Annotated in this window: 47 protein-coding genes, 2 pseudogenes and 1 riboswitch (1 of these 50 running past the window's edge); of the genes and pseudogenes, 41 read left to right on the plus strand and 8 right to left on the minus strand. The window is 49.5% G+C overall.

Features of this window, described 5'->3' with window-relative positions; translation table 11 throughout:
* The 19 genes and pseudogenes from DW089_RS05910 to DW089_RS05990 form a co-directional block, all read left to right on the plus strand.
* Nucleotides 1-2,006: DEAD/DEAH box helicase (locus DW089_RS05910; RefSeq protein ID WP_147351153.1), on the plus strand; the 2,006-nt coding region annotated here is incomplete at its 5' end.
* A 359-nt stretch (nucleotides 2,007-2,365) separates the two neighbouring features.
* On the plus strand, nucleotides 2,366-3,973 hold the full coding sequence (locus tag DW089_RS05915; protein WP_118286930.1) for a type I restriction-modification system subunit M: 1,608 nt from the start codon (nucleotides 2,366-2,368) through the stop codon (nucleotides 3,971-3,973).
* A gap of 12 nt (nucleotides 3,974-3,985) precedes the next feature.
* The gene (locus DW089_RS05920; protein ID WP_118286931.1) at nucleotides 3,986-5,221 is read left to right on the plus strand and encodes a restriction endonuclease subunit S; all 1,236 of its coding nucleotides are present in this window, start codon (nucleotides 3,986-3,988) and stop codon (nucleotides 5,219-5,221) included.
* A gap of 12 nt (nucleotides 5,222-5,233) precedes the next feature.
* On the plus strand, nucleotides 5,234-8,305 hold the full coding sequence (locus DW089_RS05925; protein WP_118286932.1) for a type I restriction endonuclease subunit R: 3,072 nt from the start codon (nucleotides 5,234-5,236) through the stop codon (nucleotides 8,303-8,305).
* 57 nt (nucleotides 8,306-8,362) lie between these two features.
* Nucleotides 8,363-8,737 (plus strand): hypothetical protein, encoded by a 375-nt coding sequence (locus DW089_RS05930; RefSeq protein WP_118286933.1) that lies wholly within the window; start codon nucleotides 8,363-8,365, stop codon nucleotides 8,735-8,737.
* A 265-nt stretch (nucleotides 8,738-9,002) separates the two neighbouring features.
* Nucleotides 9,003-9,194, plus strand: coding sequence for a hypothetical protein (locus DW089_RS05935; RefSeq protein ID WP_118286934.1), 192 nt, complete (start codon nucleotides 9,003-9,005; stop codon nucleotides 9,192-9,194).
* 1 nt (nucleotide 9,195) lies between these two features.
* Nucleotides 9,196-9,507 carry an rRNA biogenesis protein rrp5 gene (locus tag DW089_RS05940; protein ID WP_118286935.1) on the plus strand — a complete coding sequence of 104 codons (312 nt, stop codon included), beginning with the start codon at nucleotides 9,196-9,198 and terminating at the stop codon, nucleotides 9,505-9,507.
* Complete coding sequence (locus DW089_RS05945; protein ID WP_118286936.1) at nucleotides 9,497-10,627, plus strand: DUF2800 domain-containing protein; 1,131 nt, start codon at nucleotides 9,497-9,499, stop codon at nucleotides 10,625-10,627. Before DW089_RS05940 ends, DW089_RS05945 begins: the two co-directional genes overlap by 11 nt.
* Nucleotides 10,628-10,640: 13 nt before the next feature.
* Nucleotides 10,641-11,204, plus strand: a complete 564-nt coding sequence (locus DW089_RS05950; protein ID WP_105325846.1) for a DUF2815 family protein — start codon at nucleotides 10,641-10,643, stop codon at nucleotides 11,202-11,204.
* 12 nt (nucleotides 11,205-11,216) lie between these two features.
* On the plus strand, nucleotides 11,217-11,405 hold the full coding sequence (locus DW089_RS05955; protein WP_014128884.1) for a hypothetical protein: 189 nt from the start codon (nucleotides 11,217-11,219) through the stop codon (nucleotides 11,403-11,405).
* Between the two features lie 60 nt (nucleotides 11,406-11,465).
* Entirely contained in the window at nucleotides 11,466-13,820 is a 2,355-nt protein-coding gene (locus DW089_RS05960) for a DNA polymerase (protein WP_118286937.1), read from the plus strand.
* A gap of 56 nt (nucleotides 13,821-13,876) precedes the next feature.
* Entirely contained in the window at nucleotides 13,877-14,284 is a 408-nt protein-coding gene (locus DW089_RS05965) for a DUF2116 family Zn-ribbon domain-containing protein (protein ID WP_118286938.1), read from the plus strand.
* Complete coding sequence (locus tag DW089_RS11460; RefSeq protein ID WP_199614623.1) at nucleotides 14,274-14,450, plus strand: SHOCT domain-containing protein; 177 nt, start codon at nucleotides 14,274-14,276, stop codon at nucleotides 14,448-14,450. The genes DW089_RS05965 and DW089_RS11460 overlap by 11 nt, the downstream gene beginning before the upstream one ends.
* Nucleotides 14,451-14,493: 43 nt before the next feature.
* Nucleotides 14,494-16,257, plus strand: a complete 1,764-nt coding sequence (locus tag DW089_RS05970) for a recombinase family protein (RefSeq protein ID WP_118286939.1) — start codon at nucleotides 14,494-14,496, stop codon at nucleotides 16,255-16,257.
* Nucleotides 16,242-17,819, plus strand: coding sequence for a recombinase family protein (locus DW089_RS05975; RefSeq protein ID WP_118286940.1), 1,578 nt, complete (start codon nucleotides 16,242-16,244; stop codon nucleotides 17,817-17,819). Before DW089_RS05970 ends, DW089_RS05975 begins: the two co-directional genes overlap by 16 nt.
* 196 nt (nucleotides 17,820-18,015) lie before the next feature.
* The gene (locus DW089_RS05980) at nucleotides 18,016-18,963 is read left to right on the plus strand and encodes an acyltransferase family protein (RefSeq protein WP_118286941.1); all 948 of its coding nucleotides are present in this window, start codon (nucleotides 18,016-18,018) and stop codon (nucleotides 18,961-18,963) included.
* Nucleotides 18,964-19,114: 151 nt separating this feature from the next.
* Nucleotides 19,115-19,921 (plus strand): annotated as a pseudogene (locus tag DW089_RS11730) (recombinase family protein); the annotation flags it as partial.
* Complete coding sequence (locus DW089_RS11735; RefSeq protein ID WP_255419944.1) at nucleotides 19,922-20,692, plus strand: zinc ribbon domain-containing protein; 771 nt, start codon at nucleotides 19,922-19,924, stop codon at nucleotides 20,690-20,692. It begins immediately after the preceding pseudogene.
* A gap of 26 nt (nucleotides 20,693-20,718) precedes the next feature.
* Nucleotides 20,719-22,290, plus strand: a complete 1,572-nt coding sequence (locus DW089_RS05990) for a recombinase family protein (protein ID WP_118286943.1) — start codon at nucleotides 20,719-20,721, stop codon at nucleotides 22,288-22,290.
* Nucleotides 22,291-22,824: 534 nt separating this feature from the next.
* On the opposite strand, the gene DW089_RS11465 is transcribed toward DW089_RS05990, so the two are convergent.
* Both DW089_RS11465 and DW089_RS06005 read right to left on the minus strand, forming a co-directional pair.
* Nucleotides 22,825-23,091, minus strand: coding sequence for a hypothetical protein (locus DW089_RS11465; protein ID WP_118286945.1), 267 nt, complete (start codon nucleotides 23,089-23,091; stop codon nucleotides 22,825-22,827).
* Complete coding sequence (locus DW089_RS06005) at nucleotides 23,075-23,413, minus strand: transposase (RefSeq protein WP_074503393.1); 339 nt, start codon at nucleotides 23,411-23,413, stop codon at nucleotides 23,075-23,077. The genes DW089_RS11465 and DW089_RS06005 overlap by 17 nt, the downstream gene beginning before the upstream one ends.
* Nucleotides 23,414-23,659: 246 nt before the next feature.
* Here DW089_RS06005 and DW089_RS11470 point away from each other — a divergent pair, with 246 nt between their 5' ends.
* From DW089_RS11470 to DW089_RS06015, 3 genes are all read left to right on the plus strand, one after another.
* Entirely contained in the window at nucleotides 23,660-24,265 is a 606-nt protein-coding gene (locus DW089_RS11470; protein ID WP_199614625.1) for a hypothetical protein, read from the plus strand.
* 38 nt (nucleotides 24,266-24,303) lie between these two features.
* The gene (locus DW089_RS11475; protein ID WP_199614627.1) at nucleotides 24,304-24,924 is read left to right on the plus strand and encodes a hypothetical protein; all 621 of its coding nucleotides are present in this window, start codon (nucleotides 24,304-24,306) and stop codon (nucleotides 24,922-24,924) included.
* 144 nt (nucleotides 24,925-25,068) lie between these two features.
* Nucleotides 25,069-27,492: a hypothetical protein gene (locus DW089_RS06015; protein WP_199614629.1), complete on the plus strand. Its 2,424-nt coding sequence runs from the start codon at nucleotides 25,069-25,071 to the stop codon at nucleotides 27,490-27,492.
* Between the two features lie 125 nt (nucleotides 27,493-27,617).
* Here the strand turns inward: DW089_RS06015 and DW089_RS06020 are convergent.
* Nucleotides 27,618-28,199: pseudogene (locus DW089_RS06020) on the minus strand (transposase); the annotation flags it as partial.
* A 1,278-nt stretch (nucleotides 28,200-29,477) separates the two neighbouring features.
* Between DW089_RS06020 and DW089_RS06030 the strand changes: the two are divergent.
* The gene (locus tag DW089_RS06030; RefSeq protein WP_158572328.1) at nucleotides 29,478-32,459 is read left to right on the plus strand and encodes an autotransporter domain-containing protein; all 2,982 of its coding nucleotides are present in this window, start codon (nucleotides 29,478-29,480) and stop codon (nucleotides 32,457-32,459) included.
* A gap of 1,537 nt (nucleotides 32,460-33,996) precedes the next feature.
* On the opposite strand, the gene DW089_RS06035 is transcribed toward DW089_RS06030, so the two are convergent.
* The 3 genes from DW089_RS06035 to DW089_RS06045 all read right to left on the minus strand — a co-directional run bounded on the left by DW089_RS06035 (nucleotide 33,997) and on the right by DW089_RS06045 (nucleotide 36,442).
* Nucleotides 33,997-35,004, minus strand: a complete 1,008-nt coding sequence (locus DW089_RS06035; RefSeq protein ID WP_105325517.1) for an alpha/beta hydrolase fold domain-containing protein — start codon at nucleotides 35,002-35,004, stop codon at nucleotides 33,997-33,999.
* A 132-nt stretch (nucleotides 35,005-35,136) separates the two neighbouring features.
* Nucleotides 35,137-35,343 (minus strand): hypothetical protein, encoded by a 207-nt coding sequence (locus DW089_RS06040; protein ID WP_105325516.1) that lies wholly within the window; start codon nucleotides 35,341-35,343, stop codon nucleotides 35,137-35,139.
* A 100-nt stretch (nucleotides 35,344-35,443) separates the two neighbouring features.
* Nucleotides 35,444-36,442 carry an alpha/beta hydrolase gene (locus tag DW089_RS06045; protein ID WP_105325515.1) on the minus strand — a complete coding sequence of 333 codons (999 nt, stop codon included), beginning with the start codon at nucleotides 36,440-36,442 and terminating at the stop codon, nucleotides 35,444-35,446.
* Nucleotides 36,443-36,661: 219 nt separating this feature from the next.
* On the opposite strand from DW089_RS06045, the gene DW089_RS06050 reads away from it, so the two are divergent.
* Together DW089_RS06050 and DW089_RS06055 are read left to right on the plus strand one after the other, a co-directional pair.
* A complete protein-coding gene (locus DW089_RS06050) occupies nucleotides 36,662-38,008 on the plus strand; it encodes an MATE family efflux transporter (RefSeq protein WP_105325514.1) in 1,347 nt (448 codons plus the stop codon).
* A 243-nt stretch (nucleotides 38,009-38,251) separates the two neighbouring features.
* Nucleotides 38,252-39,814, plus strand: a complete 1,563-nt coding sequence (locus DW089_RS06055; RefSeq protein WP_105325513.1) for a PAS domain-containing protein — start codon at nucleotides 38,252-38,254, stop codon at nucleotides 39,812-39,814.
* Between the two features lie 128 nt (nucleotides 39,815-39,942).
* On the opposite strand, the gene fba is transcribed toward DW089_RS06055, so the two are convergent.
* The gene (gene fba, locus DW089_RS06060; protein WP_105325512.1) at nucleotides 39,943-40,872 is read right to left on the minus strand and encodes a class II fructose-1,6-bisphosphate aldolase; all 930 of its coding nucleotides are present in this window, start codon (nucleotides 40,870-40,872) and stop codon (nucleotides 39,943-39,945) included.
* A 34-nt stretch (nucleotides 40,873-40,906) separates the two neighbouring features.
* Nucleotides 40,907-41,785 (minus strand): RluA family pseudouridine synthase, encoded by an 879-nt coding sequence (locus tag DW089_RS06065; RefSeq protein ID WP_231086280.1) that lies wholly within the window; start codon nucleotides 41,783-41,785, stop codon nucleotides 40,907-40,909.
* 139 nt (nucleotides 41,786-41,924) lie between these two features.
* Here DW089_RS06065 and DW089_RS06070 point away from each other — a divergent pair, with 139 nt between their 5' ends.
* The 16 genes from DW089_RS06070 to DW089_RS06145 all read left to right on the plus strand — a co-directional run.
* Complete coding sequence (locus tag DW089_RS06070; protein WP_105325511.1) at nucleotides 41,925-42,539, plus strand: hypothetical protein; 615 nt, start codon at nucleotides 41,925-41,927, stop codon at nucleotides 42,537-42,539.
* A 2-nt stretch (nucleotides 42,540-42,541) separates the two neighbouring features.
* Nucleotides 42,542-42,991, plus strand: a complete 450-nt coding sequence (locus DW089_RS06075; protein WP_105325510.1) for a deoxyuridine 5'-triphosphate nucleotidohydrolase — start codon at nucleotides 42,542-42,544, stop codon at nucleotides 42,989-42,991.
* A gap of 13 nt (nucleotides 42,992-43,004) precedes the next feature.
* The gene (locus DW089_RS06080) at nucleotides 43,005-43,445 is read left to right on the plus strand and encodes a hypothetical protein (RefSeq protein WP_231086282.1); all 441 of its coding nucleotides are present in this window, start codon (nucleotides 43,005-43,007) and stop codon (nucleotides 43,443-43,445) included.
* 75 nt (nucleotides 43,446-43,520) lie between these two features.
* Nucleotides 43,521-43,682: riboswitch (Lysine riboswitch) on the plus strand.
* A 105-nt stretch (nucleotides 43,683-43,787) separates the two neighbouring features.
* The gene (dapB, locus tag DW089_RS06090; RefSeq protein WP_105325508.1) at nucleotides 43,788-44,558 is read left to right on the plus strand and encodes a 4-hydroxy-tetrahydrodipicolinate reductase; all 771 of its coding nucleotides are present in this window, start codon (nucleotides 43,788-43,790) and stop codon (nucleotides 44,556-44,558) included.
* Nucleotides 44,559-44,603: 45 nt separating this feature from the next.
* Entirely contained in the window at nucleotides 44,604-45,635 is a 1,032-nt protein-coding gene (locus tag DW089_RS06095) for an aspartate-semialdehyde dehydrogenase (protein ID WP_105325507.1), read from the plus strand.
* Between the two features lie 21 nt (nucleotides 45,636-45,656).
* On the plus strand, nucleotides 45,657-46,898 hold the full coding sequence (gene dapG, locus DW089_RS06100) for an aspartate kinase (RefSeq protein ID WP_105325506.1): 1,242 nt from the start codon (nucleotides 45,657-45,659) through the stop codon (nucleotides 46,896-46,898).
* Entirely contained in the window at nucleotides 46,895-47,794 is a 900-nt protein-coding gene (gene dapA / locus DW089_RS06105) for a 4-hydroxy-tetrahydrodipicolinate synthase (protein WP_105325505.1), read from the plus strand. The genes dapG and dapA overlap by 4 nt, the downstream gene beginning before the upstream one ends.
* 195 nt (nucleotides 47,795-47,989) lie before the next feature.
* Nucleotides 47,990-48,148, plus strand: coding sequence for a hypothetical protein (locus DW089_RS11340; protein ID WP_158572329.1), 159 nt, complete (start codon nucleotides 47,990-47,992; stop codon nucleotides 48,146-48,148).
* Nucleotides 48,149-48,339: 191 nt separating this feature from the next.
* The gene (locus DW089_RS06110) at nucleotides 48,340-49,173 is read left to right on the plus strand and encodes a PHP domain-containing protein (protein ID WP_118286948.1); all 834 of its coding nucleotides are present in this window, start codon (nucleotides 48,340-48,342) and stop codon (nucleotides 49,171-49,173) included.
* 19 nt (nucleotides 49,174-49,192) lie between these two features.
* Entirely contained in the window at nucleotides 49,193-50,104 is a 912-nt protein-coding gene (locus tag DW089_RS06115; protein WP_105325503.1) for an Asp23/Gls24 family envelope stress response protein, read from the plus strand.
* A gap of 31 nt (nucleotides 50,105-50,135) precedes the next feature.
* Complete coding sequence (rnhC, locus tag DW089_RS06120) at nucleotides 50,136-51,119, plus strand: ribonuclease HIII (RefSeq protein WP_158572330.1); 984 nt, start codon at nucleotides 50,136-50,138, stop codon at nucleotides 51,117-51,119.
* Between the two features lie 239 nt (nucleotides 51,120-51,358).
* On the plus strand, nucleotides 51,359-52,363 hold the full coding sequence (locus tag DW089_RS06125; protein WP_105325501.1) for a lysylphosphatidylglycerol synthase transmembrane domain-containing protein: 1,005 nt from the start codon (nucleotides 51,359-51,361) through the stop codon (nucleotides 52,361-52,363).
* Nucleotides 52,360-53,289, plus strand: a complete 930-nt coding sequence (locus tag DW089_RS06130) for an NAD-dependent epimerase/dehydratase family protein (protein WP_105325500.1) — start codon at nucleotides 52,360-52,362, stop codon at nucleotides 53,287-53,289. The genes DW089_RS06125 and DW089_RS06130 overlap by 4 nt, the downstream gene beginning before the upstream one ends.
* Nucleotides 53,290-53,330: 41 nt before the next feature.
* Nucleotides 53,331-54,302, plus strand: a complete 972-nt coding sequence (locus DW089_RS06135; protein WP_105325499.1) for a TAXI family TRAP transporter solute-binding subunit — start codon at nucleotides 53,331-53,333, stop codon at nucleotides 54,300-54,302.
* Nucleotides 54,303-54,510: 208 nt separating this feature from the next.
* Nucleotides 54,511-56,178, plus strand: coding sequence for a ribonuclease J (locus DW089_RS06140; RefSeq protein ID WP_105325498.1), 1,668 nt, complete (start codon nucleotides 54,511-54,513; stop codon nucleotides 56,176-56,178).
* A gap of 41 nt (nucleotides 56,179-56,219) precedes the next feature.
* A protein-coding gene (locus DW089_RS06145) for a DNA translocase FtsK (protein WP_105325497.1) crosses the window boundary here: on the plus strand, nucleotides 56,220-57,671 show its 5' portion. Its footprint extends 879 nt past the window's final position; 1,452 of the gene's 2,331 nt are visible here — the first part of the coding sequence; the start codon lies at nucleotides 56,220-56,222; its stop codon lies beyond the right edge, outside the window.

The raw sequence follows: 57,671 nt of genomic DNA on the forward strand, positions 1-57,671 counted from the left end.
CAGATTTGCCTTTTTCCCTGAGTTCCGGGCGGAACTGGCTGCCTCCGGAAGGAGCCGGCATGGAAGCTTCTGCTGCCCGGGACAAGGTCGGGGGCAATTATACCAGCCTTGCACTGGATGAAAAAGATTATCCCGAACTGTTCCTGAAGGTCAGCGATGCTCTGGACCGGGGAGAAAAGCGGATTGTTGTTGGAGACCAGGAAGTTGAACTGACACCGGGTTTTCTGGCCTATGTGGACCAGCTTAAGGCAAAGGCTGGGGAAAAGCAAGAGAAACAGAACCAGGAACCGGAAGCCGCTGGTGAAAAGAAAAAAGAAGCGTCTCTCCAGATCCAGGAGAATTTCCTTTCCCAGGAATATCGTTCCCGGAAAGCGGCACGGGAGAAACGGCTGGGGTCCAACCGGCTGGGGGATTGCCTGGGTCAGGGCCTGAAACCAGGCATCCGTCCCATGCCTCACCAACAGGTGGGAATGGAGCAGTTAGCGGTCTGTTGGGAACATGGTTGTCATGGAGTCCTGCTGGCGGATGATATGGGGCTGGGGAAAACGCTCCAGGCTTTTGGATTCCTGGCAGCCCTGAAAAAAGCCTATGGAAACAGTGACATGGCATCGGTACTGATTGTGGCCCCGGTTTCTCTGCTTCAGAACTGGATGGAAGAGTACAGGAAATTTGTGGCAGAAGGGTTGTTTGATGGAATTGTGCCCATGTATGGGAGCGAACTGAAGAAACACTGGGCCAGGAATCCGGACGGGAGCCGCTGTTATTTTCGGCCCCCGGACCCCAATCTGAAAGAAGTTTCCATGTTGGATTTTCAGGACCGGGAAAATCGGATTGATTACAGTCGGAACCATCTGATTCTGACCACCTATGAAACCCTTCGGGAACTGCAGCTTTCTTTTGGACGGGTGGCCTGGAGTGTCATGATCCTGGATGAAGCCCAGAAAATCAAGAATCCGGCCACCCGGACTTCTGTTGCGGCACGGGCCATGAACTGCGATTTTGGACTGGCACTGACAGGGACTCCTGTGGAAAATTCCTGGACGGATCTGTGGACCATCATGGATTTTGTGGAACCAGGCAAATTGGAATCTCTGAAAGATTTCAACAGTCATTATCAGCATCAGCTGCAGAATGTGGAAAACAAGGGGAAACTGTTGAAAGAACTGGGTGACCAGCTGCGGAAGAATCTGGATCCCTGTTTTATCCGGCGGCTGAAAGAAGATGTAAATCTGGGGCTGCCTGCCAAAGAAATCCTCCGGTTCAAGGATTCCATGCCGGAAGAACAGCGGAAACTGTATGGGGAAGTAGTCCGGGAAGCACGGGAAGGGCAGGGAGATAAATCCATCACCATGCTCCAGGCCATTGCCCGGCTCCGGGATATTTCTCTCTGTCCCAGTCTTGGAGCCGGCGGGAATGTAAAGAAATATACTTTGGGTGATCCGGAGCATTTCTTTGGCTCCTCTGCCAGACTGATGCGGACAAGGAAAATCCTGGATGAAGTGAGAGAGAAAGGGGAAAAAGCCCTGATCTTTGTGGAAAGCCGGAAAATTCAGCTGCTGCTCCGGACTTTTCTGGAACAAATCTACAAAATCCAGATGCAGCCTCCCATTAACGGGACCACACAGGCTGTGGCCCGGCAGAAAATGGTGGATCAGTTCAATCGGGCACCAGGGTTCCAGGTGCTGCTGCTGTCTCCGGAGGCTGCCGGTGTGGGGCTGAACATCATCGGAGCCAATCATGTGATCCATCTCAGCCGCTGCTGGAACCCGGCCAAAGAAGACCAGGCCACGGACCGGGCTTACCGGATCGGACAGAAAAAAGCGGTGACCGTCTATCTCCCCATGGCTGTGGATACGGATTTCCCGGAAGATGCATCCTTTGATCTGAACCTGGATGCCCTGCTCCAGTACAAACGGGATTTGAGCCGAAGCGCACTGTATCCTACAGAGGCCAGTGAAGAAAATGCTGTAGCCATGCTGAAACGGATTGAAGAGGCGGCAGGGTGAAAAGCGGCGGCCGGGAAGGGCGGGACATCGGCTCGCTTTTACGCCGTTGTAATCGAACGCTCGATCTAACGGTCACAGGAACGGATTTTTTGACAACCCCGTTTCTCTGATTTTCTGTTGCATCTCTGACCCCAACGTGGTAGGGGCTGCCCGCAGGGAAGCCCTTCCCTGGCCGCCCGGCAGGGCTCTTGTAAGACGTCAGATGCGGCCCCAAGGGCCAGTCTGACGTCTTTTTTGTCCGCCTTTTTGGACAGGGGGTGGGGTATAATAAAATTAACGAAAAAGAGGCCCTGATTCTGTGATACAATAAAAATATCACAAACAAGCACGCCAAATTATCCTAAAGGAGATTCACAACGATGAGCACTGACGAAAAAAGCCTGGAACAGGTTCTGTGGGATTCTGCCAACGTGATGCGCCAGACCATGGGGGCAGCGGACTATATGAACTATGCTCTGGGCCTTATTTTTTACAAGCATTTGTCCGACAAGACCCTGGAAGCGGCTGCCAATGCCCTGGTGGATGCCGGGGAAGTGGAAGCACAGGATGTGGCCACGGAAGAGGCCCGTCAGGGGGTGTATAAAAAATATTACGATGCGGAAGAATTCCACGAAGACCTGATGGAAACCATGAACATGGATTATGAAATCAAACCGGATTTTACCTTTGCCGCTTTGATGGATTCCATCCGGAAGCAGACCTTCCAGCTGGAAAATCTGAACCAGGCCTTCCGGGACATTGAACAGTCCAATCCGGACCTTCTGGGCCATCTGTTCGACGATGTGGACCTGTATTCCACCAAGCTGGGGTCCACCCCCCAGAAGCGGAATGACATGATCGCCCAGGTGATGACGGCCCTGGCTCCCTTGAACCTGGACAGCCACAGCGGGGATGTGCTGGGGGATGCTTATGAATATCTGATCGGCACTTTTGCTTCAGATATGGGCCAGAAGGCAGGAGAATTCTATACGCCCCAATCGGTTTCCCAGCTGCTGACCCACATTGTGACCTGGGGCCAGGAAGCCAAAAAGGGCTTCAGCGCCTACGATCCGGCCATGGGGTCCGGGTCCCTGCTGCTGAATGTGCGTCATTATATCCAGGATGTGGATTCCATTACCTATTACGGACAGGAAATCAAAACCTCCACCTACAACCTGGCCCGGATGAACATGATCATCCACGGGATCGCTGCCACCAACCAGCATCTGCGGAATGCGGACACCTTGGACCGGGATTGGCCCAGTGATGAAGTGACGAATTTCGACGGGGTCATGATGAACCCGCCCTATTCCCAGCACTGGAGTGCAGACAAGGGGTTCGAAAGTGACCCCCGGTTTTCCGATTATGGGGTGCTGGCTCCCAAATCCAAGGCCGACTATGCCTTTTTGCTCCACGGCCTGTACCATCTGAAAGATACCGGCACCATGGGTATCGTCCTGCCCCACGGGGTACTGTTCCGGGGGGCTGCGGAAGGGAAGATCCGCCAGAAGCTGCTGGAAAAAGGGTACATCTATGCAGTGATCGGCCTTCCGGCAGGGATCTTCTATTCCACCGGCATCCCCACCATCATCATGGTGCTGAAAAAAGACCGTCCCGGCCGGGATGTGCTGTTCATCGACGGAAGCCAGGAATTTGAAAAAGGCAAGGCCAAGAACACCCTGACCCAGGCCAACATCCAGAAGCTGTTTCAGGCCTACACCGACCGGAAGGACGTGGACAAATTCGCCCATGTGGCCTCCTTTGAAGAAATCCAGGAAAACGACTTTAACCTGAACATCCCTCGGTATGTGGATACCTCCGAACCAGAACCGGAAATCGATCTGGGAGAAGTGAACCGGGAAATGGCTGCCACCAACCACCAGATTCAGGCTGCGGAAAAAGAACTGGCGGATATGATGGAAGAGCTGACCACCGACGACCCTAAAAAGGCCAAAGACCTCCAGGACCTGCTTCACCTGTTTCAGTAAGGAGATGGGATGATGAAAAAAGAAATGAAGAAGGTTCCGGTGGTACGGTTCAAGGGGTTTACGAGCGATTGGGAACAGCGGAAGTTGTCGGAACTTGCCATATTTTCCAAAGGAATAGGTTATTCAAAGTCAGATTTAAGAGAATCTGGCACGCCAATAATCTTATATGGTCGTCTTTATACAAAATACGAAACTGTTATAAAAGATGTGGATACATTTGTTGAAGATAAAACTGATTCTATCTATAGCAAGGGTGGAGAGGTCATCGTCCCTGCTTCAGGAGAAACTGCTGAAGACATTTCAATAGCTTCCGTTGTTGAAAAGCCAGGGATATTGCTGGGAAGCGACTTAAATATTATTCATCCGAATAAAAAGATTGATTCTACCTTTTTGGCAATCAGTATATCGAATGGCGAGCCACACTTAGATATGGCACGAAGGGCTCAAGGAAAATCTATTGTTCATCTTCATAATGATGATCTTGCTCAAATTGGGCTTAGCTATCCGATACTTGAAGAGCAACGCAAAATAAGCAGATGCTTTTCACAGCTCGACCACCTTCTCACCCTCCACCGGCAGAAACTGGACCAGCTGAAAAAGCTGAAAGCTTATTTTCTCCAGAACCTGTTCCCGGCCAAAGGGGAAAAGGTCCCGAAAATCCGGTTCAAGGGATTTACGGGGGAATGGGAACAGAGTAAGTTGGGTAATGTTTTAATAGAACGGAGTATTTTACGTAAGCAAAGTGATGAGTTTCCTCTTGTGTCATTTACTGTTAAAAATGGCGTAACGCCAAAGACAGAACGTTACGAACGGGAGCAACTGGTTGTCGGTGATAAAAAGGAGAAAAGCTATAAAGAGACTAGGCTAAATGATATTGTCTATAATCCGGCAAATTTAAAATTTGGCGCTATTGCTCGCAATAAATATGGAAACGCTGTTTTCAGTCCTATTTATGTAACATATGATGTTCGAGAAGAAATGGCTTTACCATCGTTTGTTGAGAGATTTGTGACAAGAGAGAGTTTTATCAAGAACGCACTTCGATATCAACAAGGTACGGTATACGAACGAATGGCGGTAAGCCCCAATGATTTTGAAACGTTAGATATATTAGTTCCAACAAAAGACGAGCAAAAAAAGATTGGTGATGTCTTTGATAATTTAGATACCCTCATCACCCTTTACCAATATAATTTGGAATGTTTCCAGGCAGTAAAAAAATTCCTGCTGCAAAATCTGTTTGTATAAGGGGGAAACCTTATGACTTCCTATGAATCGGAAGAAAGCATGGAGCAGCACCTGCTCCGGCAGCTGACGGAACAGCAGTCCCAGTGGACCCTCCGGGAGGACCTCCACACCATCCAGGACCTGTGGGACAATTTCCGGCGTATCCTGGTGAACAACAACAAGGAGCTGTTTGACGCCCATCCCCTCACCGATGGGGAATTCCTCCAGGTGCAGAACCAGCTCCGATTCCCCACCTTTTACGACGGGGCCAAGTGGATGCTGGGCGAAAACGGGGTGGCCCGGGTGGATATCCAGCGGGAAGACGCCAGCCTGGGCACCATCCACCCGGTGGTGTTCAAACGGGTGGATATTGCCGGGGGTTCTTCGGTGTACGAAGCGGTGCACCAGATCCAGTTCCCCCGGAGGGAGGCTCTGGACCGGAACCGCCGGGGAGACGTGACCCTCCTCATCAACGGGCTGCCCATGATCCACATCGAACTGAAGAACCGGGCCCATCCCTATATGGAGGCCTTCAACCAGATTAAGAAATACCTGAAAGAAGGAGTGTTCCGGGATATTTTTTCCACCCTCCAGATGTTCGTGGTATCCAACGGGACGGATACCCGGTACATTGCGGCCGCTGCGGAAAGCAGTCTGAATCCCCAGTTTCTGTCCCTGTGGCTGGATGACAAGAACCAGCCCCAGACCGACTATCTGTCCTTTGCCCGGGAGGTATTGTCCATTCCCGCGGCCCATCGGATGGTGTCCCAGTATACGGTGTTGGACAGTGAACGGAAGGCCATCATCCTGCTCCGGCCCTACCAGATCCACGCCATCGAAGCGGTGAAAAACGCCGTGAATCCCTATACGGACGGGGGCACCCAGTCTGGCTTCATCTGGCACACCACCGGGAGCGGCAAGACCCTCACTTCCTACAAAACGGCCCATTACCTGACCCAGATCCCCAGTGTGGACAAGGTGATCTTCGTGGTGGACCGGAAGGACCTGGACAACCAGACCACCGGGGCTTTCCAGGCCTATGCCCAGTATGACACCATCGATGTGAACGAAACGGACAACACCGGGGACCTGGTCAGGAAGCTCCAGGCCAAAGGCGGGGATGTGATCGTCACCACCATCCAGAAGCTCCAGATTGTTATGAAGCGGTACCCGGAAGGGTGCGACAAATACGAAAAGCTCCACAAGCTCCGGCTGGTGTTTGTAGTGGATGAATGTCACCGGGCGGTATCCCCGGCAGCCCAGGCTCAGCTGGACCAGTATTTTACCCGGCCCCTGTGGTATGGGTTCACCGGCACCCCGATTTTTGAACAGGATGCCAAGAACAGCGCCGGGAATCTGCCCAAGACCACCCAGGAACAGTACGGCAAGTGCCTCCACCGGTACACCATCAAAGAAGCCCTCCACGACGGGGCTGTGCTGGGGTTCCAGGTGGAATACCACAATACCTTCGACATGGAAGAACTGGCCCGGGAGAACCATGTAACCGGCTGGGAAGAAGACCAGGACGGGTTCAGCGTGGAAAAGGCCCTGCTCCGGGAGAAAATCCTGGATGCCGCCTACGAGGACGAAGGGCACATGCGCCAGGTGGTGGATTTCATCATCAACCGTTCCAGCGGCAAGTTGGGACTGGACCGGGGGAAGGGGAACAACTTCACCGCCATTCTCACCACCAGTTCCATCCAGCAGGCCCAGAGGTATTACCAGCTGTTCCAGAAGGTGAAGGCCGGAGAAGTGCCGGGGCTGGAGGTAAGCAGCTCCATCAAACGGAAACTGGCGGATTTCCCCAAAGTGGCCATTACCTATTCCGTTACGGAAAATGAGGACAACAGCACGGTGAACCAGGACCGGATGAAGGAATCCCTGCAGGATTACAACGAGATGTTCGGTACCCAGTTCGGCCTGGACCAGCTGAACGCCTACAACGCCAATGTAAACGACCGTCTGGCCCGGAAGAAGACCCAGTACCAGGTGCGGGAAGCCCAGCTGGACCTGGTGATTGTGGTAGACCGGCTGCTTACCGGGTTCGATGCGCCCTGCCTTTCCACCCTGTTTATCGACCGGAAGCCCATGCGGTCCTACGGGATCATCCAGGCCTTTTCCCGGACCAACCGGCTCTTTGACAGCCAGAAACGGTTCGGGCAGATCGTCACCTTCCAGGTGCCGGCCCATTTCAAACGGGCGGTGGATGAAGCCATGAAACTGTATTCCGCCGGGGGCGGCAGCTTTGTCCAGGCTCCCGACTGGGAAGAAGCGGAAAAGAAATTCCGGGAAGCCCTGGGGAAACTCCGCCAGGCAGCTGCCAGCCCGGAAGCGGTGGATGGACTGACGAAAAAGCAGAAAATCGCCTTTTTGAAGGCTTTCCGGGATTTTGACGATGCCTACGGGGATATCCAGGTGTATTCCGAATTCCAAGACCGGGACCTGGAGCGGGATTATCAGATCTGTGAAGAAATCATCGAAGGGTACAGCGGCAAGTTCAACAACGTGAAAGAAGAACTGAAGAAGGACCGGGATGATGGCGGGGATGAAGAGATCAACATCGCCGTCAACTACCAACTGCGCTGCTGGCACCGGGACCAGATCGACGAGGACTACATCCTGAAACTGATGGAAGCCACCCGGCCCGATGAATCGGCCCTGATGATTGCGGACAGTGCCAAAAACCAGAAGATTTTCCAGGAAATCGCCGAAGAAATCGAACGGTTTCGGAAGACCAATCCGGCCAGAGCCCAGATCCTGGAAGAAATCTGGCAGGAATACCGGGACAATCCGGCAGCCTTTGTGAACCAGAGCTTCGTGGATGTAATGAACGACCGGGTGCGGGCCAAAGCAAAGGCCATCATCGACAGCTTCGCCCAGGAATGGTGCGTGGACCCGGAAGCCCTTGAATTTTTCATGGAAACCTACGATGCAGGAAAAGATCCCCACGACAAACAGGTGAACCAGGACGCCTTGAAGAAAAACAGCCATGTAAAAGAATATCGGAAGACCCATCCGGATATTGGTCTGAAGTACTGGGGCCATTTGTTGGGGGCTATCAGGATGATGTACGTGGAAAAGCTCCAGAAGCTGATTGAGCAGTAAGAATAGCAGCCTCTTTTGAGGCTGCTTCCGATTGCTGAATATGGAAGGGATGCTTTTATGGAAAAGTGGACAGAAAGAGAAATCGATCTAAGTGAGTATATGGGATATTATGTCACATGTACCGCATTGGAATTATTTTTTGCAGGGATGGATAAGAAAGACTTGCAAGAAATGATTGAAAGAAATCCCGCAGATAAAGAAGAAATCCTAAAATTACGTACAAGAGCTGGAGAATATTTTACTTCGCTTAATATAACGGTAAACAAAGCGGCACTTATTTTAATGAATATTGGAGAAAAGGCCTATGTGAAAGGGAATCGGGAACCGTGGGCCGTTTATGCACATCATCGGCTCAATAAAAGAGTAAAGTGGCCGATGATTATTACGGCAGTCGTGATACTGGCAATCATCTATTTCCTGTTTTTTAAATAAGCAGAGTAAGCGGAGTAGGAATTCCGCCTTAAGGAATATAGGATGCAAGAGGAACGTCCAAGTGACGGTCCTCTTATTTTTTTGTCTCTAACTCGATCATAACAAACCTTAGCCGGTATGGGAGCCATAGTAGCTTTTCATACCGGCTTTTTATATGCCAGAAAAAAATTTTAAAGTTTTTTGGAAACCGTCAGAAAATCCACTCTCCCAAGGCTAAAGAGTGGAAGGGGAAAACGATACTAACCCTCAGAAAGGAGGAAAAGCCATGAAGCAAAGAGTAAGCATCAGCGTTTCAGCGGCAAAGGGTAATGGACATATTGCTGCCGTGCGGTCTGTGTCCGTGCGGGAACGGATCCTACGGTTCCTGCTGGGCGGGAAAGAAAAAGTAACCATCATCGTACCAGGTGACTCTGTAGAGGAACTGGCAATCAGAGAACTTAACGAAGGAGGAAACTAAGGTGACGAAGGACAATCTTGAAAATCTGGCGAACGAAATGGCCAATTGCACAAAGACCTTGCTGCGGATTGTAGAAGCTCTGGAAAACGAGATGAACAATAGAACAGCAGAACCGGAAAAGGTGGTTCCGGAGCGGAAGGCCCTTTCCTTTGAAGAAGTCCGGAAAGCGGCGGCTGACAAGTCCCGCCAGGGATTCACGGCAGAAGTGAAAGCCCTCATCGAAAAATATGGGGCGGAAAAACTCTCCAGTGTAAAGCCGGAAGACTACGAAGCCTTCATGAAGGAATTGGAGGGGATCAGCCATGCCGGATAAGCAGCATGCGATTCTTTCCGCCTCGTCCAGCTACCGCTGGCTGGCCTGCCCGCCTTCCGCTTTGGAGTGTGCGAAGCGGCCGGACACCACAAACGACTTTGCCCGGGAGGGTACGGATGCCCATACTCTCTGCGAATACAAGGTGAAGAAAGCCCTGGGCAGGAAGGCACAGAACCCTACGGGGACCCTCGACTATTATAGCGAGGAAATGGCTGAATGCACGGACGACTATGCTCAATTCGTTATGGAGAGGCTTGCGGAAGCAAAGAAAGAGTGCAAGGATCCCATCGTCCTTGTAGAACAGCGGTTGGACTTCTCGAAATGGGTGCCGGACGGATTCGGTACAGGAGACTGTGTCATTGTGGCGGATGATACCCTGACCGTCATCGACTACAAGCACGGACTTGGTGTGGAAGTCAGCGCAGAGAAAAATCCCCAGATGATGTGTTATGCCCTGGGGGCCCTGGATCTTTTTGACGGGATTTACAATATCCAAAGAGTCTCCATGACCATCTTCCAGCCAAGGCGGGATAATGTCAGCACCTACGAAATGAGCAAGGCTGCTCTCATCGATTGGGCGGAGAAAGTCCTCAAACCCACGGCTGCTCTGGCGGCTAAAGGAGAAGGGGAGTACAAAGCCGGTGAGCACTGCCGGTTCTGTAAGATCAGGGCCACCTGCCGGAAACGGGCAGAGTATAACCTGGAACTTGCCAGGTACGACTTCGCCATGCCATCTACTCTCTGTGACGCAGAAGTGGAAGCAGTGCTGGAAAAGGCCGATGACCTCGTAGCCTGGGTGGGAGATATTAAGGAATATGCCTTGCAGCAGGCTCTTTCCGGCAAGGCATGGGCTGGCTGGAAACTGGTGGAAGGGCGCTCCAATCGCCGTTATGTAGATGACGATGCGGTAGCCGCCAAAGTGGAAGAAGCCGGATACTCTCCCTACGAAAAGAAACTCATGGGCATCACGGCCCTGACCCGCCTTCTGGGGAAACGGAGGTTTGATGAACTTCTGTCCGGCCTCATTGAAAAGCCCCAAGGCAAACCGGTCTTGGTACCGGAATCGGACAAACGCCCGGCTATGCATACCGCGGCAGAAGATTTTAGTAGTGAAAATTAAGGAGGAACGAACAATGAAACATTATGTAAACCCTTGCAAAGTCATTACCGGAGCAAATACCCGCTGGTCCTACGCCAACGTCTGGGAACCCAAATCCATCAACGGAGGAACCCCCAAGTACAGCGTGAGCCTCATCATCCCCAAGTCTGATACGAAGACCGTGGAAAAGGTGAAAGCGGCTATCCAAGCAGCCTATGAGGAAGGGCAGGGCAAGCTCAAAGGAAACGGCCGCATCGTGCCGAAGCTGGAAACCATCAAGAACCCGCTCCGTGACGGAGATCTGGAACGGCCTGGGGATGATACCTACAAGGACAGCTACTTCATTAATGCCAATTCTGCCACAAAGCCCGGCATCGTAGATTCTTCCTGCCAGCAGATTCTGGAACGGTCTGAAGTGTACAGCGGGGTCTATGGAAGAGCCTCCATCAACTTCTACGCCTTCAACTCCAACGGCAACAAGGGCATTGCCTGCGGCCTGAACAACCTGCAGAAGATTCGTGATGGGGAACCTCTGGGCGGAAAACCCCGGGCAGAAGACGACTTTGCTACGGCAGACGATGATGATTTCCTGGACTAAGGAGGAACAATAATGGAAAATGTTTTGAAATTGATTCTGGATTGTCTGTACTGTCTGGTTGCCCTGTGTGTTGGCGGCTTCTTTGTGGCCATGATCTACACGGATATCAAAAAGGACCAGCGGGATGAAATTGCGGCCCGGAATCGGGAAGAACGGGAAGCAGAATATCATCGCAAACAAATGGAATCCTTTCGGAAATAAGATGTGGTAAATGGTGGCGGCGGGGCCTTGTGCTTCGCCGCTTTTCTCGAGGTGAAACGTATGAAAACCATCAGTATCGATATTGAAACCTACAGCGATGTGAACCTGGCCAAGTGTGGGGTGTATAAGTACGCCGAGTCCCCGGATTTTGCTATCCTCCTGTTTGGCTATGCGGTGGATGGGGGAGAGGTACAAGTGGTCGATCTGGCCCGGGGGGAAACCATTCCGGAAGAGATTCTGGATGTGCTAACCGATGACTCCATCACTAAGTGGGCCTTCAATGCCAATTTCGAACGGGCGTGTCTGTCCCGGTATCTCACGGATCTGGGGAGGAGCCTGGATCCCTTCCATGACCGGCACTCGCTTTCTAAGGACTGTGCACGGTTCCTGAACCCGGCCGGCTGGAAGTGTTCCATGGTGTGGTCTGCCTATATGGGGCTGCCCCTTTCCCTGGAGGGAGTGGGAGCGGTGCTGAACCTGGACAACCAGAAAATGAAGGAAGGGCGGGACCTGATCCGTTACTTTTGCGTGCCCTGCAAGGAAACTAAGACCAACGGGGGCAGGACCCGGAACCTTCCAAGCCATGCCCCGGATAAATGGAATCTCTTCAAGAGCTACAACAAGCGGGATGTGGAAGTGGAAATGGCCATCCAGGAAAGGCTGCAAAAGTATCCTGTCCCAGACCAGGTGTGGGAGGAATACCATCAGGACCAGGAAATCAACGACCGGGGAATCGCTATTGATCTGGAGCTGGCCCGGCAGGCGGTGGCCATGGATGCCAAAAGCCGGGAGAGCCTGATGACCGCTCTAAAGGAAAAGACCGGACTGGAGAATCCCAACTCCGTCCTCCAGATGCTGGGCTGGCTGGAAGCCCGTGGTCTAAAGTCGGACTCCCTGGGGAAAAAGGAGGTGAAAGAATTATTGAAAACTGCCCAGGAGCCTCTCCGCAGTGTGCTGCAGCTCCGGCAGAAGCTGGCCAAGTCCTCGGTGAAGAAGTACCAGGCCATGGAAATGACTGCCTGTCAGGATGGCCGGGCCCGGGGCATGTTCCAGTTCTATGGGGCGAACCGTACTGGACGGTTTGCGGGGCGGCACATACAATTGCAAAATCTTCCTCAGAACCATCTGCCGGACCTTTCAGAAGCCCGGGATCTGGTGCGGCAAGGAAACTACGAGGCCCTGGAGCTGCTCTACGATTCTGTGCCGGATGTGCTGTCCCAGCTGATTCGGACCGCCTTTGTGCCCCGTGAGGGCATGAAGTTTGTGGTCTCGGACTTCTCGGCCATTGAGGCAAGGGTCATTTCCTGGATGGCCGGGGAAAAGTGGAAAGCCGCAGCCTTTGCAGCCGGGAAGGACATCTACTGCTCAACGGCCAGCCAGATGTTTGGAGTGCCCGTGGTGAAACACGGAGTGAACGGGGAGTTGCGCCAGAAGGGGAAAATCGCGGAACTGGCCTGTATCGCGGAAGGGCAGCTTGTCCTTACAGATCATGGCCTCATTCCCATTGAAAATATGACCACGGAAGACCGGGTTTGGGATGGAGAGAACTGGGTCCACCATGATGGGGTGGTCTACAGAGGCGAAAGAGAGGTGATGCGGTATGCAGGTCTCCTGGCTACCCCGGATCACCCGGTTTATGTAGAGGAAAAGAAGGAACCCGTCCTGTTTCGGACAGCGGCGGAGAATGGGTACCACCTTCGAAGATTGTGCTCATCAATCGTGATACGGTATGGAGATCCGCCTGCCCGGGCCAGGGTCTACGACATCCTCAATGCCGGACCCCATCACCGTTTTACCGTATCGGACTGCCTGGTGCACAACTGTGGATACGGAGGTTCGGTTGGCGCTTTGAAGGCAATGGGGGCCATTGAGATGGGAATCCCGGAAGAGGAACTGGGGCCTTTGGTCCAGTCTTGGAGAGCCGCCAATCCTCACATTGTGGATTTCTGGTGGCAGGTGGATGGGGCCGTGAAAACTGCCATCAAGCAGCGGATCCCCGTCTGGGTGAATAACATCCGGTTCCTCTGCCAGAGCGGCATGCTATTCATAGAGCTCCCCAGTGGCCGGCAGCTTTCCTACGTGAAGCCTCGGATTGGGGAGAATAAATTCGGTGGGGAATCCGTGACCTATGAAGGCATCGGAGCCACCAAGAAGTGGGAGCGGCTGGAAAGTTATGGGCCCAAGTTCGTGGAAAATATCGTCCAGGGAACGGCCAGGGATATTCTTTGCTATGCCATGCAGACCCTGCGGCACTGTGCTATTGTAGGCCACGTCCACGATGAACTGATCATCGAGTGCCGCAAGGACGTAAGCGTGGATGCCATCTGCCAGCAGATGGCAAGGACCCCACCCTGGGCGGAAGGTCTGATCCTCCGGGCGGATGGGTATGAATGTGAGTTTTATCAGAAAGATTGAACGAAACCGTCAGAAAGCACCTCCTGCCGTGGCTAGTAAGCAGGAGGTGTTTATTCATGAACGATATACAGAAAGCACAGATTCGAGAACTGCGGCTCCAGGGAGTCGGGTATCGGAAAATCGCCAAAGAAACAGGCATGTCGGAGAATACCGTCAAATCCTACTGCCGCAGACACCCTTTATCCCCCAAGGAGCCGGAAACAGAACAAGCCCATCACTGCCTGCAATGCGGTCAGCCTATTGAGCAGAACGACAAACGGAAGGAGAAGAAGTTCTGCTCCGATACCTGCCGGATGGCCTGGTGGAACAGCCATCGGGACAAGGTGAACCATAGAATCGTACGAAAGATGGAATGCCCTTGCTGCCACAAGACATTCACCGTCTACGGGAATGGGCAGCGCAAATACTGCTCCCACACTTGCTATGTAAAAGACAGGTTCGGAGGTGGCCAGGATGGACGCTAAGCAGTTGAAGCAGGAGAAGATGTACCTGGCCGCCATGCATTTCATCAGAGGAATGCTCCAGGAGGGCCTGATTACAAAAGCTGAATACGGAAAAGCTGAGCGGCAGATTCGGAATAAATATTCTCCTGTGATCGGCCCATTATTGGCAGATATTGACTTGCTATAAATCCGGTTCAGAGTGAGTAATAGTAGCAAAAGGAGTTGATACAATGAAAAAAATCACGCGGGTCAGCCGGCCCATGCCGACTATCGTGCGGAGAAAAAAAGTGGCAGCCTATGCCAGAGTCTCCGTGGAGTCGGAACGGATGAACCATTCTCTGTCAGCCCAGATCAGCTACTATAACGGCCTGATCCAGAAAAACCCGGAATGGGAATTTGCCGGTGTCTATGCAGACGACGGCATCAGCGGAACAACCATCGACAAGCGAAAAGGATTCAAGCAGATGCTGGCAGACTGTGAAGCAGGAAAGATTGACATTATCCTTACAAAGTCCATCCAGCGCTTTGCCAGGAACACGGTAGACCTTTTAACGACAGTGCGGCATTTGAAAGACCTGGGTATAGAAGTGCGGTTCGAGAAAGAGCATATCCGCTCCCTTACGGGTGACGGCGAACTGATGCTTTCCATCCTGGCATCCTTTGCCCAGGAAGAGAGCCGTTCCATCAGCGAAAATGTCAAATGGGCAACCCGGAAGCGGTTTGCAAAAGGGATTCCCAATGGACGATTCCGAATTTACGGTTACCGCTGGAACGATGACCAACTTGTTGTTGAACCGAAAGAAGCAGCCATCGTAAGGCTCATTTATGATAACTTTTTGAAGGGCCTATCAGCCGAGAGTACGGAAAAGCAGCTGGAAGAAATGGGAATCAAATCCTTTAATGGGAAACATTTCGGGAATTCGGCCGTCCGGAGAATTTTAGAGAATATTACTTACACCGGTAATCTATTGTTCCAGAAAGCCTATTTGGCAGACCCCATCACCGGAAAAACCAAAATCAATCATGGAGAACTCTCACAATATTTTGTGGAAAATACACATGAGGCCATTATCCCCATGGAAACCTATAAAAAGGTACAGGAAGAAAGGGAAAGACGGCGGGAACTGGGGGCTTTAGCAAACTGGTCCATCGATACCTGCTGTTTTACCACCAAAATCAGGTGTGGAATCTGCGGGAAGAGTTTTGTGCATATTCGCAGTAAACGGAAAAATAAGGATTGCTGGACCTGTATTTCCCATAAAGAGAGAGGAAGAACCTGCCGTTCTAAGGGAGCTATCCCACAGAAAGTCCTTATTAAAGAATGCACAGAAGTTCTGGGGCTTTCCAAATTTGATGAAAAAATCTTTCTGAATCATGTGGATAAAATTGTAGTCACTGAGCCACATGTTATGGTGTTTCATATGAAAAATGGAGAGCAGATTACACGGCAATGGGTTTCTACTGCCCGGAAGGACGCATGGACTAGTGAACGCCGGAAGGAATGGGGAGAAAGACATAAGCTAAAAAGCACAAATCCCAATCGAAAGATATTCAATGAGTTCACGGGGTTTATCAAATGCGGGAAATGTGGGGAAAATTACAGGAGCCAACAAACTACATATTCTGATGGAAAAAAGGAACGGTACTGGCGGTGTGCTGGTATATGTGGTAATGAAGCCATCAAAGACAGTACTATGAAAAAGCTAACTGCTTCTGTGCTGGGACTGGACACTTTCAATGAGGAAAAAATGGATGAATCCCTTGAAAAAGCAGTTGTCCTGAATGGAGAGATAACATTCCATTTTAAAGATGGCCATATGGAAACCAGGCAATATAGAGAAAGAAAACGGGGAACCCGTCATAGCGAAGCGTATCGGGCTTATATGCATGAAATCATGCAATATGCAAAACGCAAGGACCCAGAGGCTAAAAAAATAATGCTTGCGCTGAAAGAAGAATGGAAGAGAGAGGATAATCGATGGAAAAAACAGTAAGAGCGATTCCGGCAACAATCAGCCGTTATACATCATCTCCGATAAATAGTCGGAAGAAAAGGAAAGTAGCAGGGTACGCACGGGTTTCAACAGACCACGATGATCAGATTACCAGCTATGAAGCCCAGGTCGATTATTATACAAACTATATCAAAGGGCGGGATGACTGGGAATTTGTAGGTATCTATACGGATGAAGGAATCTCTGGTACAAATACCCGCCATCGTGATGGATTCAAGCGAATGGTCAATGATGCTCTGGAAGGAAAAATTGACCTGATCATTACAAAGTCTGTCAGCCGCTTTGCCAGAAATACCGTCGATAGCCTTTCTACTATTCGGAAATTAAAAGAACACAAGATAGAGTGCTACTTTGAAAAGGAAAACATCTGGACTTTTGACAGCAAGGGAGAGTTGCTCCTGACGATCATGAGTTCCCTGGCCCAAGAAGAAAGCCGGAGTATTTCAGAAAATGTCACCTGGGGTCATCGGAAGCGGTTTGCCGATGGCAAAGTCAGCGTTGCTTACAGCCGTTTCCTCGGATACAAGAAAGGACCGAACGGTGGGCTAGTAGTTGTACCAGAAGAAGCAACAACGATCAAGCTCATCTACAGGCTTTTCCTAGAAGGCTTGGGAACAACAACTATTGCCAAGCAACTAACAAAACGAGGACTCAAAACCCCAGGAGGAAAATCCAAATGGAGTGCACGTACGGTTTACAGTATCCTTCAAAACGAAAAGTACAAGGGAGATGCACTTCTACAAAAAAGCTATACGGTTGATTTTCTTACAAAGAAAACGAAAATCAACGAAGGAGAAGTCCCCCAATACTATGTAGAGCATGACCATGAAGCCATTATTGAACCTCAGACCTTTGAAATGGTGCAAGCGGAACTGAAACGTAGAAATAAAGCACGGAAGTACTTTAGTGGTACCAGCATCTTTTCCACCAAAATCCAGTGTGCTGAATGCGGAGGATGGTACGGTGCGAAGGTCTGGCACTCCAATGACAAGTACCGCAGGATCATTTATCAGTGCAACAACAAGTTCCGCAACAAGACTGGATGCAGGACACCACATCTGACGGAAGAGGAAATCAAGATGTACTTCGTCCGGGCAATGAACAAGATGATTACAGAGAAGGATGAGATCATCCAAACCATCGAGGATGCTAGGCAGGTGATCTGTGACAACGGAGACCTTCTAGCCAAACGAGATGCCATGCAGAAGGAAATCGGCATCCTGGTGGAAATGGCCCAGAATGCTGTGGAACAGAATGCACGGGTGGCGCAGAACCAGGAAGAGTACCAAAAACAGTATGATGACATCATCAGCCGCTATGATGCAATGAAAATTGAGTACGAACAACTGTGTGAGAAGATTGAAAACCGCCAGGATCGGAATGAGCAGCTTGGACGGTTCATTCAGGAACTGAAAGGTCGGGATAGCCTGCTCACCGAATTTGACCAGTCACTCTGGTGTTTACTGGTCGATAAAATAGTAGTAAAAAATAAAGAGGACATCACCGTGGTCTTTAAAGATGGTACGGAAATCAAGGCATAAAAGAAGCCGCTTTGCAGGATGGAAATGCAGAGCGGTTTTTGCGTGTTCAGGGTACCGCACATACCCATTCTATGGTAATATTTTATTAACGGAAAACATAAAGTTAATGACAGAAAAGACTTGACATATGCTATGAGCGGAAGCACGCTTTTAACAGACAGACAGACAGACAGACAGACAGACAAGACTAAATTATTTGGATATAGCTAAAGGAATTGCAATTATTTTGGTAGTAGTGGGTCATTGTATTCCTGATGCTACTGCACCAACTGGAATTTCCAGTTCATATATGCGCATACTTCATTCAGTAATTTATAGTTTTCATATGCCGTTGTTCTTTTTTATTTCTGGTTATCTGATTTCAAGAAGACAAATTATTGCAAAAGGGGAAACCATAACTGCCAGCTTGAAAAAAAGATTTCACAGATTATTGGTTCCATATTTATTTGTAGGTCTGTGCTATGCACCGATGAAATATTTATTGTCATCTTTTGCAAACAGACCCTATGACTTTAGTCAAATATGGAAAATTATTATCGGCATTAATCCGGATGGAGAACTTTGGTTTTTATATGCATTGTTTGTTATTACAATGGTTGCTGGCTTTACGGGATATCGGATATCTAAATTAGGATTGACGATTTTATCGCTTTTAGCGGTTACTACTCCTCTATTACCAATAGTGACATCAAATATGCTGTACGTTTTTTTAGGGATTTATGCTCGACGTGATTATCCAAATTTTATTGTAGGCTTGAAAATGCCTGTACTCCTAATTGCAAGTCTTGCATTTGCAGTCGTTAATATCTGTTCAATTTTATATGGGGGAAATTCAATATTTCGAATTTTGACATCTATTACTGGCATAATACTATGTTTGCGCTTTTCCCAATGGGTTGATGGAAAGTCAGGTATATTCCGCAATGGGCTGATTCAGCTTGGTTTATTTTCTATGGATATCTATATATTAAGCGACATTATTAAAATACCGTTTCGCATTATTTTATGGAGTAAACTTCATTTGTATATGTTGAGCTTTATTGTATGCTTTGTTTTATCAGTGGTGCTTTCATATATATTTAGCAAATATTTTATTCGGAAAAGTACCTGGTTAAGCTATCTGATTTTGGGAATAAGGAAATAGTATGATTCTTTTAAAATCGCTTAAATGATAACTTGCGGGGTGCATTTTACTTTGCACCCCAGGGTGCATCGTTCAAGAGTTTAGGGGGATAATCGTGTAATTGTATCAAATATTCTAAGGCAACCGACAGCGCAAAAAAGTCGCAGCCTATGCCCGCGTATCCGTGGACTCGGAACGGATGCATCATTCCCTATCGGCACAGGTCAGCTATTACAGCAGCCTCATACAGAAGAACCCGGAGTGGGAATATGCCGGGGTATATGCTGACTACGGTATTTCCGGGACAAGGATAAAGAAACGGCAGGAATTCCAGCGGATGTTAGAAGATGCCGAAGCTGGGCAGATAGATGTTATCTTGACCAAGTCCATCCAGCGTTTCGCCCGCAATACCTTGGATCTTCTGCGCACGGTACGCCACTTGAAAGAGATTGACGTTGAAGTGTGGTTCGAAAAGGAAAATATCCATACTCTGAGCGGCGAAGGTGAGTTGATGCTGACAATCCTTGCATCCTTTGCCCAGGAAGAAAGCCGGTCCATCAGCGAGAATATAAAATGGCGTGTGCAGAAACGGTTCCAACAGGGCATGCCGCCTGCAAAGTTCTTTATATATGGCTATCGATGGGAAGGGGATAAACTCGTAATTGTTTCTGAAGAAGCAGCTGTTGTAAAGCGAATATATCAAAATTTTCTTGACGGAAAATCACGGGTTGAGACAAGACGGGAGCTTGCGGCGAAGGGCATCAAAACTAGGCATGGTAATAACTGGGGTGATCCCAGCATCAAGCAGGTACTTACCAATATTACCTATACCGGTAATCTCCTGCTTCAGAAAACATATATAGAAGATCCTATTACTAAAAAAAAACGGAAAAACCGTGGCGAGAGAACAAAGTATTTTGTCGAAAATACTCATGAAGCTATTATTGATAAGAAAACGTTCGATTATGTACAGAAGGAAATGGCACGTCGGTGCAAATTAGGGGCATTTGCCAATAAGTCATTGCATACGACGTGTTTTACAGGAAAAATCAAATGCGGCGTTTGTGGAAAAAGTTATGTCAGTAGCAAACGGAAATATAAAGGGTGGCATATCGGGTACTGGGGATGCACATCCCATAAATATAAGGGAAAAAACTGTGGCGCAAAAGGAACTATCCCGCAAATTGTGCTGGAACGGGAATGTACGGCTGTCCTTGGACTGCAGGCTTTTGATGAAAACATATTCCTTGAAAAAGTTGATACCATTACTGTGCCGGAATATCGTGTCATGGTATTTAACATGAAAGATGGCCGAAAAATTATCCGGCACTGGGAATCAACTGCAAACAAGGATCACTGGACGGAAAAACTCAAGGACAAGCAAAGGGTTTGGACGAAGTGGTACCGAATGAGTGGTAAATCGGAGCAATATTCTGCTTTTACAGATCGGATTCTATGCGTTCAATGTAACATCTGCTTCAAACGCTGTCTGGATAAGCGGAAAAACGGGAAAGTTGCTTACTGGCGATGCAAGCTTTCAGGGAAATCCTGCAAGGTTCCGGGTATACGGGAGGAACCATTGAAGCAGCTGGCAGCAACGGTGCTCGGCCTACCAGCATTTGATGATGCCGCATTCCGAAAACAGATAGACCATATTGAAACTGGAAAAACTGATGAGCTGACATTTTGTTTTACTGATGGCAGAAGAAAAAGCTGCAGTTGGCCACCGGTTAAAACGGGAAATTGCTGAATACATGAAGGGAGGTGGAAACTATAGTGGAAGCGCGAAGAGTACATACCATTCCGGCAGTCATCAGTCGCTACACCGCAGAACCCATCAATAGCCACCGGAAACGGAGAGTGGCCGGTTATGCCCGTGTATCGACAGACCATGAGGATCAGGTGACAAGCTATGAAGCACAGGTTGATTATTACACCTCGTATATTAAGGGCAGGAATGACTGGGAGTTTGTTGGCATATACACGGATGAAGGAATCTCGGCAACCAATACCCGTCACCGTGACGGATTCAATACGATGGTAAAGGATGCACTGGATAATAAGATAGACCTTATCATTACAAAATCTGTCAGCCGGTTTGCCAGAAATACGGTGGATAGTTTGACAACGGTGCGAAAACTTAAGGATAAGGGGATTGAGGTTTATTTCGAGAAGGAAAATATCTGGACGCTTGATGCCAAGGGCGAACTGCTCATCACCATCATGTCCTCGCTTGCCCAGGAAGAAAGCCGGAGCATTTCCGAGAACACGACATGGGGACAACGAAAGCGTTTTGCCGACGGTAAGGTCAGCGTACCATTCAAGCAGTTCCTTGGGTATGACAAAGGGCAGGACGGCAATCTGGTTGTGAACAGGGAACAGGCAAGGACCGTGAAACTGATTTACAGGCTGTATCTTAGCGGATATACCTTTCACTTTATTGCTAGTGATTTGACGGAACGGGGTATTAAAACTCCGGCGGGGTGCGATGTATGGAGTCCAAGCACTGTCAGAAGTATTCTTACGAATGAGAAATATAAAGGCGATGCGCTTCTCCAAAAACGCTATACGGTGGATTTCCTGACCAAGAAAACAAAAGCAAATCAGGGCGAGGTTCCACAGTACTATGTGGAAAATGATCATGAAGCCATCGTCAGTCCGCAGGTATTTGATTTGGCGCAGGAAGAAATAAAAAGACGTGGGCGTGGTGGCAAGCGGCACAGCGGGGTCAGTATCTTTTCATCGAAGATAAAATGTGGCGACTGCGGCAGCTGGTATGGAGCTAAAGTCTGGCATTCCAACGATAAATACCGCAGGACTATCTACCGCTGCAATGATAAATTCAAGTATCACTGCAATACGCCGCACCTTACCGAGGACGATATCAAAGCCATTTTTATAAAAGCCGTGAATAAACTGGTCGGGGATAAGGACGAAATCATTTCCAATATACAAATGATACGGGAACAATTGTGTGATACGGCGAATCTTGAAAGCGAACATGAACGGCTGAATCAGGACCTGATTGCGCTTACCAATATGACGGAAATTTGTATTGCTAAAAATGCACGGGTTTCCCAAGACCAGATGGAATACCAGAAACGCTACAATAGCCTTGTTAGGCGATATGACAAAACAAAGGAACAATACGAAGCAGTTACTGAAAAAATAAAAGATAGTCGGTCGAGAAATGAGCAATTGGAAATTTTCATTGATAATCTTAATGACCAGAACTTGATAGGAAAATTTGATGAGAGATTGTGGTGCAGTCTGGTCGATTATATTACGGTCTATGGCAAAGAGGATATCAGAGTGACATTTAAGGATGGGACAGAAATACGCGTGTAAAAAATGATGAAATTAGCTTTTTTGCATAACTTTTAAGATTTATTATGTAAATTTTGATGATGTAGGGTATACAGATGTAAACTCATAGGTGCTTTGCATACGTCGCAGAGTGCCTGTTTCATGTAACTATGGAAAAATAAATGCAATATAATTGACAAAATTTACCGAGAACTTCTTGACACATACATTCTTTATTATATATTTGATATTATACAAATTTTGTGATATAATGAAAATATAAAAAAAGTTAACAAAAATAAAAATGGAATATATTTGGTAAGAGCCACTTTTATTAAAGTGGCTCTTTTTGTAAATAGCTAATGGTAATAACCTGAAATTGGCTAATATTTCTATGGCGTAGGAAAGGAAAATTGTAACACTAAATGATAGTTTCCTTAGGCTGATATTCTGGCAACATAAGAAGATTGTCCATGATTGCAGGAATGGGTCCTGCGTCGGGTATAATGGCAATGAACAAGTTAATAGATGTTCCTCATTCATTGCCTTCGCATCCTTGAATCCCCATAGATTAATCTACTTATGTTTCAACGTGTTCTGCATCAGTTGGCGTACCGTCTTGCGGCATATAGGAAAGCCATCTTCCTGCAGTTTGATGACAATCTTGCGAGAACCAAGATGCGGACATCTGGTATGCCAATAATCAATACGCGCCATTAAGGTCTTCTCAAGTTTGACAACTGTCGCATCCGGCTTGGTTAGTATGTAATATAGGCTGGAGTGATTCAGCCCCAGCAGCTCACACTGCCGACGGATAGAGAGCCCCTTATCCCTTTGAATCATATTCTAGGATTCGTGGGACGGTCTCTCCCGCTTGGCAAAAGCAATCCTGAAGAAAGTTGCGTTCCAACGTCAACTGACTGATGGTCTTCAGCATCTGGTCGTTCTTTTTCTTCAGGTCATTATCCTTTCTCTGAACGGCCTTACGCTCAGAATCTGTGCTAAAGGCGAGATGGGCATTCTGCAAAAAGTCTTGCTTCCATTTCCGGACCATGTTCGGATGCAGGCTATTCTCGGAACAGATAACATTAAATTCTTTGTCGCCTTGAAGAATCGACAAGACAATCTTTGTTTTAAACTTAGCAGTGTACTTTTTTCTTAGCATGACGGCAGCCTCCTATTTTGTTACCTATACTATATCATGCACTCTTGAATTTTTCAGTACTGGTCTAAATCCTTGGGCCCATTATAGACTGCTACCTACTAATATCGGGTTTTATTTCTAGAAATCGTAGTCTACATGTTGTAAATTGGTAGTCTCGTAGTTGTAAAAAATAAAAATGGACATATTTGGTATAAACCACTTTTATTAAAGTGTTTTTTTTTAATAAATAATTAGAGGTGTATTTAATTGGAGAGTAGAGAAAAAAAAATAAATATTGGGGTTGGTTTTGTGACAGGACGTAAGCATTTTAAAAATTTAATAAAAATGTATGTAAATAACTGGAAAGAATCTGGATTAATACATAATCCCAATATTGCAATTCATTTATTTATTGCATATGATTTAAGTTATACTAACACGGCTATAGATGATTATACTATTACTGATCTCCAAATATTAAAAATGTTAGATTATATTTATTATTTAGATGAAGATACAGTTTCAAATGAAATAAAAATGTTGGTAGAAAAAGATATTATTACTCTAGATGAAGCTAAATTAATATTTGGTCGTGGGTATGCAATGAAAAGAAACGCAGTTTTATATTTTGCGATAAAAAGGAAAATTGATTATCTTGTTTTTTTTGATGATGATGAATATCCGGTAGCCAATATAAAAATTAATAATACTATTTTATGGAAGGGCGAAAATGTGTTATTGACACATATTAAAAATCTTATGTATGCAGACATAACACACGGGTATCATTGCGGATATATTTCGCCAATTCCACAAATAAAATTTAATTCTGAACTTTCGGAAAAAAATTTCGTGTTTTTGTTGAAGCAGTAAGCAACGATATAATTAATTGGCAATCTGTAAAAACAAAAATGGATAGTGGTGGAATTACGTATGCAAACGTCAATATAGATATAAATAATAGAACAGTAAAGGTTAAGGAAAATAATGGAATGAAATTTATTTCTGGTTCTAACTTAGGTTTTAATTTAAAACAAATTGATAGAATATTTCCATTTTATAATCCTCCAGGAGCAAGAGGAGAAGATACATTTTTAAGTACGTGCATTTGCAATCGAGTTGTCAAAAAAATCCCTTGTTATATGTTTCATGATAGTTTTTTGTCCTGTGAACAGTTGCTTTTTGGTTCGTTGCCCAGTAATTTAAAAATTATGCAAGCTAATTCAGAAGATATTACTCAAAGATTTTTGAATGCATCTATTGGATGGATTCGGTATAAACCACTTTTACTTTATGTAACACAAAATAAAAATTATAAAAATGAAATTAATATAGTTGAAAAAAAGCTTGAAAAAGTTGTGCCATGTATATGTAATTACTTTAATGAAGAGAAATTTAGAATCATTTTAGATGAATTTGACTATTTTCATTTACATGTAAAAAAGCATTATAAGGATTTTAAACAAACTCAAATTGTATGGTCAAAATTAATGGATAGATTAAAAAAAAATGATGATAAAAATTATAGATAAGATGACAATTATTTGTTAAAAAACACTATATTTGTACGTTAGGGAGAAAAACCATATGAAAAACAAAAAAAATAAAATTGTTGTTATGGGAGATACCTGCATAAATGTATTACTTTGGAATATATTTCCTCAAGAAGAAAAAAAATGAATTGGGAGAATAACATTCATTTACGCCGTGTGTATATACCCGGAGCCACATTCCTTTTAGCAAAGATGATTGTCTTGGCAACGAAGCAAGAGGTTATTTCTCCCACTATTCCTGAAGGTATTCATTTAGGGAGTGATTGTTTTTTGTATTCATTTATTGAAATCAAAACATATCCTCGTTCTGTTAATGAAGGGGAATCCAAAGTTTACAGAGTTAGTAGATTTATGGGGGTTTCAGAGGTATCAGATGAGTTCATGGCAATGGTACCATTAGAAAAAGATGCGATTGATGCCTCCATTGTTGTCATTGATGATGAAAATAATGGATTCAATCAAAATAATGAGTGTTGGCCTGTAGCGGTTCAAAGTACGAAAACAACCCCGCTTGTTTTTTATAAAATGGATAATCCGATAGAAGGTAATCCGCTGCTGCAACACTTAGTTAGATATCATAATGATACAACTATTGTTATTATTAATGCTGATAATCTTCGTTCAAAGGGCGTTAATATTAGTAAAAGTATATCTTGGGAAAAAACGGCACTTGATTTTACGTGGCAGCTGAAAAACAACCCTAACTTATCGTTTTTATTAAAGTGTAAATATCTTATTGTTCTTTTTGGATTAGAGGGGGTTATTTATTGTGAAAATGATGATATGCATCAATCGTTTTTATGTTTTTTGCCATATGAGTTTGAGGGAGATTTTAGAAATAATAATTGCGGAGAAATGTATGGAATAGTTTCGGCTTTTGTGGCCGGCTTTTCGGCGGCATTTTTAGACTATAGAGTAGAAGAACTTGTAATTTCAATTTTCCAAGGAATTCGTGAAGGCATGAGTGCCATGAGAAAATATTTTTATTATGGATTTGGTGCAAAGGTGATTAGTGATTCTTTTCCAAATGCGCGCATATTTGAACAAAATTTGATTACAGATCCTGTTTTTGAATATGTACAAGATGTAAAAATACCCAATGTTTTAAATAAAGAATATCAAGATAGTTGGTCTATTTTACAAGAGAAAAGCTCTGCTAGTATTGCACAAATGGCATTTGATTTAGTTAAAAATGGAGAAGAAAATGTTTTAATGCATATACCTACTGCTAAATTTGGAAAATTAAAAACAATAGATAGAATTGAAATTGAAAGCTATCATACAATACAGAATTTAATTTCAGAATATATTTCATCAAAAAATGCCAATAGACCCCTATCTATTGCAATATTTGGCACTCCTGGATCTGGCAAATCTTATGGTTTAAATCAAATGGCTATTAGTAAATTTTCTGAAAGTATAAAAAAAGTGGATTATAATATTTCTCAGTTTTCGACATCCTTAGAGTTACAAAAAGCATTTCATCAAATAAGTGATTCTAATCTAGAAGGAAAAATACCGTTTGTTATTTTTGATGAATTTGATTCCTATTTTCATGAAAACTGGGGATGGTTAAAATATTTTTTATCACCAATGCAAGATGGTGTCTATAAAGATGAAGAAGGGTTTCACCCTATTGGGAAAGCTATATTCGTTTTTGTTGGAGGGACTAGTAGCTCCTTTTCTGAATTTTGTGGAGAAGAAATTAAAATTGAAAAAGAAAAACAACTATTTTTGAATAAGTTTAGAGATAGTAAGGGACCTGATTTTATTAGTAGATTAAGAGGGTATATTAATATACTTGGACCCAATCAAGTGAATAGTTTTGATCAGTTTTTTATGATTAGACGAGCAATGTTAATAAGATCATTACTTGAACAAAAGTTTCCTCACTTGGTTAACGAAAAAGGAATTGCACAGATTGATAATGGTGTCCTTAGAGCGATGCTAAAAATACCAAAATATAAACATGAATCCAGATCTGTAGAGGCAATTATGGACATGAGTATGTTAACTAAGGCTAAAAAATGGGAACAATCTTTTTTACCACCTAAAGAGCAGTTAAAACTTCATCTTGATGAAAAATTATTTTTAAGATATATGATGCATGATGCCATTTTTAGTGAAAAAGTCGATATAATAGCGGAATTACTAAGAAATAAATTTAATGCGTTGGATGAAGCTATTGTTGTTACAGGAGATAACACTTCCTTGAAATGGGAAAAAATGGAAGAAGGACCACGAAATTTTTATAGAGATCATGTTAAAAATATTCCAGAAGCAATTTTATTAATACAATATGATATATTATATGTTGATAATAAAATTGATAACAATCCTTTTTCGGAAAAAGAATTAAATATACTTTTTCGGTATGAATATAAACGGCGCAAAATTTATGATAAGATGAAAAAAGTAAGCTTTGTATCTCAAGATATATCTTCAGGTGAAGGGCTTAAAATGCAAATTTATCAAATGGTTACACTTTGGATTAATGCACTTTCTGAAGCAAATTTTAAATTAGAAAGATTAAATACTATAAATTAACACTAATATATTGTAGATTGTCAATGCTTAGTCAAACATTTTTGGGGCTATGAATAAAAGTCTGTAAATAAGGTCTTCTATGATAGTTAATAAAGAATTAATAAATCGTCATTTCGTTAGGGCTATCATGCCAGTAATCTGTCAGCGTACATAATGACCAGTTCACCTCTTACCTTTCCCCAATTCCGAAGTGGCATAGTCCATTTCTTGGCAGCCTCGAAAGTGGACAGGTACAAAGCCTTGAGCAGAGCTTGTGAACTTGGGAAAACACTTCGCTGACGGTTTAAACGGCGGTAGGAAGAATTTAAACTCTCAATGGTATTCGTTGTATAGAAAGCTGTACGAACGTCTAACGAAAACTTAAAGATTGGTGTTATGACATCCCAGTGATCATGCCACCGTTTCATGGCTGCTGGATACTGGGACGTCCATTTCTTATCTACTTCCTCTAACCGTTTGACAGCAGTTTTTTCGTCAGGAGCGGTATAGATCGTCCGAAGATCTCTGGCAAAATTCTTCATGTCCTTATTGGCTACATATTTAAGGGTATTACGTACCATATGCACAATACAGCGCTGGTGTTCTGTTTTTGGGAAGGCTGCAGCAATCGCTTCCTTAAGCCCTGTGAGTCCGTCCGAGCAGAGGATAAGAAGATCCTGCACGCCACGGTTCTTAAGACCGTTCAGAACACCCCGCCAGTATTTGGATTGTCCGACTAAGTGTTGACAATCCAGTCAAGCATCTGATGTAATGTATAACTTTTATATAAATTTGTCTGTTTCATTTTTTGATCCAGATACGATATAAGAATCAATGATGTAAATAGGTTATATCAATGTCGCTGAATTTTTCCATGATATCCTATATTTTGCACACGGGGGTGTGCAAAATCCGGATTATCGTTGTATTGTATCAAATACAGGGTAGGATTGGATGGGGTAACATCCAGGCTGGCATCGCAATCCTCAAATTCAGTATTAAGGAGTGGGAAGATGATGAAAACGAAAAAACAATCTGAGTTGTCAGCAAAAATTTTGTTGGGAATTGTTGCTGCAGGTTTGACCTTTGGTGTGAACGGAATTACCCAGGCGGCAGACCTTGTGAATGTGGTGGGTACGACTGAAACGGCTAACTACTTCCACAATCTGACGCCAACAGCAGCACAATACAGATATGGCAATATTATGAACAATACTTTAAGTACAGAGAATTATACCGGTGATTCAGATGCCGCCACAGGTGGCGGTATTTTTCCACAATGTGCTTTTAGTACCACAGCACTGAAGGGAGTACAGACGATTGTTATCATTAATGGGGAGGTTTCCGGAAATACTGTTAAAGGTGCTCAATATCGTGCTGAAGGCGGCGGAGTATTTTTAAAGGGTTCTAATGTACTATTTGTAAATAAACCGATTACAAATAATAAAGCTATCAGTGTTGATTTTGCTCATGGTGGTGCGGTTGCTACCCATTACAATGGCAATTCTATAGAATATAATGGCAAAACATATAACTACCTTGTTCCAGGTTCTGTTTCTTTCTACGCCTTAACAAATAAAACTGTTTCTTATACTGGCAATGATATTATCTTAACGAATACAGCTGACTATAACAAGTTTGATGAATATGCTGGAGAGGCCATCGCTCCTTCTGGCGGCGGCTTTTTATCGCTCTTTGCCTACGGAAATGCAACTTTTAATACCTATGATGGTGCATCGATAACTGTCGGCAACGAAACGCCTGCTACTGCAACAGAAGACTCTATTTCCAGTGCCATCGTGGTTGACGGCAGAACAGATGTCCCCGAGCCAGCTATCACCAAGAAGGGGAACGGTACCCTGACTATTAATAGCAGCCTCAACAGATATTATGGTACGTTCACCCAACAAGCTGGTACGGTTAATCTAAATCAAGATCTGAATTGGGCCAACAAATATGACCTTCAAGCGGGCACGCTGAACTTAAAAAATGTTACGCTAGACAATATGTATGACAAGTTGAAGCTGGAAAATCTTGAAAGCACAATCGACCCAGATGACAGCAGTGTATTACATACTTCGACGTACCTTGCTTATTTTGATAAAACATATAATCATACTATCGTAAACTCTACAGGCAATCTTGTTACCGCTGCCGGTACCACCGTCAACGCACAGGATGTAACCCTGAAAGACGGCGGTTCTATTAACGCTGAAGGCGCCCTGAACCTCACCGGCGACCTGTCTGCAGACGCCTCCACCGTTACGGCTGCCAACGCTACCATTGGCGGCACTGTCTCGTCCACGAACGGTTCCACCGTTACCCTGGGCGGCGATAGCCTGGCCCTTAGCAAAGTCAATGTGGATGCAAACAGCAGTGTTGCCCTGAACGGCGGTACCTTAACCGCGACCAAGCTTGCTGATTCCATCACGGGCGGCGGCAAAGTTACCCTGGCTGGCACCGCAACCCTGGCCACCACGGCTAACCAGATCTTTACTGATACGGATACCACAGAAAAAACAGCAGGGGAAAATGCGCTGACAAGCACTGCGGATGCTTCTGTCAAGTTCAAGGCTGGTACCCTGTCCCTGAGTGATGACTACAGCTATACGTATTTGACCAATATCCAAGGCGTCATGGACGGCCTGGCCGACTCTACTACGGCTCTCGTCATGACCGGCAACCTGGTAGATACTACTGGTGTCAGCAATACCCTTTCCACCGATGCTATCAGCACCATCGGCAACACGGCTGCGTTGGACAGCGTTACTGTAAATACTGATAACAAAGATTTGGTTATCGGCAGCACCACTACAGAAGACGGCGCTGCATCCGTTTCTCGCGGCTTCAGCGTTGCTTCCCTGGACCTGGGTTCTGCTGACAGTGTTACCGTTACCGGCGGCCAAAGCCTGACCCTGGGCGGCCGCAGTACCACGGACGTTATCACCACCACTTCTTCTAACGGCAGTGCTGAAGTAGCTCTGACGGACGGCAGCTCTCTGACCATCGGCAACGCAGCCGTTACTGCTGACCAGACGCTGAACGTAAACGCTTCTGTAGCTGCTACCAACAGCACCGTAACCACCAACGGCCAAACTACGGTGGAAGGCAATGTAAGCCTGACCGACTCCACCATCGCTGCAAACACGGGTTCCCTGACCCTTGCCAAAGACCTGACTACTTCTGGCACCTCCACCATCACTGGCGACGTAGCTGTGGCAGGTACCATTACCGGCACTGCCAACACCACCCTGAACCTGGGCACCGGCACCACCGCAGCTACTCTGACGGCCGACAAAGTCAGCCTGAACGGCGGCACCCTGTACCTGGATCCTGTGTGGAACGGAGGTACACAAATTGACGGTACGGAAGTAGCCATCGAATCCCTGGATGGCACCAACGTAGTAGTAGGTGAAAACTCCACCCTGACCCTGGGTTCCAAGGATACCACCGCTGCTGAAAACATGTTCAAGGAAACGGGTCTGTCCTGGGGCTCTTCCGGCATCCTGTCCGCCCTGTATCTGGCTTCCAGCCAAGACCTGACCAATAACAGCATCGTGGTAAGCAGCACGGCTGACAATACCAAGGCTGGTACCGCCGGCACCTTCTCCATGGGAGACAATTCCCTCCTGATGGTGAGCGGCAGCACCGTATCCGGCAGCAATACCGCAGCCATCACCGGTGTTTCTACCACCAGCGTTTCTGATTCTGCCAAACTCTACATTTCCGGCGCCACCGCAGGCACCACCTATAACATCCTGTCTGGTTCCAGCGTCAAATCCGGCAACGCCTGGTACGCCGATGCCAATGCCGACACCACCAGCAACGTATTCACCCATAACCAGTTGCTGAAATTCGTGGGTGCTGAAGGCAACGGCGATACCCAGTACTCCGTTACCGCCGAAGCTAAGGACGCCACTGACGTTTATGGCAATGCCCTGAACGCAGCTAACGTAGTTTCCGCAGTTGTAGCTGCTGGCGGCGCCGCTGGTACCCTGTTTGGCAATGCGGCCAATAGCGACGTCCACAGCACCACCGCTTCTCAGGTAAACGCCCTGAACAGCGCCACCTCCCTCACCGAACTGGCTGGCGTTCAGCATGGTCTGTACACTGCTGGTAACCTGTTTACCGGCGCCGTTGCCAACCACTTGGCTGATGTCAAAGACACCACCCTGGATAAAGACCTGTGGGCTCACTACATCCATGACAAGGAAAACATCCGCGGCCTGGCTGTGGACGGCCTGTCCGGTGCAGACTACGATGCCCAGTACAACGGCGTGGTAGTAGGTTCCGACCTGTACCATAAGAATGGCGTGGTTGCCGGTGCAGCCCTGACCTACATGGACGGCTCCTTCTCCGGCAATACCGATACCGCTTCCACCAAGAATGATGCCGACTACTACGGCCTGAGCCTGTACGGCAGAGTACGCAGAGGCCAAACCTCCTACCTGGGCGACATCTCCTGGCTGCATGGCAAGAACGATCTCAGCCAGTACAACAGCGGCAGCGAGATTACCGGCGACGTTTCCTCCAACGCCTACACCGCCGGCGTACGGGCTGAACACGACTTCGCAGCCGGCGACGGCACCCTGACCCCGTATGCAGGTGTACGGTACGCCCACCTGGACTACGGCAACTACACCGACAGCCTGGGCATCCACCACGACAGCGACAACGCCAACCTGTGGCTGATCCCCGTAGGCCTGCGTTATACCCAAGACTTTGCGATGGACGGCTGGAACGTGAAACCCATTGCCGAAGCAGGCTACCTGTGGACCCTGGGTGACCGCAACAGCGACGAACGCCTGAACCTGAACGGTTCCTCCAGCACCTTCGGCTACGACGTATCCGACTCCGGCAGCTTCTACGGCCGCCTGGGCATCGAAGCAGAACACGGCCCCATGACCTATGGCCTGGGCTACCAGTACCAGAAAGGCAGCGACGTACGCAGCAACGTATGGAGCCTGGCCCTGCGGTACAAGTTCTAATAGGCTTTCCCCTTCCCTTCGGGGAAAGTGCACTTCCCATATATGAAAAACCAAAAAGAGCAGTCACAGCCCCATCTGTGATTGCTCTTTTTGGTTTAGTTTGCGGGAAGGTGCCTGACGTTAGGGAGGCGGATGGATCCAGTACGCACTAGCCCCTGCTGACCGCACGACCAAAAATCTGGTACAGAGTTTTCTACAGCAAAAATTTGCCCACGGGCAAATTTCCCGTCGTTGAGCTACCTAACGGTCCGCACTAGCCCCAAAAGGGGACAAATTTTCCCCCAATTGGGGGAAACGGCGCAAAGCGCCGATAGAGGAGCACTCTCCGTCTAATAGCCCTCAACATTTATGGGGAGGGTGTCGCACTCCGTGCGACGGGAAGGGCGGATGCCACCTGCGCCCGGAGTGGTTCGCGGCTTGCTGTTCATCATCGTCCTTCGGACTCGATTCACAGGCCGCTATCACAGGGGTCGTATATTCCACCCTTCTGCGGCTAAAGCCTTGAATGGTGGATACGACTCCCTGCGTGCGAGGTCAACTTCTAGAGAAAATACGCAATAATAATATACTTTATCCTGCTTATATACCCCCACATTGTGCTCAGTAAAAAGTAAGTTTAGAAATGTAGTGGTGCCTAATTGATTTCCTCAACCAAATGTTGCGGTCGCGTCCAAACAGCGTCGCAAGTATTCTATAAGCTGTTTGGTACACGCGAGCCATGTGATAGCCGTCCAAGAAGCAAGTCCGTGAGGACGCTGCTGATTGGAGCACGGCGAACCACTCGAGAGGTGTCACCGGAAGGTGACGAAGAGAGTTTAAAAAATGTAGAATAGCAATATTATTATACTTTACATCGAGTATAAAATATGCATTTAAACTTCCTTCGTCATCCCTGCGGGCTGACACCTACCACACGCTTGTGGTAGGCTTTCAGACTAATGGCTTTAGGGTTAATAATTATTTAAAACTGCCTACCACACGCTTGTGGTAGGCTTTCAGACCGCCACGGGTCAAGTATAATCTAAAATATAGTGCTGATATAAAGATGACCAGTACTTACTAAGAACGCTTCCTGCAAACGTGTAGGAAGTGGCACCGGTAGGTGCCGATAGAAGTTTAATTGCAGCTTTAGCGGCCATAGGCCGCAGAAGGAGCACTCTCCGTCATCCTTCGGATGCCACCTGCGCCCGCTTGCGTGCGAGGTCAACTTCTAGAGAAAATACGCAATAATAATATACTTAATCCTGCTTATATACCCCCCACATTGTGCTCAGTAAAAAGTAAGTTTAGAAATATAGTGGTGCCTAATTGATTTCCTCGACCAAACGTGGGAGATGCGCCTATTCCAAAGCTATTAAAGGCGCAGAGGGGGCACGAAACTGCGGGAAGGTGCCTGACGCTAGAAAGGCGTATGGGTCCGTCTAGACTATCTAATGATTCAAGTGCCTATAAAGAATAGTGTTGTCTTTTGTGGATGATAACAAACACCCCTGGAACGGCCGTAAGCCATTTCAGGGGTGTTAAGGTTTTGCAAGTTTTAATTTGCCATATTCAAATTAATGTAGGCCTGCATTTCTCTGTAGGCGTCAAGGCTGTCCTGGAGCTGGGGCAGGAGCATGGCGAAGTCGTGGGACATGCCGGGGTAAACGGTCAGGGTGACTTTGACGCCGTCTTTGACGGCTTTGTCGGTGAGTTTGGTGCAGTCATCCAGGAAGAGTTCATAGCCGCCGGCTTGGATCAGCATGGGAGGCAGTCCGGTCAGGTCGCCGTAGAGAGGGGACAGGCGGACATCATTCAGGGCCATGCCTTTGGGGGCGTAGCTGGGATTGTTGATTTCATGCAGCATTCCTTTATTGATTTCTCCCAGGCTCAGGTCTTTTTTCACGTTGTCCTGACGGGACGGGGACTGGGTTTCCATGGTGGTCCAGGGAGAGGGGAGTACTAGCAGGCCGGGTTGGGGCAGGTTTTGTTTTTTCAGTTCCAGGGCCAGGGCCAAAGCCAGGTTGCCGCCGGCAGAATCGCCGAAAAGAATCAGCTCTTTGGGATTGGTGCCGCGTTTCAGAATGGTCTTATAGGCGGTGACCATGTCGTTCAAGGCTGCCGGGTACGGATTTTTGGGAGCAATGCGATAATCCACCAGGTAGGTGTCCTTGGCATTGGCCACCACGGATTGCCGTACGGCCAGGTTCTTATAGTCGTTGTTCAGGGGGACGATGTAACCGCCGCCATGGACCTGGAGTACGGTGCGGTTGGGGTCGCCTTTGGGGTTCTCCAGTTTCACCATATTCAGCTTTTTGACCTTGAACGGGGTGTAGGTCCAGCCATCGGGCACGGAAAATTGGGAAGTCTCCGCACCGGTAACGGCCACTTTGAAATAGGCATCCATCTCTTTGTAGATGTAGGCCTGCTTGGCTTTGTCATCCTGGATTTGGACGCCTTGCTGGTTCAGGGACCAGGCGGGGGCGGCACTGACGGAAAAACCACCGGCAAATAAGCTGAAACCTAACAAGCCGGCTGCAGCCAGTCTGCGCAATTTGAGATTCATACAATCAGCTCCTTTACATTTTTATGAAAATTCACTTGTAGGACACATTTTCTGTATCTATTATACGCCTAATAATTGTTAGAGTCCAAGTAATTTATAAAATTTATAGAATATTTTAGGGCTGGGAATGGTTCACCTCTCCAGCTGCAGATTGATCAAGTCCCTGATTTCGGCGTAGGAATCGATGCTGTCCTGGAGCTCCGTCAGGTTCCTGACAAAGTCGTTGGGCATACTGGGGTACACGGTGAAGGTGACTTTCACGCTGTCTTCAGCGGCTTTTTGGGCCAGGGCTTTACAGTCGTCCAGAAAGAGTTCATAGCCGCCGGCTTGCCTCAGCAAAAGGAAAACACCCCAAAGCTGGAGTTTGGGGTCCAGTCTTGGGGTGTTCTTTTAGGGCTGGTGCGAATACGTTCAAGACAGCCTTACTAAGGTTTTTTGCTTATTTGGCCAGGTTCAGATTGATGAAGCTTTGGATTTCGGCGTAGGAATCCAGGCTTTCCTGGAGCTCAGGGATACACATATTGAAGTCGTGGGACATATTGGGATAGATGGTCAGGGTGACTTTCACATTGTCTTCAGCGGCTTTTTGGGCCAGGGTCAGGGCGTCATCCCGGAACAGTTCGTAGGCGCCGGCTTGAATCAGCATAGGAGGCAGGCCGGTCAGGTCGGCTTTTACCAGGGACAGGCGCGGATCGCTAAGCTTCATTCCTTTGGGGGCATAGGTGGGGTGATTGATTTCGTAGAACATTTTCTGGTTGGTTTCGCCCAGGACCAGGTCTTTCTTTACATTACCCTGGCGGGAAGCGGATTGGGTTTCGAAGGTGGCCCAGGGGGAATCCAGCACCAGCAGGCCGGGCTGGGGCAGTTTTTCTTCCTTTAATTTTACAGCCAGGGCCAGAGCCAGGTTGCCGCCGGCGGAATCACCAAAAAGGACAATCTGCTGGGGCTTGGTGCCTTGGGCCAGTACGGATTTGTAGGCGGTCAAGGCATCTTCCAGGGCTGCGGGGTACGGATTCTGGGGTGCCAGGCGATAGTTCACCATATAGGTGTCTTTGGCGTCTGCCAGTACGGCCTGGCGTACGGCCAGGTTCTTGTAGCCGTTGTGCAGGGGAACCACGTAGCCGCCGCCATGGAGCTGCAGGACGGTACGGTTGGCGTCGCCTTTGGGATTGGTTAATTTTTCCAGGGTAACGTTTTGGGCCTGGTATTTGGTGTAGGTCCAGCCGTCGGGGGCAGCAAAGTCTGCGGGCTTTTGGGCGGGATGGAAATAGGCATCCATGCGCTTGGCCACGTAGGCCTGTTTGGCGGTGTTTTCTTCAATTTTGACGCCGGGTTGGTTCAGGCTCCAGGCTGGAGCAGCGTAAACGGAAAGGGAGCCGGCAAAAAGGCTGAAGCCTAAGATGCTGGCGGTGATGACTTGACGCAATTTGGTATGCATTGGGGTACCTCCTTTGGTACAAACAAGATAGATTATTTTTATTATAAACCTGGAACCCGGCTCTAAGGCAAGAGTGTGAAGGCAAAAAGCTGATAGAATCTGGCTATCCTGGACTATACGCAAAAGCTATCGGTGCTATGCAGAAGGGGCAGTTGTAAATGCTTTGATTTCTACTATAATAGTAGAGTACAGAAAATTGTCTAGGAAAGTGTGAACGAGATGAGTGACGGAATTCGGAAAGGGAATCTGTGGAAGCAGATTCTGTTATTTGCCCTGCCCCTGGCGGCTACCACCATGCTGGAGCAGCTGTTCAACTCCACGGACGTGATTGTGGTGGGACGGTTTGCCAGCAGCAATGCTTTGGCAGCGGTGGGCAGCACCAGTTCGGTGGTGAATTTGTATATTACGATTTTTACGGGACTGGCCATTGGGGCCAATGTGCTGACGGCCCAGAACATTGGAGCCCGGAATCAGGCCAAGGTAACCCAGGCAGTGCATACGTCCTTGGCTCTGGCGCTGCTTAGCGGGCTATTGATGACCCTATTTGGGTACTTTACGGCGGAGCCGCTGCTGGTGGCCATGGGGACGCCGGCGGAAATCATGGATCTGGCGGTAAGCTACCTGAGAATCTATACCCTGGGGTCCATTTTCATCATGCTGTACAACTTTGAATCGGCCATTATGCGGGCCAACGGGGACACCAAAAGGCCCCTGTACTGCCTGCTGTTTTCCGGGGCACTGAATGTGGTGCTGAACTTGTTCTTCGTTATCGGCTGCGGGCTGTCGGTGGCCGGGGTGGCCATTGCTACGGTGCTGGCCAACGGGGTAGGGGCGCTGCTGCTCCTGCACTTTCTCCGGTCGGAAAAGAATATGGTTCAGGTGCGGCTGTCCTGGGTGCGGCTGGATATGCCCATGCTCCGGGAGATTCTGCGGATTGGGATTCCGGCGGCCATTCAGGGGGCCATGTTCAATGCGGCCAATGTGGTAATCCAGACTGGGTTCAACCAGTTGGGGGCAGACATTATTGCGGCCTCCACCATTGGGGTCAATGCGGAGATTTTTGCCTTCTACCTGATGAACAGCTTCAACCAGGCGGCGGTTACCTTCAACGGGCAGAATTTCGGGGCAGGGAACTACGCCCGGTGCCGGAAGTCCACCCGGGTGGCCATGATTCTGGCGGAAGTGATTTCCATGGGCTTTGTGGGGCTGCTGCTGGTATTCCGGGTGCCGTTTGCGGCACTGTACACCACCAGCCAGACCATCATCGAACTGGCGCAGGTGCGGTTAATCTACGTGCTGCCCTTTGAAGTGTTCAACATTATGATTGAAGTGTATTCCGGGTCCCTGCGGGGGCTGGGGTATTCTTCCGTGCCGGCGGCTATGTGTGCCATTTTCGTCTGCGGCGTGCGGCTGTTGTGGCTGTTTTTGGTATTCCCCCGTTACCATACGTATTTCTGCCTGTTGGTGGTGTACCCCATCAGCTGGATCCTCACCAGCGGAGCGCTGGCGGTGTGCTACTACAGCATAAGAAGAAAGGTGTTGCCACTGAAGACGGTGGAAGCCTGAGAAAAAATAATAGCTTGGCAACAACTCCCCTCCAAAAGGAAAATGGCGGGGAGTTTTCTTATGGGAAGTTTAGAAGACTTTCTTCGGCAGCCTCTATGGCACGGGTAGATTTTCTTTTCAAATTCTGCTGCAATGTTGTAAAAACAACATACTTCTTTCGCCCTTATATGTATACTAAAATTATACAGAAGGCTGTAAGGTACAGCGGTAAATCGATGTATGCAGTTAAGAAAGGAAATTTCTATGGCAAATCCCAAAACTTTCCAAGTAGATATAGAAAAATGCAAGGCCCTGGTTCAGCTGAAAAGGGACTATTTCAGCGGCAAGCTGTCTTTTGAGGAGGCCCGTGAGCTTCTGGTGCAGCGGTTTCCGGTGGTGACGCCGGAAGAGTTCGCCTATGGGGAGCAGCAGCTGAAGGAAGAAGGGGTCACGGACCAGGATATGCAGGACCGGATGGACGACCTGCTCCGGCTATTTGAACCGGTCTTGCAGGTGCGGAAGCTGGACAGCCTGCCGGAGGGGCACCCGGTAAAAAGCTATCTGGACGAAAACCGGGCGCTGGAGCCGGTACTGGCCCAGGCGGAAGCCCTGCTGCAGAAAGACAAGTTCATCAAGAACCCCTGGCTGGAGGTATACGACAAGCTGCTGGCGTATATCAAACACATTACCCGGAAGCACAACCAACTGTTTCCTTTCCTGGAAAAGGCGGGATTTGACCGTCCCACCGCCGTGATGTGGGCCTTTGACGATGCGGTCAGGGACAAAATCCTGAAGGGCAGCCGCCTGCTGCAGCAGGGGAATGAGACAGAATTTCTGGCCTTTCAGCCAGAAGTGGTGGCCGACCTCCGGGATATTATGGGGAAAGAGGAAACCATTCTGTTTCCTACGGCGCTCCGGGTGCTGACGGAGGGGGACTTCCGGAAAATGCGCATTGGGGAGGAAGAAGTGGGCTTTGCCAACATCCCGGAACCGATGGGCTTTCTGCCGGAAAAGGCCCAGCCCCAGGTGCAGGGTGCAGCGGTGCCTCAGGGCTTTATGGGGGAACTGGACGCACTGCTGCAAAAGTACCAGGTGGGGAAATCGGCCCAGGAATTCCTGGACGTGGCCAATGGGCAGTTGACCCTGGAGCAGATCAATTTAATCTACCGGCATTTGCCCATTGACCTGACCTTCACCGATGAAAACGACATTGTAAAGTTCTACTCGGATTCCAAGGAGAGAATCTTTGACCGGAGCGCCGGGGTAATCGGCCGGGTCATGCAGAACTGCCATCCCCGTTCGGTGCTGCCGGTGGTGAACAAGGTGGTGGAGCTGCTGCGCACCGGGCAAAAGGATAAAATCGAGTTCTCCCTGCGGAAGAAGGGAATGCTGGTTCACGTGAACTACATTGCCGTGCGAGACGAAAGCGGCAAGTTCCGGGGCATCCTGGAAACCATGCAGAACATTGCCCCACTGAAAAAGGATTTCGAAGGGGACCTGGTGGAGGCGGTGCCGTCTTCCCATAAAGCAGAGAAAACTCCTGGGGAGCAGGAGAAGCCGGAAGCAAAAGAGGCAGCGGGGGCTGCCCAGCAGGATCCGGCGGAAACAGTGGACCTGTCCATTACCATGGCGGGGCTGATGGATAAGTACCCGTATCTGAAGGACTATTTCGTCACGCTGAACCCCATGTTCAAGAAGATGCAAAATCCCATTACCTTTGCGGCGGTGGGGCGGTTTGTAACGCTGCAAATGGTGGCGCAGCGGGGCGGCTTTGTACCGGAAGAACTGCTGGAAAAGGTACGGGCAGAGATTCGAAGACACCAATAAGCGGGAAATAGAAAAGGGGAAAACAAAAAATGACTTGCGGCTCCTATGGGGGGGAGTTCACAAGTCATTTTTGTGCATTGTGTTGGGATTATTAAGGGTGGCAGGCAGCTGCGCCTGTCGGGCTGCTCTTACAGTCTATGGGAGGAGTTCAGTACGTCCTTCATCTTGTGGGCAACCATTTGTTTGATGGCTTCGCGGCCCTTGCCCAGGTAGGAACGGGGATCGAAGTCTTCCGGATGTTCTGCCAGGTATTGGCGGATGGAAGCGGTCATGGCCAGACGCAGGTCAGTATCGATGTTGATTTTGCAGACGCCGAAGGTGCCGGCTTTTTTCAGCATATCTTCCGGGCAGCCCTGTGCGCCTTCGATTTTGCCGCCAAATTCGTTGCATTTTGCCACGAATTCAGGCAGTACGGTGGAAGCACCATGGAGTACCAGGGGGAAGCCGGGCAGCAGGTTGGTGATTTTTTCCAGACGGGCAAAGTCCAGTTCGGGTTTGCCTTTAAATTTGTAGGCGCCGTGGCTGGTGCCGATGGCGATGGCCAGGGAGTCAACGCCGGTGCGTTCTACGAATTCTACAGCCTGGTCCGGATCGGTGTAGGTGGCGTCTTTGGTGTTGACCTTGACGGCATCTTCTACGCCGGCCAGTTTGCCCAGCTCAGCTTCTACTACAACGCCTTTGTTGTGGGCATAATCTACTACCCGTTTGGTCAGTTCGATGTTTTCTTCGAAGGGATATTTGGAGCCGTCGATCATTACGGAGGTGAAGCCGCCGTCTACGCAGGCTTTGCAGATATCGAAATCAGCGCCGTGGTCCAGGTGGAGCACGATGGGCAGGTTGGTGTCTTCTACAGCAGCCTGTACCAGGCTCAGCAGGTAGGCGTGTTTGGCATATTTGCGGGCGCCGGCGGAAACTTGCAGGATCAGGGGAGATTCTTCCTCTTTGGCTGCGTCTACAATACCTTGGATAATTTCCATGTTATTGACGTTAAAAGCGCCTACAGCATAATGGCCTTCATAGGCTTTTTTGAACATTTCTTTAGAAGTTACTAATGGCATATTTGACCCTCCTAGATTTTTTCTACGGTACTCATTATACCATACCTGGGGAAAATTTTCCCTGCTGAATGTAGGCCAAAAAGTCGGCAGGCAGGGGCGCGGTAATCCGCAGGGGCGCCCTGGTCAGGGGGTGTATAAGCTCCAGGGTTTTTGCGTGGAGCAGGTGGCGGCTCTGGGGCCCCGGGGGACCGTACAGGTGGTCGCCTGCCAGGGGATGGCCGGCGTGGGCGCAGTGGACCCGTATCTGGTGGGTGCGGCCGGTTTCCAGGGTAAACTGGACCAGGTCATAGTCCCCAAAGGTCTCAAGGACCTGGTAATGGGTAACGGCCGGGGCGCCGCTGGGGTCCACCTGGCGGCGGATAATGGAGCCGGGAGCCCGGGCAATGGGGCCATTCAGGCAGCCCTTGGGCGGGTCCCAATGGCCTGTGGTAAGACCCCAGTATTCTTTGCGGAGCTTCTGCTGGCTGAGCATATGGTGGATGCAGGCGTTTTTGGCAAAAAGCACCAGGCCGGAGGTTTCCCGGTCCAGGCGGGAGACCGGGTGGATGGCGGCGGGAATCTGGTGAGTCTGGTAATACCAGGCTACCCGGCGGCTCAGGGCCGGCTGGGGGTCAGGACTGGAATTGTGGGTTACCAGACCGGCAGGCTTGTTTACCGCCAGCAGCACGTCATCTTCGTAGACGATGTCTAGAGCCGCGGGCTCGGGCTCCACGGCGGAGGTCTCGGGAAGAAATTCCCAGGTGACGGTGTCGCCGGGGCTCAGCAGCAGGTCCCAGGACGTGGGAGCGCCGTTAACCTTCAGGACGCCGGCTTCCTTACATTTCTTCCAATATTGCTGGCTCATACCCCACTGGAGCAGCAGGGTCTTCAGGCGTAGGGGGGACTTTTCAGGGCTAAGGGTTAGACTGGGCAAAGGGAACCTCCTTGGGGCAAGTGTTGACTATGGGGGAAACATCAGTTAAGATGAACGGGTGGAAAGAACGTACAGGCTTTTTGGCTGTACGGCTATCTACACCAATAATACGCAATCCACGCAGGAATGGGGATATTAAATGAACAAGAAGATATTGGCCTTGGCGGTGCTGGGCTGTACGCTTTTCAGCAGCCAGGCTTTGGCAAAAGACGCAGATTGGAACCTCCTGGGCGAAAACAAGTCCGGGGCTTACTATGTGGACGCAGCTTCCCTTAAACCGGTGGGCAAGGAAGCGGACCTGACCCAGGCTTCCACCAAGGCGGTATTTAAGGACAAGGCGTTTTTGCGCATTCTTAACGACCACTTTGCCAAAAAACTGAAGGAAAACGATACAGCGGCCGGTTGTGAGCTTATTGTAACACTGAATTCGGTCCAAAACACCTATAAAATTGACCAGATCAAAGTGGTATCGGAAAAGGGCAAGACCTTGGAGTCCAGAAAGCTCCAGGAGGAGTTCTCTCCCATTCCGGCCAGGACCTTTGTGGCACAGCTGAACCAGGAAGTGAAGGCCTGGAAAATCCAAAAAAGCCACCCCTTGACTGTAGGGCGGGTAAAGCCCGGGGAAAAGGGCAAGCGGCTGAAGGTGAAGAAGGCTTCCAGTTCTCCTGCACTCCGGGTGGGCAAGGCAACCAAGCCTAAGGCTGCAAAAGCAAAGGTTGTACCCGTGAAGAAAACCCAGAAAGGAACCAACTAACTATGAAAATCAGAGGCTTTGAAAAAATTACTTCCTATCAAAATATGGATTTCCCCCTGCCCAGCAGACAAACCAGCCGCAGCGCCGGCTACGACATCTATCTGCCGGAAGAAGTCACCATTCCGGCCCATACCCAGAAGCTGGTGCCTACGGGAATCAAGGCGTATATGCAGGACAACGAATACCTGGGTATCCACATTCGCTCCAGCATGGCTGTAAAACGCCATTTGCGCCTGGTAAATAATGAAGGGATTGTAGATGCGGACTACTACAACAACCCGGACAACGAGGGTCATATGCTGCTGGCACTGTACAATGACAGCGACGAGGACGTGACTCTGCAAAAGGGCGAACGGGTGGCCCAGGGGATTTTCTATCAATATCTGTTGGCTGACCAGGACGGCGCCACCCCCAAACAGGAGCGCAGCGGCGGCTTTGGCAGCACCAAATAAGGAGCGATGCGCAATGAGCGACAATAAATGGAAGAAAATGGCGGATGCGGTGGATACCATCGGCGACTGGGCCGGCTACCATATTTATGAATGGTTCAAGCTGTTCCCGGAAGCCAGGGTAACAGCCCTGCGGGAATATATGTACGTGAAGGCCCATCTGGTGCAAAGCTGCGCCAAAATGGTGGGCCAGACCTACAGCCTGGAAGAATGGAACGATTTTTACCTGACCCTGGGCAAACAGATGGAAGCTACCCCGGACTACAGCTACGGGGCCAATTATGAGGAAATGTGTGAGGCCCTCCACGCCTATGAAGGGCTGAGCCTGCCCCAGGTACGCCAGGTCTTTGCCAAACGGGCAGGAATCGGGGCTACCGTATATTCCCAGCAATTTGTACCGGAATTAACAAATTTGTTCAGCCGGTGCATGGCAGATTTACGAAAAAACATTAAATAAGGCAAAAAGTGACGAAATTTGCTCAAATCGGTTGACATTTCGGCGCAGAATGCCTATACTAAAACCATAAAATTTACAAGTGATAGAGGCGCGGAAACGATCAGTAGTTTTCTGAGGGACACCAAAGAGGAAAATGAAAGGCCAACCGCCGAAGCAGGACCGTGGGTACATGGCCGTGCTGGGCTGCAGATCAAGAATCTGCAGACTGTCGCCTTAGGGTGGAGAGCTATCAATGATGTGGAATGAACAAGAGCTTCCTGGCAAAAGGAACGCTTCTATTTCTATAAGTCATTGGGCTCGCTCAATGACTTATTTTTTTAGGACAAAAGGAGAGATGGCTTCATGGTAAAAGTATTGGTAAACGGTGCATTGGGTAAGATGGGTCATACGGTTGTCCAAACGGTACTGAAACAAAGCGATATGGAACTGGTAGGCGCTGTAGATGTATTCGGGGAAGGCAAAACCGTGGAAGGCACGCCGGTGGATACCGATCTGGCAGCTGCCCTGGCCGCCCACAAACCTGATGTAGTGGTGGACTTCACCCGGCCGGATGTAGTTATGAATAGTCTTCGGACCATCTTGAACGCTAAAGTGAACGCTGTAGTGGGCACCACCGGTTTTACCAAGGAAAACTTGGACGAACTGGATGCCCTGGCCAAAAAGAATGATGTGGGCGTGCTGGTTTGCCCCAACTTTGCAATGGGCGCTGTGCTGATGATGAAAATCGCCACGGAAGTGGCCAAGTATTTCCCCCAAGTGGAAATCATCGAAATGCACCACGACCAAAAACTGGATGCGCCTTCCGGTACCGCCGTACTGACGGCCCAGAAATTGGCAGAAGCCAGAGGCGGGTTTGTAGCCCAGGGCAATCCGGATGAAACGGAAAAGCTGCCCCATGCCAGAGGTGCTGAATACGAAGGCATGAGAATCCACTCTGTTCGCCTGCCGGGCTTTGTGGCCAGCCAGGAAATCATCTTCGGCAGCATGGGCGAAACCCTGACGGTCCGCAACGATCCTGTCAGCCGGGAATGCTATATGCCGGGGGTTATGCTGGGCTGCCGTACCATGGTTAACAAAAAAGGTCTTGTCTACGGACTGGACGCCATTTTATAACATATCTAAAAACAATCGCTAGGGAAATAGAAAGGGGTACACATCATGAAACAATACAATTTGGCAATTTTGGGCGCTACGGGTGCCGTAGGTCAAGAATTTATCAATCTGCTGAACGAACGGGATTTCCCGTTTGCCAACCTGAAGCTGCTGGCTTCTGCCCGCTCTGCTGGCAAGGAACTGACCGTTCGGGGCAAAACCTATAAAGTGGAAGAAGCCAAGGCTGATTCCTTTAACGGCATTGACGTGGCTCTGTTTGCCGGCGGCTCCATCAGCAAGGAATTTGCTCCTATCGCTGTAAAAGCCGGCGCTGTGGTTATCGACAACTCCAGCACCTATCGGATGGACCCGGATGTGCCTCTGATTGTTCCGGAAGTAAACCCCCAGGACATCCAAAAACATCACGGCATCATTGCCAACCCCAACTGCTCCACCATTATCATGGTGATGGCCCTGAAACCCATCTATGACCTGGCTCGGATCAAACGGATCATCGTTTCCACCTACCAGGCTGCTTCCGGCGCCGGCAAAGACGGCCTGGACGAACTGGAACGCCAGATTCAGGAAGCTGCTGCCGGCAAAGAAATGGAAGCACATATTTTCCCCAGCGCTGGCATGCCGAAACATTATCCTCTGGCCCTGAACCTGATTCCGCAAATCGACGTATTCCTGGATAACCTGTACACCAAGGAAGAAATGAAGATGGTCAACGAAACCAAGAAAATCTTCTCCGATCCGGAAATGCGGGTAACGGCTACTACCGTTCGGGTACCTGTGTACAGAAGCCACAGCGAATCCGTCAACGTGGAACTGGAACACGATGTGGACCTGGCTGAAATCCGCAAGGCTTTGGCCAATTTCCCCGGCGTTGTGCTGCAGGACGATCCTTCCCAGCAGGTATATCCTATGCCCCTCTACACTTCCGGCCTGAACGATGTGTATGTAGGCCGTCTGAGACGGGACGAATCCGCTGCCAATAGCTTCAACTTCTGGTGCGTAGGGGACCAGATTCGTAAGGGCGCTGCCCTGAACACCCTGCAAATTGCAGAGACCATGGTTAAAAACGGCTGGCTGTAAGCAAAGAGGAGTCTGAGAGACATGAAAATCATTGTACAAAAATTCGGAGGAACGTCCGTAGCATCTCCTCACACCCGTGAGCTGGTTGTGAACAAAGTCAAGGAAGCTATCGGCAATGGCTATTCCCCTGTGGTAGTGGTATCTGCCATGGGCCGCAAGGGCGATCCCTTTGCCACCGATACGCTGATCAATATGCTGAAATCCGTGAACCCCTCTCCGGAGGATCACGAAATGGATCTGCTCATGGCTTGTGGGGAAATCATTTCCTCCGCAGTCATGGCGGCTACCTTGCAGGAAGCGGGCCTGAAGTCCAAAGCCCTGACTGGCGGCCAGGCAGGCATGATTACCGATAACGAATACGGCAACGCCAAAATCCGTAAGGTGGAACCGGATCACCTGCTGCAGCTGATTGAGCAGGGCATTATCCCGGTTATCTGCGGGTTCCAAGGGGTAACCGAAGACCATAAGAACATCACCACCCTGGGCCGGGGCGGCAGCGATACCTCTGCAGCCGCTTTCGGGGTAGCCCTGAAGGCTGACAAGGTGGAAATCTATACCGATGTGGACGGCGTTATGACCGCTGACCCCCGGGTAGTAAAAGATGCCAAGATTATCAAACAAATTTCCTACGATGAAATCCGGGAAATGGCCCACCAGGGCGCCAAGGTAATTCACCCCAGAGCGGTGGAAATCGTCATGCGCTACGGGGTGCCCATGGTAGTCAAGAGCACGTTCTCTGATGCCCCGGGCACGCTGATTACCAAGGAAGAAGATAACAACCCGGATATGGAGCAGCAGGACGATGTAAAAGGCCAGCATGCTTCCGGCGTGGCCAGCAAAACCGGCCTGTCCTTCTTTCAGGTAGAACTGGAACCGGGTGCCACCCACAACGGCAGTGAGCTGTTCGATACCCTGGCCCACAGAGGGGTCAGCATCGGCACCATGAGCCTCCAGCCCAGTTCCCTGATGTTTGCCACCTACAGTGCTGTAGCCAAAGATGCGGCTAAGGTGCTGGATGACCTGCATTTCAACTATACATTAACCGAAAATTGTGCTAAAGTAACGGTTGTCGGCGCTCACATGGGCGGGGTTCCCGGCATCATGGCCCGGTTCATCCTGGCCCTGACGGATGCAGGGATTCCCATTCTGCAAACCACTGATTCTGACAATCTCATTTCTGCCATTGTCAAGGACGACCAAGTGGATGCTGCTGTGAATGCGCTGCACAAGGCTTTTAAATCTCGGGAAGGTGAAGCGGAATGACTAGAACAAAACCCTACTTTGGTCGTTTGATGACGGCCATGGTAACCTTCTTTCACGAAGACGGCTCCCTGAATGCTGACGGCACAGCGGACTTTGCTGCCTGGCTGGTGGAACATGGCTCTGACGCAATCCTGGTTTCTGGGACCAGCGGCGAAGCCCCTACCATGACCGTGGAAGAAAAGGAAGAACTGTTTACCAAAGTAATTGCCAAGATTAACCATAAAGCTCCGGTAATCGTAGGCACCGGCTCCAACAACACGGCTGATGTGCTGAAGATGAACGAACTGGCAGAAAAAGTAGGCGCCGATGGGGTGCTGGTGGTGGGACCGTACTACAACAAACCGTCCCAGGAAGGTTTTTACCAGCATTTTAAGACCATTGCAGAGCATACCAAACTGCCGATTATCATCTACAACGTGCCCGGCCGTACCGGCACCAACATTCTGCCGGAGACCATCAACCGGTTGGCCCGGGAATGCTCCAACATTGTGGCAGTAAAGGAAGCTTCCGGCAATGTCAGCCAGGTGGCAGAACTGTACCGTATTGCTCCGGAAGATTTCTCCATCTACAGCGGTGATGACGGTTTAATCCTGCCGCTGATGAGCGTAGGGGCTGTGGGCCTCATCTCCGTACTCAGCAACGTAGGCGGAGAACTGCTCCAGGACCTGATGACCAGCTACGAAAAGGGCGAAGTACAAAAGGCCCGGGATTTGAATGCCAAGATGATTCCCCAGGCCAGATCCATGTTCCTGGTAAGCAACCCCATTCCCATCAAGGAAGCGGTTACCAAAATGACTCCCTTTAATGCCGGTCCGTACCGCCTGCCCCTGTGCCCGATGACGGACGCAGAACGGGCCAAGGTAACGGCTGCCTGGAAAGAAAGTGGCCTGCTGTAACAGCAAGGGCTGCACCACATAAGTTTGCGTTTGACCAAAACCACATGCAGTACCCGGACCTGCTGGGGGAAACCCTGGCAGGTCTTTTGGGCGTGCAAACCGTGTAATTGGACTCTTGACAAGCGGACATTTTTAGAGGAAAATGGTTACAGAAAAGATATCGGATGCATTGGCTAAAAGAGGAGACTAAAATTTATGAAACATTTGTTACAGCTAGATTTTCGCAAAGCCTTGCTGATCGTGTTCTTCTTTGCCCTGTACCGGAGTTTTATCACCGGGTCGCTGATGACCATGGCCGCAGCAGGCCTGATGGGCATCGCCCTCCTGGTGGAGTTTGGCCGTTCCCGGACTTAGCAAGGGTCCTGAACGGAAGTGTGGAAAAGGTTCGGATGCAGAAAAAAGCTTCAAGCAGCGTGCTGCCTGAAGCTTTTTTCGTGAATAGGGCCTGGCCGTACTTTATGGAGCAGGGAGGTCTTCCGCTCCCACGGTACCTTTTTCGGCTGCAAACTGGTATAATAGAGGCATAATCAAAGAGGAGAATTATTATGCTAGCTGATTTGCATATTCATACAACGTTTTCAGACGGAATTTATACCCCCCAGGAGATTGTGGACCAGGCGGTGGAAACAGGAATGCACACCATTGCCATTACGGACCATGACAATATCCAGGCGTTTGGGCCGGCTAATTCCTATATCCAGGAAAAAGGCTATACCTTGGAACTGCTCCGGGGAGTGGAGATAGATACCAATTATTATGGACGGGACGTCCATGTGCTGGGCTACCATTTTCGCCCGGACTATAAGCCTCTGCTTCAGGCCATGGCCTGGAACCGGGTGGGGCGGATTGACCGGGTCAGCCGGATCATAGACAAAATCAACAGTCTGGGCTATCCCCTGACCCTGTCGGAGGTGCGGGACGAGGCTGCCGGCTCCAAGAGCCTGGGCCGGCCGCATATTGCCAGGGTGCTGGTCAAGAAAGGGCTGTTTCCCACGGTGGGCGCGGTGTTTGATGCGCTGATTGCCGAGGGAAAGCCGGCCTACTGCCGCCAGGTGAAAATGAGCCCCAAGGAAGCTGTACAGCTGATTCACGAAGCGGGGGGCATTGCAGTGCTGGCCCATCCGGCGGAAATCAAGAATGTGAAGCTGGTGCTCCAGCTGCTTTCGGAAGTGCCCTTTGACGGGATGGAAGTCTGGCACCCTTCTACCCTGAAGGAACGGGTAAAGCACGATTGGCTGTCCATTGCCAAGGAGCAGGGTCTTTTGCCCAGCGGCGGCAGCGATCTGCACGGGAATCCTGACCGGTTCCCCAATCGTTTGGGAGAATTCCCCATTCAGTACGAAAATATTGCTGGCGTAATTAACGCCAAAAACCACTAAAATAAAGCGGGTGCGGCAAATGAAAGTGATTGCGTTTGTAGGCCCCAGCGGTACCGGGAAAAGCTACCGGGCCATCGGGGTAGCCCACGACCATGGCTGCAATGGCATCATCGATGATGGGCTGCTGATTGAAGGCACCAAGATTTTGGCAGGCAAGTCGGCCAAAACGGAACAGAATAAGGTACAGGCCGTGAAACGGGCCATCTTTATGGAAGATGACCACCGGGACGAGGTAAAACACGCCCTGACGGCCAGCGATATAGATACGCTGCTGGTTATCGGCACTTCGGACAAGATGGTGCGGACCATCTGCAAGCGTCTGGCTATTCCGGCACCGGCGGAGTACGTGTATATCCAAGACATTGCCACAGGCCGGGAAATGAAAAAGGCCCGGGAAATGCGCCTGAAGGAGGGCAAGCACATTGTGCCTGTGCCCACCATTGAGCTCAAGCCCCATTTGTCCGGGGTACTGGTGGATTTGCCCCACCGATTGTTCAACCGGAACAAAAGCAATAAGCCCCATTTGGCAGAGAAGTCCATTGTGCGTCCGGCCTTCAGCTACTATGGGAAGATTTCCGTGTCGGACTATGTGGTCATCGACATTGTGAAGATTGTGGTAAAAAAGAACAGAGATGTGGACCGAATCACGTCTATTAAGGTGCGCCGCCCTTCGGATACCAGCAAGGGCATGACCATCTATTTGGAACTGATTCTGTTCTTTGGTGCGCCGCTTTTTGAAGTGGTGAAAACCTTGCAGAATAAGATTAAGCTGAAAGTGGAGGGTATGACCTCCATGCCGGTAAAAAATATTGATGTTTCCGTGCGCAGCCTGACGGTGCGGCCGGAAGATAACCCGGAAAATAGTGAAAAGCCTGCGGCGGAGGATGATCTGGAACCTGTTATTGAGGTGGAGACCGAGGCTGTGCCGTAAGCCTGGAACCGGGCAGATAAGGAGAGTGTGCATGGCACCGGAAGAATTTGCCCGTTATGTGGCAGACAAGAAGAAAAAACTGCAGCAGGTAACGGCTGAGCCTGTCCAGCAGAAGGAAATCAACTACGGTCAGCAGCTGCGCATAGAGCAGGAAGGCGTGGCTGTCACCGTAGCTTTTTATAATGGAAAGAAAGGGCTCAAAATCGTCTGGGGCGGCAAGGAGTCCCCTCTGCGGCAGGTTTGTGAGGACTGCCTGTCGGGGTATGCGGTGACGCCCAAAAGCGTTGGCTCTACTACAAAAGAAGCGGTACTGGGCGGTCTGCGGGAAGAAACCCTGACCCTCCTGGCTGGCAAGCCGGGCTTTGATGGCTATTGGGCCGGCAGCGACGAGTCGGGCAAGGGGGATTTTTTGGGCCCTTTAGTAGTGGCGGCTGTGGCTGTGCGGGAAGAAACCGCCAGGCAGTTTCTGGAGTGGGGGATTCGGGACAGCAAGACCCTGACGGACGACAAAATCCACACGCTGGCAGAAAAAATCCGGGAGCATGCGGCAGGGTACTCTGTACTGACCCTGCGGCCCAAGTTCTATAACCAGCGGTATGCAGAGTTGAAAGCCCAAAAGCAGAATCTGAACCATTTGCTGGCCCACGGGCACGTGACGGCACTGGCCAAGGTGCTCAAGGAGTGCCCGGACTGTCATTTCGCCCTGGTGGACCAGTTCACCCGGGTTAATACCATTACCCGGGACCTGGAAGGGGCGTTCCCGGGACTGACGGTGTATCAGCAGCCCAGGGGAGAGCAGGACATGGCGGTGGCTGCGGCGTCCATTTTGGCCCGGGACCAGTTTGTCCAGGTGATGCAGCAGCTGTCGGAAGCGGCGGGCTTTGCCCTGCCCAAGGGCGGCGGTGCCCAGGCTACCAGAGCGGGAAAGAAACTGCTGGAAAAGTTTGGGGCAGAGCGGCTGGGAGAATTTGCCAAGCTGCATTTTGCCAATGCCAAGGAAGTGCTGGGAAAATAGACGTGGGGAAGGTTTGATGCCCTGCAAACGAGAAGAGAAAAGAGGCCAAGTGTGTGCAAACAGCTGGGCGTCCTTTTGATATTTGCCGGAAATATAGAAATATTTTCCGTTGTGACAACAAATTTACGATTGTTTCTCATTTGGCTGCTATAGCTATGGTATAATAAAGAGATGAATCAATGAACATGACAAAAATAGGGGATTTCCCCTAAATACAGATAATGGCAGGTTTTCGTACAATGAATAAAACTGTTTTTCGCGTGCTGTGCATTCTGTTTGTGGTAGTGGTCCTGGTTTCGGCTGGGGTTATCTACTTTACTTTTGATGTTTCGGCGCTGCGGTATCTTTCCACCTTTAAATTTTATTATGCCATTCTTGCTTTGTTGGTCCTGTCCATCGGCCTGTTCTTCGATGCCAGCCGGCTGATTACGCTGACCAAGATTTCGGGCGAGAAAATGGATTATACCCATGTGTACAATGCTGTATTCGCCAACTATTTCCTGGCCCTGTTGACTCCTGGCCAGGGGGGCGGCGGGATTGCCATGCTGCTGTTTATGAAACGGGCTGGGGTTCCCGTGGCCAAGTCCACGCTGATTATCATTGTGCGTACGGTAATGTCCATTTTGTTCCTGTTTCTGATGGTCCCTATTGTGTTTTATTTGGACCCGGAACTGGTTGGCTGGATGCCCAACAGTGTAATTGCCCTGGTCTGTGCGTTCTTTATCCTGACTCCTGGGCTTTTGTGGCATCTGGTGGTAACGGGCAAGATTGAGCACTGGCTGGTGCGTTTCTCCAAACGGTTTTCAACCCGGGTGCAGGAAGCAATTTTCCTGGGCTACCGGGATTTCCAACAGGCTATTTTCATGATGCAGCAGCATCCGCTCCAGGTTTTCCGGGCCTTTATTGAGTCTGGTCTGAGTTTGCTGTTCATTTATTCCGTAGTACCGGTGTTCATCCGGGCCTTTGGCATTCACATTCCTCTGTCCGTAATTATGGGCCGGATGTGCCTGATCAACCTGATTCTGTACTTTACGCCTACTCCTGGGGGTTCCGGCGTGGCAGAAGGCGGCTTTTTGGTACTGTTTAATCCCATTTTGCCTCCGGGCGTCTCCGGGGTGCTGGCCGTACTGTGGCGTTTCTTCTGTGAATACATTCCCTTCAGCATTGGGGCTGTGCTCACCATCCGTTACTTCGGCGTGGATATTTTGACGCAAATTCGCAATAGGAGGAACCTGGATTCATGACAAATATTCTGGTTACTGGCGGAGCAGGGTTTATTGGCTCCCATGTGGTTGCCTTGCTGCTGAAGCAGGGGTATGAAAAGGTATGCGTGCTGGACAATCTGTCCACTGGTAAAAAGGAAAACGTTCCCGCTGCCGTGCCCTTGGAAGTCCTGGACATCCGCAGCCCAGAACTTGAAGCCTTTCTCCAGAAACAGCAGTTTGATGTGGTAATCCATCTGGCGGCCCAGACCATGGTGCCCTTTTCCATGGCCCATCCGGATCTGGACGAAGCCATTAATATTTCCGGGATGGTGCATCTTTTGGAAGGCTGCCGGAAAAGCGGCGTGAAGAAGATTATTTTCTCCTCCAGCGCAGCCATTTACGGGGATAACCAGAACCTGCCCCTGAAGGAAACGGAAGCTCCGGCTCCCACGTCCTTCTATGGGCTCACCAAGGCGGCTGGGGAGCAGTACATCCGGCTGTACGAAAAGGCTTTTGGCCTCAAAGGCATCATCTTCCGCTTTGCCAATGTATACGGGGAGCGGCAGGGTGAAACTGGCGAAGGCGGCGTCATCAGCATCTTCGCCCAAAAGATTGCCAAACAGGAAGCGGTTTCCATTTTTGGGGACGGGAACCAGACCCGGGACTTTGTGTACGCCGGGGATATTGCCCGGGCCATTGTACTGGGAGTGGGCTATGAAGGCTCTGGTACCTTTAACGTTTCCACCAACCAGGAGGTCAGCCTGAACCAGTTGATTGCAGCCCTGGAAAAGGTTACCGGCAAGAAGCTCCAGGTAAACTACGGACCCGTACGGCCGGGAGATATTTATGCTTCCGTATTGTCCCACCAGGCCATTGTAGAAAAACTCAACATGACGGAGTTTACCCCTCTTGAACAGGGCCTGGCCAAAACCATGGCCTATTTTCAACGCCAGTACGGCAAATAATCAGCTACTAATTGAATGAAGGAATCCGGAGGTTTGGACCCATGAAAAAGTTTAGCGTATTTTGTCTCTTGCTGTGCCTGCTGCTTTTAGGCGGCTGTGCCGGCAGCAGCCAGAGCAGGGATAAAATGCAGAACAAGACCATGCGTCTGGCCACCGGCCAAAGCGGCGGTGCCTATGCGGGGCTGGGGGATGTTTTGACGCCCCTGCTGAACCAGAACATGAAGGGCGCTGCCGTTAAGACTGTAGAAACCAATGGTTCTGCAGCCAATATTGAGCTGCTGCGGCAGAAACGGGCAGAGCTGGCCCTGGTGCAGGGTGATGCGGCCTACGGGGCCCATACCGGGACGGAATCCTACCAGAACCGGAAAATGAGCAATCTCCAGGCCATCGGCACCCTGTTTGTGGAGCCGGTGCAGATTATCACCTACGATGTGACGGGAATCCGCAAACTGTCCGACCTGAAGGGGAAAACGGTGTCCGTAGGAGCAGCTGGCTCCGGCATGGAAAGCAACGCCCAACAGGTACTGGCTGCTGCAGGCATTACCTATGATGACCTGAATATCCAATATCTATCTGTAGCGGATACCCTGCGGGCGCTGAAGGAAGGCACGGTAGATGCGGCGTTTGTTACGTCGGTGCTGCCTACGCCGGCCCTTCAGGAATTGTCCCGGCAGCGGCGGCTGGTATTTGTACCGATAGCGGGCCAGGCCGCAGAAGAATTGTTGCGGAAGTACGATTTTTATCAGGAACTGGTGATTCCTGCGGGAACGTACGCTAACCAGACAGAAGCCTGTCCTACGGTGGCGGTGGAATGCCTTTTGGTGACCACCGATGGTACCAGCAAGGAAAACGCCCACAAATTGGCGGAAACCCTGTACGACCACTGGAATGAGCTGCGCCAGCAGTTCCCGTATCTGCCGGAACGGTCCCTAGAAAATATTTTACAGAATACGGAAATTCCCCTGACACCGGGAGCAGAGCAGTTCCTGACGGAAACCGAAGCCAAACAATAATCCAACGTTCAGGAAAAGTAATTTGCAAAACGGGCTCCAACACTGTATAATGAACAACAAGAGACTAGACCTATCGGTTTCGAAAAAGGGCCAAATGTTCGGAATCGTAGGGAATACGGGAAGAGAATCAAATAGTTTCGTTTGTTGGAGTATGGACGAAAATATACTCCAGTATTTCTATATGTAAAATAAATAAGGAGGTGTCTTTTTGAATAAAGGACAACAAAAGAAGTTAAGCATTATCCCCTTGGGCGGTCTGGGAGAGATTGGCAAGAATATGACCGCATTTCAGTACGGCAATGATATGATTTTGGTGGATGCTGGTTTGGCATTCCCCGATGACGATATGCTGGGCATTGATCTGGTAATTCCCGATACCACTTACCTGCAGGAAAACAAGGACAAGTTCAAGGCCATTTTCCTGACCCACGGTCACGAAGATCACATCGGCGCTCTGCCGTATATTATGAAGGACTTCAGCGTGCCCGTCTACGGAACTCCCCTGACCCTGGGAATCCTGGCCGGCCGTCTGAAGGAAAATGGTGTCAGCGACAGCAAATGCAAGGTGGTAAAGCCGGGCAACTCCGTACGGGCCGGCGCCTTCCGGGTGGAATTCATCCGGGTAAACCACAGTATTCCTGATGCCGTATGTCTGGCCATTCATACGCCTATCGGCGTGATTGTTCACACTGGCGACTACAAGTTCGACCAGACCCCTGTGGACGGTCAGGTGGCTGACTATGCAAAACTGGCGGAAATCGGCAATAAGGGCGTACTGCTGCTGCTGTCCGATTCCACCAATATTGAACGCACGGGCTATACGCCCAGCGAAAAAAGCGTGGGCAAGACCCTGGATGAACAGTTCAGACTGGCCAAGAACCGGGTCATTGTTGCCACCTTCTCTTCCAACGTACACCGGATCCAGCAGGTCGTTGACGCAGCTGTCATGACCCGCCGGAAAGTCGCTGTAATCGGCCGCAGCATGGTCAACGTAGTGAATATCTCCATTGAAATGGGATATCTAAACGTACCGGCCGGCGTGCTGATCGACATTGACGAAGCGAAAAACTACGCTCCCCGTCAGATTGCTATTATCACCACGGGCAGTCAGGGTGAACCGATGAGTGCCCTGACCCGGATGAGCAACAGCGACCACCGGAAAGTCTCCATTATGCCGGGGGATACGGTCATCATTTCCGCAACGCCTATTCCCGGCAACGAAAAGGGCGTAGCCCGGACCATCGACAACCTGTACAAACAGGGTGCTGAGGTGGTTTATGGCAAGGAGCAGGGCATTCACGTGTCCGGCCACGCCAGCCAGGAAGAAATCAAATTGATGCACCGGCTGATCCGGCCCAAGTTCTTTATGCCCGTCCATGGCGAATACCGCCATCTGGTAAAGCATAAGAAACTGGCCATGCAGCTGGGTATGCCTAAGGAAAACATCGTCATTGCCGAAAACGGCTCCGTAGTTGACGTAACCCCCAATTCCATCGGAATCAGCGGGAAGGTAACTGCCGGCAAGGTATTGATTGATGGTCTGGGTGTAGGTGACGTAGGCAACGTGGTTCTCCGTGACCGCCGCCAGCTGTCCCAGGACGGCATCCTGATTGTGGTGGTTACCATTGACCACAGCAACTACCGGATTGCTGCCGGCCCGGATATTGTTTCCAGAGGCTTTGTGTATGTACGGGAATCTGAGGAACTGATGGAAGGCGCACGGGACAGAGTGCTGAGTACCCTGGACAAGTGCCGGGAAAACAACATCACCGAATGGTCCGCCCTGAAATCGGCGGTACGGGATTCCTTGGGCAAGTATCTGTTCGAAAAGACCAGAAGACGTCCGATGATCCTGCCTTTGATTATGGAAATCTAAGTCTTAACTAATTCAAAACAAATCTTCAGGAAGGTAGAAGCGTGGAGAATAAAGGAAAACACGGGAGAAAAAAACAAACGAAATTTGATTTTACCATCAATCGGGAAGTGCTGGGGATTCTGCTGGCAGCCTTTGCCGTCTTTTTGGCGGCGGGGCTGGCAGGTCTGAATATCGGCAGCCTGGGGGCTTATCTGCTGAAGGTCCTGGTATATGCCCTGGGTGTGGGCAGCTTCCTTTTCCCCCTGTATGTGGGTGTTATGGGCCTGGCGTTTATCATCAACCATGAACACCTGCGGTTTTCCCGGAAATTCTTCACCCTTCTGCTGTTTCTTATTTCTATCCTATCCCTATGGCATGTGTACCACACACCGGAGGGCTCGGAACTGATTCCTGAGTATCTTATGACCGGTGGCGGCCTCTTGGGAGGCGCCATCGTGTTTGTTTTTACGAAAATATTGGGCCGGGTGGGTACGGTGATTCTCTTGAGTGCCAGTGCCCTGACGGCTTTGGTCCTCACCGGGAAGTTCTCCCTGAGCAAGCCGCTAAAAACGGCGGGCACCATGGCTGCCGAAGGAGCCGAAACTGCCGCCCAGAAATGGGAGGAAATGCGGGAACGGCGCCGGGAAAACAAGCATTCTTCTTTCTATAACCAGGAAGAGGACGGGAAAGAACTGCCTCTGTTCCCGGGACGCCAGGAAGAAAAACCTGCGGAGGAGCCCAAACTGACCTTTGCTGAACGGCTGAAAAAGGCCAGCAGCGGTCCTCTCCTGAAGTTCCAGAGGGAGCAGGTGGCTGCGTCCCCTTTGCCGGAACCGGCTTTTGCGCAGGCTTCTGAACCCTTTGGCGGCGAACCGGAAGACTCCGGCGAGTTTACGGTGCCGGAAAAGGACGGGGACAGCGGGGAAGAAAGCAACTACACCTTCCCGCCCCTGGATTTGCTGAACAAGGAAAAGCCCGTGAACAAGCGGAATTTCCAGCAGGAAATCGAGACCCAGGGTGGGACCATTGAGCAGACGCTCCACGACTTTGGGGTGAATGCCGCCCTGGTGAACGTGACCAAGGGACCTTCGGTCACCCGGTATGAACTGGAACCGGCCCCCGGGGTGAAGGTCACCAAGATTCAGAACCTGGCGGACGATATTGCCCTGAAGCTGGCTGTGTCCAGCATCCGGATTGAACCCATTCCCGGGAAGGCCGCTATCGGTATTGAAGTCCCCTCCCAGACGGTGGAACCGGTAACCTTCCGGTCCATTGTGGACTGTCCCGAGGTGAAAAACGCCAAGGGTAAGCTGTGCATTGGACTGGGTAAGGATATTTCCGGCCACGTGGTGGTGGCGGACCTGAGCCGTATGCCCCACCTGCTGATTGCAGGCTCTACGGGTTCTGGTAAATCCGTCTGCATCAACACCATTATTGCCGGGCTGCTGTATCGGTGCAAGCCCGAAGAAGTTAAACTGATCCTGGTGGATCCCAAGGTAGTGGAACTGACCAAC

The organism is Acidaminococcus sp. AM05-11, from assembly GCF_003472805.1.
Taxonomy (GTDB): Bacteria; Bacillota; Negativicutes; order Acidaminococcales; family Acidaminococcaceae; genus Acidaminococcus; species Acidaminococcus hominis.

Bases quoted from the DNA above. Each gene is read 5' to 3' on its own strand.
- DW089_RS11465 (WP_118286945.1), bottom strand. From the start codon at position 23,091: ATGATTCAAAGGGATAAGGGGCTCTCTATCCGTCGGCAGTGTGAGCTG.
- DW089_RS06015 (WP_199614629.1), top strand. From the start codon at position 25,069: ATGAATTGGGAGAATAACATTCATTTACGCCGTGTGTATATACCCGGA.
- DW089_RS05965 (WP_118286938.1), top strand. From the start codon at position 13,877: ATGAACGATATACAGAAAGCACAGATTCGAGAACTGCGGCTCCAGGGA.
- dapA (WP_105325505.1), top strand. From the start codon at position 46,895: ATGACTAGAACAAAACCCTACTTTGGTCGTTTGATGACGGCCATGGTA.
- DW089_RS05920 (WP_118286931.1), top strand. From the start codon at position 3,986: ATGAAAAAAGAAATGAAGAAGGTTCCGGTGGTACGGTTCAAGGGGTTT.
- DW089_RS05955 (WP_014128884.1), top strand. From the start codon at position 11,217: ATGGAAAATGTTTTGAAATTGATTCTGGATTGTCTGTACTGTCTGGTT.
- DW089_RS06035 (WP_105325517.1), bottom strand. From the start codon at position 35,004: ATGAATCTCAAATTGCGCAGACTGGCTGCAGCCGGCTTGTTAGGTTTC.
- DW089_RS06030 (WP_158572328.1), top strand. From the start codon at position 29,478: ATGTATGACAAGTTGAAGCTGGAAAATCTTGAAAGCACAATCGACCCA.
- DW089_RS05935 (WP_118286934.1), top strand. From the start codon at position 9,003: ATGAAGCAAAGAGTAAGCATCAGCGTTTCAGCGGCAAAGGGTAATGGA.
- dapB (WP_105325508.1), top strand. From the start codon at position 43,788: ATGGTAAAAGTATTGGTAAACGGTGCATTGGGTAAGATGGGTCATACG.
- DW089_RS06135 (WP_105325499.1), top strand. From the start codon at position 53,331: ATGAAAAAGTTTAGCGTATTTTGTCTCTTGCTGTGCCTGCTGCTTTTA.
- DW089_RS11735 (WP_255419944.1), top strand. From the start codon at position 19,922: ATGGCACGTCGGTGCAAATTAGGGGCATTTGCCAATAAGTCATTGCAT.
- DW089_RS06095 (WP_105325507.1), top strand. From the start codon at position 44,604: ATGAAACAATACAATTTGGCAATTTTGGGCGCTACGGGTGCCGTAGGT.
- DW089_RS06080 (WP_231086282.1), top strand. From the start codon at position 43,005: ATGAGCGACAATAAATGGAAGAAAATGGCGGATGCGGTGGATACCATC.
- DW089_RS05930 (WP_118286933.1), top strand. From the start codon at position 8,363: ATGGAAAAGTGGACAGAAAGAGAAATCGATCTAAGTGAGTATATGGGA.
- DW089_RS05925 (WP_118286932.1), top strand. From the start codon at position 5,234: ATGACTTCCTATGAATCGGAAGAAAGCATGGAGCAGCACCTGCTCCGG.
- DW089_RS06070 (WP_105325511.1), top strand. From the start codon at position 41,925: ATGAACAAGAAGATATTGGCCTTGGCGGTGCTGGGCTGTACGCTTTTC.
- DW089_RS05960 (WP_118286937.1), top strand. From the start codon at position 11,466: ATGAAAACCATCAGTATCGATATTGAAACCTACAGCGATGTGAACCTG.
- fba (WP_105325512.1), bottom strand. From the start codon at position 40,872: ATGCCATTAGTAACTTCTAAAGAAATGTTCAAAAAAGCCTATGAAGGC.
- DW089_RS06130 (WP_105325500.1), top strand. From the start codon at position 52,360: ATGACAAATATTCTGGTTACTGGCGGAGCAGGGTTTATTGGCTCCCAT.
- rnhC (WP_158572330.1), top strand. From the start codon at position 50,136: ATGGCACCGGAAGAATTTGCCCGTTATGTGGCAGACAAGAAGAAAAAA.
- DW089_RS11475 (WP_199614627.1), top strand. From the start codon at position 24,304: ATGGATAGTGGTGGAATTACGTATGCAAACGTCAATATAGATATAAAT.
- DW089_RS05915 (WP_118286930.1), top strand. From the start codon at position 2,366: ATGAGCACTGACGAAAAAAGCCTGGAACAGGTTCTGTGGGATTCTGCC.
- DW089_RS11340 (WP_158572329.1), top strand. From the start codon at position 47,990: ATGAAACATTTGTTACAGCTAGATTTTCGCAAAGCCTTGCTGATCGTG.
- DW089_RS11460 (WP_199614623.1), top strand. From the start codon at position 14,274: ATGGACGCTAAGCAGTTGAAGCAGGAGAAGATGTACCTGGCCGCCATG.
- DW089_RS06075 (WP_105325510.1), top strand. From the start codon at position 42,542: ATGAAAATCAGAGGCTTTGAAAAAATTACTTCCTATCAAAATATGGAT.
- dapG (WP_105325506.1), top strand. From the start codon at position 45,657: ATGAAAATCATTGTACAAAAATTCGGAGGAACGTCCGTAGCATCTCCT.
- DW089_RS06125 (WP_105325501.1), top strand. From the start codon at position 51,359: ATGAATAAAACTGTTTTTCGCGTGCTGTGCATTCTGTTTGTGGTAGTG.
- DW089_RS05945 (WP_118286936.1), top strand. From the start codon at position 9,497: ATGCCGGATAAGCAGCATGCGATTCTTTCCGCCTCGTCCAGCTACCGC.
- DW089_RS06115 (WP_105325503.1), top strand. From the start codon at position 49,193: ATGAAAGTGATTGCGTTTGTAGGCCCCAGCGGTACCGGGAAAAGCTAC.
- DW089_RS06005 (WP_074503393.1), bottom strand. From the start codon at position 23,413: ATGCTAAGAAAAAAGTACACTGCTAAGTTTAAAACAAAGATTGTCTTG.
- DW089_RS06110 (WP_118286948.1), top strand. From the start codon at position 48,340: ATGCTAGCTGATTTGCATATTCATACAACGTTTTCAGACGGAATTTAT.
- DW089_RS05950 (WP_105325846.1), top strand. From the start codon at position 10,641: ATGAAACATTATGTAAACCCTTGCAAAGTCATTACCGGAGCAAATACC.
- DW089_RS06050 (WP_105325514.1), top strand. From the start codon at position 36,662: ATGAGTGACGGAATTCGGAAAGGGAATCTGTGGAAGCAGATTCTGTTA.
- DW089_RS05970 (WP_118286939.1), top strand. From the start codon at position 14,494: ATGAAAAAAATCACGCGGGTCAGCCGGCCCATGCCGACTATCGTGCGG.
- DW089_RS06055 (WP_105325513.1), top strand. From the start codon at position 38,252: ATGGCAAATCCCAAAACTTTCCAAGTAGATATAGAAAAATGCAAGGCC.
- DW089_RS05975 (WP_118286940.1), top strand. From the start codon at position 16,242: ATGGAAAAAACAGTAAGAGCGATTCCGGCAACAATCAGCCGTTATACA.
- DW089_RS06045 (WP_105325515.1), bottom strand. From the start codon at position 36,442: ATGCATACCAAATTGCGTCAAGTCATCACCGCCAGCATCTTAGGCTTC.